General features: G+C 41.2%; 61 protein-coding genes and 4 pseudogenes (2 of these 65 running past the window's edge). 39 read left to right on the top strand and 26 right to left on the bottom strand.

What is annotated here, in order from left to right; translation table 11 throughout:
- The 5 genes in view from ASE42_RS04865 to ASE42_RS04885 are tightly spaced (at most 6 nt apart) and all read right to left on the bottom strand, a layout consistent with a single transcriptional unit that may run on beyond the window.
- Window positions 1-314 carry the 5' portion of a Na+/H+ antiporter subunit E gene (locus ASE42_RS04865; protein WP_024425941.1) on the bottom strand. It extends 166 nt beyond the left edge of the window, so the window shows 314 of its 480 coding nt (coding positions 1-314); its start codon is at window positions 312-314; the stop codon falls past the left edge of the window.
- A 6-nt stretch (window positions 315-320) separates the two neighbouring features.
- Window positions 321-1,799 (bottom strand): Na+/H+ antiporter subunit D, encoded by a 1,479-nt coding sequence (locus tag ASE42_RS04870; protein WP_024425940.1) that lies wholly within the window; start codon window positions 1,797-1,799, stop codon window positions 321-323.
- On the bottom strand, window positions 1,792-2,133 hold the full coding sequence (locus ASE42_RS04875; RefSeq protein ID WP_024423316.1) for a Na(+)/H(+) antiporter subunit C: 342 nt from the start codon (window positions 2,131-2,133) through the stop codon (window positions 1,792-1,794). The genes ASE42_RS04870 and ASE42_RS04875 overlap by 8 nt, the downstream gene beginning before the upstream one ends.
- Window positions 2,133-2,564 (bottom strand): Na(+)/H(+) antiporter subunit B, encoded by a 432-nt coding sequence (locus ASE42_RS04880; protein WP_024423315.1) that lies wholly within the window; start codon window positions 2,562-2,564, stop codon window positions 2,133-2,135. The genes ASE42_RS04875 and ASE42_RS04880 overlap by 1 nt, the downstream gene beginning before the upstream one ends.
- Window positions 2,561-4,966, bottom strand: a complete 2,406-nt coding sequence (locus ASE42_RS04885; protein WP_056765902.1) for a Na+/H+ antiporter subunit A — start codon at window positions 4,964-4,966, stop codon at window positions 2,561-2,563. The genes ASE42_RS04880 and ASE42_RS04885 overlap by 4 nt, the downstream gene beginning before the upstream one ends.
- 219 nt (window positions 4,967-5,185) lie before the next feature.
- On the opposite strand from ASE42_RS04885, the gene ASE42_RS04890 reads away from it, so the two are divergent.
- Window positions 5,186-5,395, top strand: coding sequence for a hypothetical protein (locus tag ASE42_RS04890; RefSeq protein ID WP_024423313.1), 210 nt, complete (start codon window positions 5,186-5,188; stop codon window positions 5,393-5,395).
- Between the two features lie 75 nt (window positions 5,396-5,470).
- Here the strand turns inward: ASE42_RS04890 and ASE42_RS04895 are convergent, their stop codons facing one another.
- From ASE42_RS04895 to malK, 7 genes are all read right to left on the bottom strand, one after another.
- The gene (locus tag ASE42_RS04895; protein WP_056765903.1) at window positions 5,471-6,808 is read right to left on the bottom strand and encodes a 2-hydroxycarboxylate transporter family protein; all 1,338 of its coding nucleotides are present in this window, start codon (window positions 6,806-6,808) and stop codon (window positions 5,471-5,473) included.
- Between the two features lie 176 nt (window positions 6,809-6,984).
- Window positions 6,985-7,944 carry an ABC transporter permease gene (locus ASE42_RS04900; RefSeq protein WP_024423311.1) on the bottom strand — a complete coding sequence of 320 codons (960 nt, stop codon included), beginning with the start codon at window positions 7,942-7,944 and terminating at the stop codon, window positions 6,985-6,987.
- Entirely contained in the window at window positions 7,945-8,991 is a 1,047-nt protein-coding gene (locus tag ASE42_RS04905; RefSeq protein WP_056765906.1) for an ABC transporter permease, read from the bottom strand.
- Entirely contained in the window at window positions 8,984-10,519 is a 1,536-nt protein-coding gene (locus tag ASE42_RS04910; RefSeq protein WP_024425936.1) for an ABC transporter ATP-binding protein, read from the bottom strand. Before ASE42_RS04910 ends, ASE42_RS04905 begins: the two co-directional genes overlap by 8 nt.
- 158 nt (window positions 10,520-10,677) lie before the next feature.
- Entirely contained in the window at window positions 10,678-11,760 is a 1,083-nt protein-coding gene (locus tag ASE42_RS04915; protein ID WP_024425935.1) for a BMP family lipoprotein, read from the bottom strand.
- Between the two features lie 394 nt (window positions 11,761-12,154).
- Window positions 12,155-12,862 carry a response regulator gene (locus ASE42_RS04920; RefSeq protein ID WP_024423307.1) on the bottom strand — a complete coding sequence of 236 codons (708 nt, stop codon included), beginning with the start codon at window positions 12,860-12,862 and terminating at the stop codon, window positions 12,155-12,157.
- Window positions 12,855-14,453, bottom strand: coding sequence for a malate sensor histidine kinase MalK (malK, locus tag ASE42_RS04925; protein ID WP_024423306.1), 1,599 nt, complete (start codon window positions 14,451-14,453; stop codon window positions 12,855-12,857). Before malK ends, ASE42_RS04920 begins: the two co-directional genes overlap by 8 nt.
- A gap of 185 nt (window positions 14,454-14,638) precedes the next feature.
- Between malK and ASE42_RS04930 the strand changes: the two genes are divergently transcribed.
- Window positions 14,639-15,196: a YufK family protein gene (locus tag ASE42_RS04930; protein ID WP_024423305.1), complete on the top strand. Its 558-nt coding sequence runs from the start codon at window positions 14,639-14,641 to the stop codon at window positions 15,194-15,196.
- A 42-nt stretch (window positions 15,197-15,238) separates the two neighbouring features.
- Here the strand turns inward: ASE42_RS04930 and ASE42_RS04935 are convergent, their stop codons facing one another.
- The 3 genes from ASE42_RS04935 to ASE42_RS04945 all read right to left on the bottom strand — a co-directional run bounded on the left by ASE42_RS04935 (window position 15,239) and on the right by ASE42_RS04945 (window position 18,855).
- Window positions 15,239-15,649: a thiol-disulfide oxidoreductase DCC family protein gene (locus ASE42_RS04935; RefSeq protein WP_056765908.1), complete on the bottom strand. Its 411-nt coding sequence runs from the start codon at window positions 15,647-15,649 to the stop codon at window positions 15,239-15,241.
- An 18-nt stretch (window positions 15,650-15,667) separates the two neighbouring features.
- On the bottom strand, window positions 15,668-17,569 hold the full coding sequence (locus ASE42_RS04940) for a transglycosylase domain-containing protein (protein WP_056765910.1): 1,902 nt from the start codon (window positions 17,567-17,569) through the stop codon (window positions 15,668-15,670).
- A gap of 107 nt (window positions 17,570-17,676) precedes the next feature.
- Window positions 17,677-18,855 (bottom strand): MFS transporter, encoded by a 1,179-nt coding sequence (locus tag ASE42_RS04945; RefSeq protein WP_220396324.1) that lies wholly within the window; start codon window positions 18,853-18,855, stop codon window positions 17,677-17,679.
- Between the two features lie 218 nt (window positions 18,856-19,073).
- On the opposite strand from ASE42_RS04945, the gene kapD reads away from it, so the two are divergent.
- Complete coding sequence (gene kapD, locus ASE42_RS04950) at window positions 19,074-19,691, top strand: 3'-5' exonuclease KapD (protein ID WP_056765912.1); 618 nt, start codon at window positions 19,074-19,076, stop codon at window positions 19,689-19,691.
- Here the strand turns inward: kapD and ASE42_RS04955 are convergent.
- On the bottom strand, window positions 19,688-20,080 hold the full coding sequence (locus ASE42_RS04955; protein WP_056765914.1) for a kinase-associated lipoprotein B: 393 nt from the start codon (window positions 20,078-20,080) through the stop codon (window positions 19,688-19,690). The genes kapD and ASE42_RS04955 overlap by 4 nt on opposite strands.
- A gap of 91 nt (window positions 20,081-20,171) precedes the next feature.
- Between ASE42_RS04955 and ASE42_RS19040 the strand changes: the two genes are divergently transcribed.
- Window positions 20,172-20,348 (top strand): hypothetical protein, encoded by a 177-nt coding sequence (locus tag ASE42_RS19040; RefSeq protein ID WP_162860193.1) that lies wholly within the window; start codon window positions 20,172-20,174, stop codon window positions 20,346-20,348.
- Here the strand turns inward: ASE42_RS19040 and ASE42_RS04960 are convergent, their stop codons facing one another.
- Entirely contained in the window at window positions 20,349-21,641 is a 1,293-nt protein-coding gene (locus ASE42_RS04960) for a sensor histidine kinase (RefSeq protein WP_041107619.1), read from the bottom strand.
- A 133-nt stretch (window positions 21,642-21,774) separates the two neighbouring features.
- Entirely contained in the window at window positions 21,775-22,950 is a 1,176-nt protein-coding gene (locus ASE42_RS04965; protein ID WP_056765917.1) for a MalY/PatB family protein, read from the bottom strand.
- A gap of 83 nt (window positions 22,951-23,033) precedes the next feature.
- On the opposite strand from ASE42_RS04965, the gene ASE42_RS04970 reads away from it, so the two are divergent.
- Window positions 23,034-23,294 (top strand): YugE family protein, encoded by a 261-nt coding sequence (locus ASE42_RS04970; RefSeq protein WP_041107617.1) that lies wholly within the window; start codon window positions 23,034-23,036, stop codon window positions 23,292-23,294.
- Here ASE42_RS04970 and ASE42_RS04975 read toward each other — a convergent pair.
- Window positions 23,291-24,115: an alpha/beta fold hydrolase gene (locus ASE42_RS04975; RefSeq protein WP_041107616.1), complete on the bottom strand. Its 825-nt coding sequence runs from the start codon at window positions 24,113-24,115 to the stop codon at window positions 23,291-23,293. The genes ASE42_RS04970 and ASE42_RS04975 overlap by 4 nt on opposite strands.
- A 175-nt stretch (window positions 24,116-24,290) precedes the next feature.
- Here ASE42_RS04975 and ASE42_RS04980 point away from each other — a divergent pair, with 175 nt between their 5' ends.
- From ASE42_RS04980 to yugI, 3 genes are all read left to right on the top strand, one after another.
- The gene (locus ASE42_RS04980; RefSeq protein ID WP_003213765.1) at window positions 24,291-24,791 is read left to right on the top strand and encodes an Lrp/AsnC family transcriptional regulator; all 501 of its coding nucleotides are present in this window, start codon (window positions 24,291-24,293) and stop codon (window positions 24,789-24,791) included.
- Entirely contained in the window at window positions 24,792-25,985 is a 1,194-nt protein-coding gene (locus ASE42_RS04985) for an aminotransferase (protein WP_056765919.1), read from the top strand.
- Between the two features lie 198 nt (window positions 25,986-26,183).
- Window positions 26,184-26,576 (top strand): S1 domain-containing post-transcriptional regulator GSP13, encoded by a 393-nt coding sequence (yugI, locus tag ASE42_RS04990; RefSeq protein WP_008345795.1) that lies wholly within the window; start codon window positions 26,184-26,186, stop codon window positions 26,574-26,576.
- A gap of 245 nt (window positions 26,577-26,821) precedes the next feature.
- Here the strand turns inward: yugI and ASE42_RS04995 are convergent, their stop codons facing one another.
- A complete protein-coding gene (locus tag ASE42_RS04995) occupies window positions 26,822-27,058 on the bottom strand; it encodes a DUF378 domain-containing protein (protein WP_003212952.1) in 237 nt (78 codons plus the stop codon).
- Between the two features lie 144 nt (window positions 27,059-27,202).
- Between ASE42_RS04995 and ASE42_RS05000 the strand changes: the two genes are divergently transcribed.
- The 5 genes from ASE42_RS05000 to ASE42_RS05020 all read left to right on the top strand — a co-directional run bounded on the left by ASE42_RS05000 (window position 27,203) and on the right by ASE42_RS05020 (window position 31,903).
- On the top strand, window positions 27,203-28,366 hold the full coding sequence (locus ASE42_RS05000) for an iron-containing alcohol dehydrogenase (protein WP_034622115.1): 1,164 nt from the start codon (window positions 27,203-27,205) through the stop codon (window positions 28,364-28,366).
- Window positions 28,367-28,487: 121 nt separating this feature from the next.
- Window positions 28,488-29,660 carry an iron-containing alcohol dehydrogenase gene (locus ASE42_RS05005; protein WP_024423294.1) on the top strand — a complete coding sequence of 391 codons (1,173 nt, stop codon included), beginning with the start codon at window positions 28,488-28,490 and terminating at the stop codon, window positions 29,658-29,660.
- A gap of 126 nt (window positions 29,661-29,786) precedes the next feature.
- Complete coding sequence (locus ASE42_RS05010; protein WP_041107612.1) at window positions 29,787-31,142, top strand: glucose-6-phosphate isomerase; 1,356 nt, start codon at window positions 29,787-29,789, stop codon at window positions 31,140-31,142.
- 111 nt (window positions 31,143-31,253) lie between these two features.
- Window positions 31,254-31,457 carry a spore germination protein gene (locus ASE42_RS05015; protein WP_226015519.1) on the top strand — a complete coding sequence of 68 codons (204 nt, stop codon included), beginning with the start codon at window positions 31,254-31,256 and terminating at the stop codon, window positions 31,455-31,457.
- A gap of 44 nt (window positions 31,458-31,501) precedes the next feature.
- Entirely contained in the window at window positions 31,502-31,903 is a 402-nt protein-coding gene (locus ASE42_RS05020) for a YugN-like family protein (RefSeq protein WP_024423291.1), read from the top strand.
- On the opposite strand, the gene ASE42_RS05025 is transcribed toward ASE42_RS05020, so the two are convergent.
- On the bottom strand, window positions 31,900-32,886 hold the full coding sequence (locus ASE42_RS05025) for a potassium channel family protein (RefSeq protein ID WP_056765921.1): 987 nt from the start codon (window positions 32,884-32,886) through the stop codon (window positions 31,900-31,902). The genes ASE42_RS05020 and ASE42_RS05025 overlap by 4 nt on opposite strands.
- Window positions 32,887-33,012: 126 nt before the next feature.
- Here ASE42_RS05025 and ASE42_RS05030 point away from each other — a divergent pair, with 126 nt between their 5' ends.
- The 6 genes from ASE42_RS05030 to ASE42_RS05055 all read left to right on the top strand — a co-directional run bounded on the left by ASE42_RS05030 (window position 33,013) and on the right by ASE42_RS05055 (window position 37,195).
- Window positions 33,013-33,237 (top strand): hypothetical protein, encoded by a 225-nt coding sequence (locus ASE42_RS05030; RefSeq protein WP_041107610.1) that lies wholly within the window; start codon window positions 33,013-33,015, stop codon window positions 33,235-33,237.
- An 81-nt stretch (window positions 33,238-33,318) separates the two neighbouring features.
- Window positions 33,319-33,993: a zinc metallopeptidase gene (locus ASE42_RS05035; protein ID WP_024423288.1), complete on the top strand. Its 675-nt coding sequence runs from the start codon at window positions 33,319-33,321 to the stop codon at window positions 33,991-33,993.
- A 49-nt stretch (window positions 33,994-34,042) separates the two neighbouring features.
- Window positions 34,043-35,335 carry a hemolysin family protein gene (locus ASE42_RS05040; RefSeq protein ID WP_024423287.1) on the top strand — a complete coding sequence of 431 codons (1,293 nt, stop codon included), beginning with the start codon at window positions 34,043-34,045 and terminating at the stop codon, window positions 35,333-35,335.
- 113 nt (window positions 35,336-35,448) lie between these two features.
- The gene (locus ASE42_RS05045) at window positions 35,449-35,850 is read left to right on the top strand and encodes a secondary thiamine-phosphate synthase enzyme YjbQ (RefSeq protein ID WP_039181060.1); all 402 of its coding nucleotides are present in this window, start codon (window positions 35,449-35,451) and stop codon (window positions 35,848-35,850) included.
- A gap of 16 nt (window positions 35,851-35,866) precedes the next feature.
- Entirely contained in the window at window positions 35,867-36,898 is a 1,032-nt protein-coding gene (locus tag ASE42_RS05050; protein WP_056765923.1) for a nitronate monooxygenase, read from the top strand.
- A 24-nt stretch (window positions 36,899-36,922) separates the two neighbouring features.
- Window positions 36,923-37,195 (top strand): hypothetical protein, encoded by a 273-nt coding sequence (locus tag ASE42_RS05055; RefSeq protein WP_056765925.1) that lies wholly within the window; start codon window positions 36,923-36,925, stop codon window positions 37,193-37,195.
- On the opposite strand, the gene ASE42_RS05060 is transcribed toward ASE42_RS05055, so the two are convergent.
- Window positions 37,192-37,932: a protein-glutamine gamma-glutamyltransferase gene (locus ASE42_RS05060; protein ID WP_056765927.1), complete on the bottom strand. Its 741-nt coding sequence runs from the start codon at window positions 37,930-37,932 to the stop codon at window positions 37,192-37,194. The two genes, ASE42_RS05055 and ASE42_RS05060, sit on opposite strands and share 4 nt — an antisense overlap.
- A 339-nt stretch (window positions 37,933-38,271) precedes the next feature.
- Here ASE42_RS05060 and ASE42_RS19430 point away from each other — a divergent pair.
- The 9 genes and pseudogenes from ASE42_RS19430 to ASE42_RS05085 all read left to right on the top strand — a co-directional run.
- Window positions 38,272-39,138 (top strand): annotated as a pseudogene (locus tag ASE42_RS19430) (cache domain-containing protein); the annotation flags it as partial.
- Between the two features lie 114 nt (window positions 39,139-39,252).
- Window positions 39,253-40,080 carry a methyl-accepting chemotaxis protein gene (locus tag ASE42_RS19435; protein ID WP_404841354.1) on the top strand — a complete coding sequence of 276 codons (828 nt, stop codon included), beginning with the start codon at window positions 39,253-39,255 and terminating at the stop codon, window positions 40,078-40,080.
- A gap of 281 nt (window positions 40,081-40,361) precedes the next feature.
- A pseudogene (locus ASE42_RS19440) lies at window positions 40,362-41,252 on the top strand (cache domain-containing protein); the annotation flags it as partial.
- The gene (locus ASE42_RS19445) at window positions 41,247-42,197 is read left to right on the top strand and encodes a methyl-accepting chemotaxis protein (RefSeq protein WP_390892037.1); all 951 of its coding nucleotides are present in this window, start codon (window positions 41,247-41,249) and stop codon (window positions 42,195-42,197) included. The pseudogene ASE42_RS19440 and the gene ASE42_RS19445, both read left to right, overlap by 6 nt.
- A 314-nt stretch (window positions 42,198-42,511) precedes the next feature.
- A pseudogene (locus ASE42_RS19450) lies at window positions 42,512-43,408 on the top strand (cache domain-containing protein); the annotation flags it as partial.
- Entirely contained in the window at window positions 43,400-44,347 is a 948-nt protein-coding gene (locus ASE42_RS19455; protein WP_414730820.1) for a methyl-accepting chemotaxis protein, read from the top strand. The pseudogene ASE42_RS19450 and the gene ASE42_RS19455, both read left to right, overlap by 9 nt.
- A gap of 305 nt (window positions 44,348-44,652) precedes the next feature.
- Window positions 44,653-45,558, top strand: a pseudogene (locus ASE42_RS19460) (HAMP domain-containing protein); the annotation flags it as partial.
- Window positions 45,550-46,503 carry a methyl-accepting chemotaxis protein gene (locus ASE42_RS19465; protein WP_414730821.1) on the top strand — a complete coding sequence of 318 codons (954 nt, stop codon included), beginning with the start codon at window positions 45,550-45,552 and terminating at the stop codon, window positions 46,501-46,503. The pseudogene ASE42_RS19460 and the gene ASE42_RS19465, both read left to right, overlap by 9 nt.
- A gap of 90 nt (window positions 46,504-46,593) precedes the next feature.
- Window positions 46,594-47,118 carry a type 1 glutamine amidotransferase domain-containing protein gene (locus tag ASE42_RS05085; RefSeq protein WP_024423278.1) on the top strand — a complete coding sequence of 175 codons (525 nt, stop codon included), beginning with the start codon at window positions 46,594-46,596 and terminating at the stop codon, window positions 47,116-47,118.
- Between the two features lie 83 nt (window positions 47,119-47,201).
- Here ASE42_RS05085 and ASE42_RS05090 read toward each other — a convergent pair whose 3' ends face one another.
- Entirely contained in the window at window positions 47,202-48,194 is a 993-nt protein-coding gene (locus ASE42_RS05090) for a Gfo/Idh/MocA family protein (RefSeq protein WP_056765934.1), read from the bottom strand.
- 197 nt (window positions 48,195-48,391) lie between these two features.
- Between ASE42_RS05090 and ASE42_RS05095 the strand changes: the two genes are divergently transcribed.
- From ASE42_RS05095 to ASE42_RS05110, 4 genes are all read left to right on the top strand, one after another.
- Complete coding sequence (locus tag ASE42_RS05095) at window positions 48,392-48,784, top strand: DoxX family protein (RefSeq protein ID WP_056765936.1); 393 nt, start codon at window positions 48,392-48,394, stop codon at window positions 48,782-48,784.
- Between the two features lie 65 nt (window positions 48,785-48,849).
- Complete coding sequence (locus ASE42_RS05100) at window positions 48,850-49,992, top strand: AI-2E family transporter (RefSeq protein WP_024423275.1); 1,143 nt, start codon at window positions 48,850-48,852, stop codon at window positions 49,990-49,992.
- Between the two features lie 127 nt (window positions 49,993-50,119).
- A complete protein-coding gene (locus ASE42_RS05105; protein WP_025094210.1) occupies window positions 50,120-50,953 on the top strand; it encodes an undecaprenyl-diphosphate phosphatase in 834 nt (277 codons plus the stop codon).
- A gap of 372 nt (window positions 50,954-51,325) precedes the next feature.
- Entirely contained in the window at window positions 51,326-51,799 is a 474-nt protein-coding gene (locus ASE42_RS05110; protein ID WP_024423274.1) for a hypothetical protein, read from the top strand.
- A 35-nt stretch (window positions 51,800-51,834) separates the two neighbouring features.
- Here the strand turns inward: ASE42_RS05110 and bioB are convergent, their stop codons facing one another.
- From bioB to ASE42_RS05125, 3 genes are all read right to left on the bottom strand, one after another.
- A complete protein-coding gene (bioB, locus tag ASE42_RS05115) occupies window positions 51,835-52,830 on the bottom strand; it encodes a biotin synthase BioB (protein ID WP_056765938.1) in 996 nt (331 codons plus the stop codon).
- A 159-nt stretch (window positions 52,831-52,989) separates the two neighbouring features.
- Window positions 52,990-53,343, bottom strand: a complete 354-nt coding sequence (locus tag ASE42_RS05120; protein WP_056765941.1) for a hypothetical protein — start codon at window positions 53,341-53,343, stop codon at window positions 52,990-52,992.
- Between the two features lie 218 nt (window positions 53,344-53,561).
- Window positions 53,562-53,939: a helix-turn-helix domain-containing protein gene (locus tag ASE42_RS05125; protein WP_024423272.1), complete on the bottom strand. Its 378-nt coding sequence runs from the start codon at window positions 53,937-53,939 to the stop codon at window positions 53,562-53,564.
- A gap of 159 nt (window positions 53,940-54,098) precedes the next feature.
- Here ASE42_RS05125 and ASE42_RS05130 point away from each other — a divergent pair, with 159 nt between their 5' ends.
- From ASE42_RS05130 to terS, 7 genes are all read left to right on the top strand, one after another.
- Window positions 54,099-54,362 (top strand): helix-turn-helix transcriptional regulator, encoded by a 264-nt coding sequence (locus ASE42_RS05130; RefSeq protein ID WP_056765943.1) that lies wholly within the window; start codon window positions 54,099-54,101, stop codon window positions 54,360-54,362.
- On the top strand, window positions 54,359-54,511 hold the full coding sequence (locus tag ASE42_RS19045) for a hypothetical protein (protein ID WP_162860191.1): 153 nt from the start codon (window positions 54,359-54,361) through the stop codon (window positions 54,509-54,511). Before ASE42_RS05130 ends, ASE42_RS19045 begins: the two co-directional genes overlap by 4 nt.
- Entirely contained in the window at window positions 54,489-54,731 is a 243-nt protein-coding gene (locus ASE42_RS05135; RefSeq protein ID WP_235566679.1) for a hypothetical protein, read from the top strand. Before ASE42_RS19045 ends, ASE42_RS05135 begins: the two co-directional genes overlap by 23 nt.
- 50 nt (window positions 54,732-54,781) lie before the next feature.
- A complete protein-coding gene (locus ASE42_RS05140; protein ID WP_041107597.1) occupies window positions 54,782-55,183 on the top strand; it encodes a hypothetical protein in 402 nt (133 codons plus the stop codon).
- Complete coding sequence (locus ASE42_RS05145) at window positions 55,180-55,386, top strand: XtrA/YqaO family protein (protein ID WP_024423268.1); 207 nt, start codon at window positions 55,180-55,182, stop codon at window positions 55,384-55,386. Before ASE42_RS05140 ends, ASE42_RS05145 begins: the two co-directional genes overlap by 4 nt.
- Window positions 55,387-55,516: 130 nt before the next feature.
- Window positions 55,517-56,035: a sigma-70 family RNA polymerase sigma factor gene (locus ASE42_RS05150; protein WP_024423267.1), complete on the top strand. Its 519-nt coding sequence runs from the start codon at window positions 55,517-55,519 to the stop codon at window positions 56,033-56,035.
- A gap of 152 nt (window positions 56,036-56,187) precedes the next feature.
- A protein-coding gene (terS, locus tag ASE42_RS05155) for a phage terminase small subunit (RefSeq protein ID WP_024425907.1) crosses the window boundary here: on the top strand, window positions 56,188-56,489 show its start. 343 nt of this gene lie beyond the right edge of the window; only the first 302 of its 645 coding nucleotides appear in the window; its start codon is at window positions 56,188-56,190; its stop codon lies beyond the right edge, outside the window.

The following is a 56,489-nucleotide window of genomic DNA, read 5'->3' on the forward strand; positions in this document are numbered from 1 at the left end:
ATGGTGATTTCCCAATCTGTTTTCAAGTCCGTACGAAAGGCGAAAATACCGGGCTTAATCGTGAGCTTTGGAGATAATACGGTCTTTAATACACTTAAATTGGCAAGAAGCAGCTCGCGAATAAAAATGATGATCAGCTTGAAAATCGCATAAAGGGCATAGCCGTAAAAACGCTGCGGGAAAAATCGACGCAGCATGAAAATGGCGATCATCCCTAATGCAAAACCTGATACAAAGTCTGCGGCTCTGTATGTATCATTCATAAACATCCATGTAAAGGCGAGGAGTGCGTTTAGTAATATTTGAAAGGCCATGTTCATCTACTCCTTCAGCACAGCTTGAATATATTTTTCTGGTGTAGAGAGCATTTCCGCTGCTTGATTGATATAAGGGGCAATGAACTCTGTCCCTAACCCAATGGCAAGCGATAAGACGACAAGCAGTACGCCAGGGTACACCATTCCTTTAATTGACGGCTTTCTTCTTCGCATATCCTGTTCCTCGCCCCAAAATGCGGACATGAAAATCTTCATAATAGAGTAGAGGACAAGAAGACTGGACAGTAAGACCAGGATAGAAAACGTCATGTGTCCAGCAGAAAATCCACCTTCCACAATTTTTAGTTTTCCAACAAAGCCACTTAGCGGCGGAATTCCTGCAAGCGATAAAGCCGATATGAAAAACATCCATCCTAATAGAGGCTGGGATTGAATCAGTCCACCCATTTTTTTCAGTTGGTTTGTACCAGCATACACAAAGAGGGCACCTGCCAGCATAAATAAAGCCCCTTTGATCACCATGTCGTGAATGAGATAATAAATGGCACCTTGGAGTGATGCAGGTGTGTTGGCTGCAAATCCAAACAAAATGACCCCAACAGCTGTGACAATGTTATAAATTACAATCTTCTGCACATCAGAATAGGCGATCGAGCCTATCACACCGAATATCACCGTCAGTGCGGCAAGCCACGCCATGAGTGTATGGGTGAAGCCTGTATCGTGTATAAAAATTAATGTAAAGACTCTTGCAATCGCATATAAGCCAACCTTTGTCAGCAAAGCCCCAAATAGAGCTGAAATCGCTGCTGGCGGCGCATGATACGATCCTGGCAGCCAGAAATAAAGCGGGAAGATCCCAGCTTTTAAGCCGAATACAATGAGGAACAGGATGGAAATAACAGTGATTAATCCTGTTTGCCCTGATTCAGCTATTTTCACACTTAAATCAGCCATATTGAGCGTACCCGTCACTGCATATAAACAGGCGACTCCGACAATAAATAATGCCGACGAGATGATATTAAACACAATATATTTGAGTGATTCACGAAGCTGAGGCTTTGATCCGCCTAATACAATAAGCATATAAGATGCCATCAGCAGTAATTCAAAGAATACAAACAGGTTGAAAATATCTCCCGTTAAAAAGGCTCCGCTCACGCCAGCTAACAAAAACTGTACGCCAGAATAATAGAAGAGCCGCTCTCTTTCTTTCCCAATCGTTTGAAAGGAGAAGAGGACTGTCACAAGCCCGACAACGGAAGCGGTCAGCACAAGGAGTGCAGCAAATTGATCGGCCACAAGGGCAATCCCAAATGGCGCTTTCCAGCCGCCCAAATAAAGGGTTTGTATCCCATTTGTGAAAATCGTTTGAACCAAATATGCATTACATATAATGGCTGAAAGAGATGCCAAGACACTAAAGACTCTTGACAGCATGATGTTTTTATTCATAAAGATCAATAGTGTAGCAGCTAGTAATGGAATTAATATAGGCAGGATCACGAGATTATTCATGCTGATCATTTCCTCTCATTTGATCCATGTCATCTGTTCGCAGCTCTTGGAAGGCACGGAAGGCCATGACAAGTAATAAGGATGTCACACCAAAAGCAATGACAATGGCTGTTAAAATTAATGCTTGTGGCAATGGATCTACATAGGATGTGAGCCCCTCTTTTAGAACTGGAGGCGCTCCTTTTTTTAAACCGCCCATTGTTAAAAGAAGCAAGTGGACGCCGTGACTCAAAACAGCAGTACCGACGATGACCCGCAGAAGGCTCTTTGACAGCATCAAATAGGTCGCCGCCATAAAAATAATTCCGACGATAATAGACATTAGAAATTCCATTATTCCTTCTCTCCAATCATTTGAATAATGGTCATGGTGACACCGACAACAACCAAATACACACCGATATCAAACAGGACGGCTGTCGCCAGTTCGGTTTTCCCTAAAAACGGTAATTGGAAATAATCAAATGCATGGGATAGAAAAGGTGCACCGAATAGAAAGGATCCCATACCTGTCAGGATCGCAACGAGCAAACCGGCTCCAGTTACATAAATAAAGTCAAATGGCAAAATGCGTCTTACTGTCTTCAGATCATAGGCTAAAAGCAGAAGAACGACAGCCGCAGCACTCATCAGGCCGCCAATGAATCCGCCGCCAGGATTGTTATGTCCCGCAAGAAATAGGTGAAGGGAGAAAAGCAAGATGATGAATGCTGTGATTTTTGTTGTGACTTGCAAAAGCATATCATTCGTATCAATCTTTCTCATCGCCGCACACCTCTCTTCCGTTTTGCTTGTGTTTTTAATAACCCATAAATACCAAGTGCCGCAATGGCGAGCACGGTAATTTCAAAAAGGGTATCAAAGCCCCTGAAATCTACAAGAATGACATTGACAATATTGTCACCGCCAGCAAGTTTGTAGCTGTTTTCAATAAAGTAAGTTGAGATGGTGTCAAGTGACTGCTGACTTGTGGAAGCGAAAGCTAGACAAGTGACAACAACCCCAACACCTAATGAAATGATGAAATTGGTCATTTTGAATCTTCTTGTTTTTTGCTTTAAGCTCAGCTTCGGCAAATGATAGAAGCAAAGCAAAAACAGTGCGACAGAAATCGTTTCAATAATCAGCTGCGTCAGCGCAAGGTCAGGTGCTCTGAAAATCACGAAGAATAATGACAGCGTGTAGCCCATGACACCTAGTGCAATAATAGCTGTTAATCGTGAACTTGCGAATACTGTGGCAATCGTCGCCGCCACCATCACAAGTGAAAGAAGCACCTCATACGTGCCAATTGAGGCAGCCTGATCAGTTTGAAATGAAAAGGCCTGCTGATAAAACATCACGCCGCCAATGACGATAATCATGAACCCAAACACATAGACAAGATAGTCACGAAGAAAACCAGTCATATAACTGTTTGTCAGGCGGTATGAACCTTTTTCTAAACCGATAAGAGAGCGGTCGTATAAAGCGTTAAATGACCACTTTTCCTTAAAGATGTTGTACATTGGACGCCATTTTGAAAGCGTCAAGTAGCCGATTGTGCCGAGTACAACAACACCTATTGTCATATAGAGTTCTGGCTGGAAGCCATGCCATGCTTCAATTTTCACAGAAAAACGGCTTCCTGTTTCAATCGCTTCAGGAATGATCGCCGCAATTGCAGGTTCAATGACAGAATAGGCAAGAATATTAGGGAAAAAGAAGAAGGTGACCACAAGTGCAGCTAGAATGATGGGCGGAATGAGCATGCCGATCGGTGCTTCATGCGGTTTTTTCTCCAATTGGTCTATATTCAGACGGCCTCTAAAAGTTTTAAAGAGGAGCATCATACTATAAATGAACGTAAAGACGCTAGCGAGCCAAGCGAGTGTCGGGAAGATGGCACCCCATGTTGAAACGTCCGTAAAGCTGATATCAGAAATCCGTATCATACTTGTGAAAAATAGCTCTTTACTTAAGAAACCGTTAAATGGCGGTAATCCGGCCATTGAAAATGTACCGATTAACGTAATTGTGAAGGTAATCGGCATGATCGTCATTAATCCGCCTAATTTCCGAATGTCACGAGTTCCTGTTTCATGATCGATAATACCAGCTGCCATAAAGAGACTGCCTTTAAACGTAGCATGGTTAATGAGGTGAAAAATAGCTGCAAGAACGGCTGCGCCAAAAAAGGCAGGATTGTTTTCATGAATCGCAGCTGCGCCGACGCCAAGCATGAGCATAATCATGCCGAGCTGACTCACTGTCGAATAGGCCAGAATGGCTTTCAAATCGTTTTGCCGGACGGCGTGGAATGATCCCCAGAATAATGTGACAAGCCCAACGATGGAAATGGTCCAGAACCACACCTCTGATATAGCAAAGATTGGACTGAAGCGGGCAACAAGATAAATACCGGCTTTCACCATCGTAGCAGAATGCAGATAACTGCTCACAGGGGTCGGTGCTTCCATTGCATCAGGCAGCCAGATATAGAATGGGAACTGCGCTGATTTTGTAAAGGCACCTAGTAAGATTAGGATCATGGCAGGGATAAAGTAAGGTGATGCCATGATGAGCTGAAGCTGATTGACTGCTTCACGAATACTGAATGAATCAGTAATCAGGTAAATGAGGATGAAGCCACCAAGCATAGCTAATCCGCCAAAAACAGTAATAAGCAGTGATTTCGTTGCTCCATATCTAGAGCGCTCCCGCTTATACCAATACCCAATTAAGAGGAAGGAAGAGATACTCGTTAACTCCCAAAACAAGTATAAAACCACCATGTTGTCAGAAAGAACGACACCCAGCATCGCGGTCATAAACATGAGCAAATACGTGTAGAAAGAGCCAAGCTGTTCTTTTTCCTTTGATAAGTAGAAAATACTGTACAGCACCACTAGTGAGCCGATACCTGTAATTAATAAAGCAAATAACAGGCTGAGACCATCGACATACACAGTGAAATTCATCCCTAAAGATGGAATCCATTCAGCCTGTGAGAAAAGCGTTCGTCCATTCGAAGTGATGTGTAACATTTGGATGAAATAGGTAAATAAAAGAATCGGCAAGATGAGAACAAACCATCCTGTATGTATACGCCTCACATATTTGTAAAGGAAAGGTACAACAAAAGCGAGTAAAAAAGGTGATAGGATGGCGAAGTGAATAAGCTGCAAGAAAATGAACCTCCTTTGATCAATATAAATTCACGTTCTAAAGAACTGGTAATTAAAATTATAGCGTAAATACAGCCATAGTGCATTGGTTTGGAACGATTTCAAGCAAACTGTATTTGTTTTAGGTTCTTTTGACCACAAAAATAATTTTATCAAAAATGATACTCATTGTATATTGTTTTGTTTTTCGTACATGCTTTTCCTAAAGGAGCTGATCAAATGAAACGAAAGATCGCCATCAGCTTAAGCCTATTCTGCACGATTTTAGGAGGAGCATTCTTGATTGACCGAAATGATCAAAAAAGGTGGCAGGCCGGGAGTGAATGGCCGCTGTTTTCTGAGCATCTTCTTCACATGAGCTATCAAGAAACCAAGCTGTATCCTTTTCAGCCCAGGGAATATTTACGAATTGTATTAGCTGATGAATAAGATCCTATAGGAGAAAAGAAATATAAAAAAAGCATGGGCCCATGTGGAGAGCCCATGCTTTTTATGTGTGGTAGTTTAACTAAACACTCTGAGTAAGATCGTTGCACAGATAACAGTTGCTGCTCCGCCAAGTCGTGTAGATACTTGTGCGAAAGGCATAAGACCCATTCTTCCAGAAGCTGAAAGAATCGCAACGTCGCCAGTACCGCCAAGTCCGCTGTGGCAGCCAGTGACAATAGCAGATTCTACTGGATACATGTTCATTAGTTTTCCAACGAAGTAACCAGAACCAACCATTGCGAGTACAACAGCAATACATACGCATACGAATGGAATGGAGATGACAGTTGCTACATCATCAAGTGGAATGTATAGAATACCAAGACCAACCATCAGCGGCCATGTAAAGCTTTTAGATACAAACTTGTAGAACTGCTGTGAGCCGTTTTGAAGATGCTGAGGCATCACGTTTAAGTATTTGATTAAAGCAGCAAGAACAATCATTAAGATTGGACCTGGAATATGAACAAAGCTTTCTAACAAACCACCAAAGATGAAGGTTGTACAAGCAATGAGTACACCAGCACCCATTAACCCGAAATCAACTTTTGCATCCAAATCTGGCTGCTCGAAAATTTCGTTTGCTTCTTTAGATTTCACAAGACGGCCATTCCCGTTTAGTTCTGGACGTTTCTCACCAAGCTTCTTCAATGCGCCAGCACAGATAATGGCAATGACGTTCCCGATGACAGCCGCAGGAATTAATTGAGAAATTAATGACTCTGCTGATACATCAAGAATTTGTGAATAAGCGATAGATAATGGCAGAATCCCTTCTCCAACACCACCGGCAATAATCGGTACAATAATAAAGAAGAATGAATGATGCGGTGTGAAACCAACTAAAAGGCCAACAAGGATACCAGCACTCACAGCTGCAATTGTACCTGCAACGAGAGGAACAAACATACGAATAAGGCCTTGTACTAAAACAGTTCGCTGCATCCCAAGAATACTACCTACTACAAGAGCAGAGATATAGAAGTAAAGGAAGTTCGACGTTTTCATAAGAGACGTAACCGCTTCCAATGAGTTCGGATTCAGAACATTAAAAAAGACCAGGAACGATGGTACGAATAAAGAAAGAATCGCCGGTCCACCAATATCTTTTAAGATTGGAATACGTTGTCCTACATCTCCAAGGAAAATCCCCAAAATCATAATAACAGCGAAACCACCAAGCATATTTGCTGGAATTTTATTGAAATAAGCGGCAGTTAAAATAATCGCTGCAAGTACTAAATACACAGGTAGATCAATAACACCAATTTTCCAAGACATGATCTTACGGAAAACGCTTTTATTATTGTCAGAATCGTCTGTAATCGATTTCAATTGTTGTGCATTAGCCACATAAACACCCCCAAATGCTATTTGTCTCAATTGTAGAAGATTCAATGACACTCTTCTATTTATTAAACTAAAATAAGTGTAATAAAAGTAAAATAAACAGGAGTTTTTGAGTTTTTTATCATACAAAAATCCCCTGAAGGTAGTTTGTCCTTCAGGGGATTGATCATACATCGTATTTATCGTTTTCCTTTTAGATAAGGCGTACCAAGAGCTTTCGGTGCATCGGCACGTCCAATGAAGCCAGTAAGTGCTAAAATGGTAAGCACATATGGTGCTATGAGCATATACACATTCGGTATATCTTGGAACAGCGGCAGGAGAGAGCCAATGATGCTTAAACTTTGAGCAAATCCAAAGAATAAAGCAGCGCCCATTGCGCCAAATGGATGCCATTTACCGAATACAAGCGCAGCTAGTGCGATGAAGCCTTGTCCAGTAATGGTGGCATGTGAGAAATCAAGCGCGATCGTTGAGGCATAAACAGCTCCGCCAAGACCGCCAAACAGTCCACTAATGAAAACAGCGATGTAACGCATCCGGTACACTTTGATACCCATTGTATCAGCTGCCATTGGATGCTCTCCGACTGCACGAAGACGAAGACCAAACGGCATTTTAAATAAAACAAACCAAGCAACAACCGCAAGAGCTAAGGCGAGTATAGACGTATAATAAACATCTTTAAAGAAAATATCACCAATGATCGGAATGTCACTTAAAAGGGGGATATCTCCTTTATAGAAAGGCTCTGTAATTTTATCAGTTTGTGCTTTCCCATAAATCAGTTTGACGACAAACAATGTAGCGCCAAGTGCCAGCATGTTAATCGCCACACCACTGACCGTTTGATCAGCTCGGAAGGTAATGGTCGCCACTGCATGAATCAGTGAGAACAATCCGCCAACGGCCATTCCGACGAGAAGCCCAAGCCACGGGGTCAAGGCTCCAAACGTATCAGCAAAAAATAAGTTAAAGATAATACTGGAAAATGCTCCGACGACCATCAACCCTTCAAGACCGATATTGACAACACCTGATCTTTCTGAAAAGACGCCTCCAAGAGCGGTTAAAATAAGTGGTGCAGCATAAACAAGTGTAGCTGGGACGATGATTTCAAGTATTTGCAGAAATCCCACTTATTTTCCCCCCTTTTTCTTCATTTGTTGAATCACAAGACGGATAATATAGCTTGAGGCGACGAAAAGAATGATGATCGCAATGACAATATCAACAACCTCAGTCGGTACGCCTGATTCAAGCGGCATATTTAATGCACCGACCTTCAATCCACCAAGCAATAATGCAGCAAGGACAACACCAACAGCCGTATTTCCACCTAATAAAGCGACGGCAATTCCATCAAAACCTACGCCTGTAAACGAGCCTTTAATAGAGGCATATTCAAATGTACCAAGACCTTCCATAGCGCCTGCAAGACCTGCAAAAGCACCTGAAATAAGCATCGCATAAATGATATTGCGGCGAACGTTCATACCAGCATAATGTGATGCCTGCTGGTTCATTCCAACTGCTCGTAATTCAAACCCTTTAGACGTTTTTTGAATAATGATCCACATCACGACCGCAGCAATAATGGCAACAAAAATACCGTTATGCATTCGGGAAAAATCAGTGATCTGTTCAAAAAATCCAGAGCGGAGCGAGGCAGTGGCATCGATTTTATCTGTTTTATCTTTATTATCTGTTAAGACATTTGAGATTAAATAGTTTGTGACATGAAGGGCAATGTAGTTCATCATGATAGTAACGATGACCTCATGCACATAAAAACGAGCTTTTAAAAAACCAGGAATAAAGCCCCATAAAGCACCTGCAGCAGCTGCGGTGATGAGTGCAAGCGGCAGATGAATATACATAGGAGCATGGACAGTTGTTCCAATCCATACAGCAGCTACCCAGCCAACAAGCATTTGACCTTCTACACCGATATTAAACAGGCCTGTCCGAAATGCAAAGGCAACAGCAAGACCTGATAATATATAAGGCGTCTCTTGCCTGATGGTTTCTCCCATATAATAAGTTTCACCGAAAACGCCATTCCAAAGGGCGCTATAGCCTTCGATGACACTATAACCGCTTGCCAGCATAATAATGGCCCCAACCAAAAGACCAAGTACAATGGCTATAAGCGGAATCAGCAGATTTGTTAAGCGATTAGACATTTGCTTCTTTCCCCACTTCCTGTTGCGTACTTCCAGCCATTAATAGACCAAGCTCTTGCTCTGTTGTTTCTTTTGGATCAACAATGGCGACAATGCTGCCTTCGAAAATAACAGCGATCTTATCACTGACATTGATAATTTCATCAAGCTCAAAGGAGATGAGCAAAACGGCTTTGCCTGCGTCTCTTTGCTCGATTAGACGTTTATGAACAAATTCAATCGCACCAACATCAAGTCCTCGTGTCGGCTGAGCGGCAATTAATAAATCAGGATTGCGGTCAACTTCACGGCCGATAATGGCTTTTTGCTGGTTACCGCCTGACAGAGCGCGCGCTTCTGTATATTCACTCGGTGTTCTGACGTCATATTCCGCAATGATTCGTTTTGCTTTTTGATAAATATTTTTCATATTCAATAAGCCGAATTTTGAATAAGGACGCTGATAATACGTTTGTAAGGAAATGTTTTCTCCAATTGAAAAATCGAGTACAAGTCCATGTTTATGACGATCCTGAGGAATATGTCCAATCCCAGATTCGGTCACTTTACGAGGCGGGAGATTTTGAATGGCTTTCCCGTTTAGCATGATTGTGCCAGATTCTGATTTCTTTAGACCGGTAATGGCTTCAATTAATTCAGACTGGCCATTGCCATCTACCCCAGCAATTCCGACAATTTCGCCAGCCTTCACTGAGAGGTTCAACTGTTTGACCGCTTCAATTCCTCTGGCGTCTTTTACTGTGAGGTCTTGAATTTGAAGAACTTCCTCAGCTGGAGAAGCAGCTTTTTTATCTGTTTTAAATGACACTTCACGACCAACCATGAGGCTTGCAAGTTCATCTTTATTTGTGCTTGCCACATCAAGTGTACGAATGCCTTGGCCTTTTCGGATAATGGTCACGCGATGACAGGCATCCATAATTTCTTTCAGCTTATGGGTGATTAAAATAATGGATTTTCCTTCATTGATTAAGTTTTTCATAATTTGTATGAGTTCTTTGATTTCTTGAGGTGTTAAAACGGCCGTTGGTTCGTCGAAGATCAAAATGTCAGCGCCGCGGTAAAGTGTTTTTAAGATTTCTGCACGCTGCTGCATGCCGACAGAGATGTCAGATACTTTTGCGGCAGGATCTATTTTCAAACCATAGCGGTCAGAAAGCTCTTGTACTTGCTGTATGGCTTGTTCTTTGTCAATCTTTCCAAACTTCTTGGGCTCTTTACCTAAAATGATGTTTTCAGCGACAGTGAAGGTATCGACCAGCATAAAGTGCTGATGCACCATTCCGATGCCTAAATCACTAGCATCATTTGGACTAGAGATGGTCACAGGTTTTCCGTGTACCTTGATTTCACCTTTTTCAGGCTGGTACAGTCCGAAAAGCACGTTCATGAGCGTTGATTTTCCAGCGCCGTTTTCACCAAGCAGCGCATGAATTTCGCCCTTTTTTAGCTGCAGCGTAATGTTGTCGTTTGCTACAATGCCAGGGAATTCTTTGCGTATATTCAACATTTCAATGACATAATCCACAGGTTTAACCGCTCCTTTTTTAGGGTGCTGATGAAGATAAAAACTAGCAAAAGAAAAGCTGCAAAACGAGGCTGCAGCTTTTCTTTTACCACCTTTTACGAATAAAGAGGAGGTAAAGGAGAGGCAGGGGATAAGGCGCGCTTATCCCGCTGCTCAAATTAAGCTTTAAAATCTTTTAGTTCATCACGTGTTGCAGGGATTTTCACTTCACCCTTGATGATTTTTTGTTTCCATTCTTCGACTTTCTTTAATACATCTTTATCAAGGTTTTCCTTAGATGGAGAGATGTCAAGAGCGCCTTCTTTCAGACCGTATGTGATCACTTCGCCGCCAGGGAACTTACCTTCTTTTGCTTTCGTTGTTAAGTCTTGTACCGCTGTGTCTACTTTCTTAACCATAGAAGTAAGGGTAACACTTTGTTTTGTTCCAGGTACTTTTCCTTCGTCATACTGGTCTTTATCTACACCGATAACCCAAACTTTACGGTTAGGATCTGCTTTTTTCAGGTTTTTCGCTTCAGTGAAGACACCAGTTCCAGTGCCGCCAGCAGCATGATAGATGATGTCGACGCCAGATTTGTACATGCTTTCAGCTGTTGCTTTCCCGATGTCAGCCTTATCGAATGCACCGGCATATTTCACTTCAACTTTTGCTTTCGGGTTAGCTGCTTCAACACCTGCGCGGAAGCCAACTTCGAATTTTCTGACTAATTCAGAATCAACGCCGCCTACGAATCCAATTTTGTTTGATTTTGTAGAAAGAGCAGCCGCAACACCCACAAGGAATGATCCTTCGTTTTCGTTAAACACAATGCTGGCCACGTTGTCTTTTTTCACGACTGCATCAACGATCGCAAAGTGGTTTTTCTTACGTTGATCCGCAATTTCAGAAATAGCATCTTCCATTAAGAAACCAATTCCGTAAATCAAGTCGAATTTCTCACGAGCAAGTGTGTTTAAGTTTGTTGTATAGTCAGCATCTGATTTAGATTGTAAGTAATCAAAGCCGTTTTTACCTTTTTTTAGATTGTTGTCTTTCCCAAATGCTTGTAAACCTTCCCAAGCTGATTGGTTAAACGATTTGTCATCGACACCACCGACATCAGTTACCATTGCAACAGTGAATTGATCTTTATCTTTTTTGCTTTCACCGCTGTTTGAGCCAGAGTTGCCGCATGCTCCAAGGATGGTTCCTGCTGCTACGACTAAGGACAATGCTAGTCCAATTTTGCGCTTCTTCAAAACATAACCCCCTATAAAATTTAAAAGTTTCAGAAAAGTCTCGCGAAAAAAGACCGATCTATCTCTTCTCACCCTTCTGAAGAGGGTATTTTATCCTGCTTTCTCATGAAACTTATGGAGAGCAGGAGAGAAGATGTAAGACATCAGACTTATATCTCGTTGAACTAATCAATCATAATTTATCATTTCCGATCGAATAAATAAATAGAAATTTGTTTTATTTTTAAAAAAATGTTAAATGGCTTTATTTGATGTCTTTTTATCTGCTGAAATATGATATAATGCCGCTTTTGTGATGTGCTCCGCTACAGCAGAACCACTGATATCAAGGGGTTTGTTACATCGTATGCCATAAAAAAACATCTGGCCTTTGTGAAAGGTCAGATGTAGTATTTTAAAGATATTGCTGAATCAAATTCATATTGCTCGTGTTCAGTTTATATTGGAAAACAGGACGTCCTATTGTCCCATATGCCATTTCAACATCCACCACTTCGATATCCTCAAGGAATTTCAAGTATTTTCTAATGGAGACTTGAGAGATTTCTGTATGATTGGCTAGGTCTTCGGTTGTGAAAGCCTGCTGGCCAAATGATTGAATGCTTGTCCAGATGAGTTTAAGTGTGCTTTTGGTCAGTCCTTTTGGCAAGAGGACTTTTTCCGCCTCTGCTTTTTTATGAAAAAGCTTCGCATCTAAATCATTTTGCGAAATGCTGTTCATGGATTGATACAGGGCGTGTTTCCGTTTATACTCTGCCAGTGCTGATTGGAATCGTTCGAACTCAAACGGCTTAATTAAATAATCAACTGCTCCGTTTCGCATCGTTTGCTGTACAACATCGACTTCATTTGCAGCCGAAATGACAATGACATCAACGGCATGATTTTGCTGGCGAATTTCTGTTAGTAATGCCAGCCCATTTTGTCCAGGCATATAAATATCGAGCAGTACGAGGTGTATGACTTCTGTTTTTAACACTTCAAGTGCCTGCTGAAAGGAGGTGGCAATCCCCTTTAACTCAAAGCCGTCGATTTGGGTCAGGTAGCGTTTGTTCAGCTCCCCAACCATTGGATCATCTTCTACTATTAACACATTAATCATGTGAATCCTCCTTTTGTTTATACGGAATGCGGAGACTAAAGGTCGTTCCTTCTCCTTTTTCACTCGTGACAATCATATGTCCGTTCAATTTCTTGATGCTTTGGTCAACGAAGTAGAGTCCGAACCCTCGGTCTTCTCCTTTAGTTGAAAAACCTTGATCAAACATGATGTCTTGTTCTTCTTTCGTGAGACCAACACCTGTGTCCGTGATTTCAATGTGAAGCTGCTCATGGACGTATCTGAAGGAGATCGAGATGTTTTTCGTGTCAGTATGTGAAACAGCATCGAGTGCGTTATTTAACAAGTTGCCAATCACGGTAATGAGATCATGCGTCACTGCCGGGTCCTCCGTATTTGGCACTTGTGTGCTGCAAATAACCTCCAAGGCAGCGCCTTGTTCCCTGATATAGCTTTGTTTTCCTAGTAAAAATCCTGCTAAAACAGAGTTTTTCACATGGTTGATGATTTCATTTGTTTCCGTTTGCTGATAGATTGCAATATCTTTGATATAGGTGCCAAGGTCATCGTAGTTTTTGAGCTGAACCAATCCTAAAATGACATGCAGCTTGTTCATAAATTCATGTGACTGGGCACGGAGCGCATTCGCATACATTTTGACCCCGCTAAGCTGCTCAGCCAGATGTTTCACTTCTGTTTTGTCACGGAAGGTGGCGATGGCTCCGACAATTTCACCTTTTACCGTAATTGGCACTTCATTAAAGACGAGTTCCAGTCCATTCATTCTCACGTCACGATCAAGCAGCGGCTTGCGTGTTTCAATGACCTGTTTTAAGCCGCTTGAAGGGAGGAGAGTTTGCACATCTTGTTCTCTAGGATCAACCATAATGCCCATATTATGAAAGAGCCGTTTGGCCTCTGCATTGGCCAGTTTGATTTTACCGTGCTGATCGACGGCCAGAATCCCTTCTTTTGTTGATTCTAGCATGGCACTTCGTTCTTTTAACAATGTGGCGATCTCATCCGGCTCAAGTCCAAACATAATCTTCTTCACTTTTCTTGCCACAATGAGTGCTCCGATGATACCAGATAGAAGGCTGAGTGATGTGACGAAGTAGAGTGGAAGTAAGCTTTGATGAATAATCAAGTCAATTTCCTTTAACGTAATCCCTACGGCCACAGCCCCAAGCTGCTTTCCATTTTGATCATAAACAGGAACAAAAGCACGCATGGATCTGCCGAGTGTTCCAGAAGCCGTACTAATATGTTCTTTTCCCTGTAATGCTGCTTTTTCATCACCGCCGGCAAACCGCTTTCCAATTTTCTGCGGATTTGGGTGTGTTTTGCGGATACCGTTCATATCCATGACGACAACGAATTCGGTTTTGGTGATTTGCTGAACACTTGTTGTATATTTTCGTAATGCGGAATACGAATGATCTTCTAATGATTGTGCTGTGATCGGTGCCTCTGCGACCATTTTGGCAGTAGAGAGAGCAATGTCACGTTCCTGCTGATGGATGTTCTTGGCTGTTTCCGACCATATTGTAAAGAATGTGATACAAAGGGAGATCAGGACAACGATGCACACAAAGATCGTCAGCCGTGTTTGCAATCTTAAAGTTTTTTTCACGAGTATACCCCTAACGCACGATTTTTTCGTAACAGTAATACTTTAACGGGAAAATGTAAGTTTGTGAAGGAATGTACGTGCAAAATCATAAATTTGATTTTGCTGTCGGTTTACTTTGAAAGCATCTTGTCAATCCGTTTTAAGTGAGCCATAATAAATGTGAGCTTATGAGAAAGGATCTATTTATGAAAAATACATATTTGACTGGATATTTTCCGCTGATTTCAATTTTACTATTCAGCTCTGCTTTTTCGATTTTCACAGTAGGTATCACAACTGATTTCTTGACTCAAGCAGGCATTTTAAAAGGAATGCTTGAATTTTTCTCAGAACAGGGCATTCGTCTTGCTCTCTTTGCTGCTTTTGCACTTGTTTATTTTATGATCTTATCTGCCTTAAAACTGATTGCAGATACGGTATTAGAGCTGGCGTTACTCTTTTTCGCTAAGGACCCTGAAGGGGAGAACTTAAAGAAAATTCGGATTGCATCCGTTGTTTATTTATTTGCCAGCTTGCTAGCTTTTCTGTTGACGCAGCAGCTCATTCTGCTAGTCGGACTTTTTGCATTAGCAAGTCTTGTCTATTTTATCTGGGTTGTGGTTCGCATTTATCAATCGCTTTCTATGCTGAATTTGATTGGATTTATGATGTTTATTCTGCTGTTTTGGGCGACGTTTTTGATCGGTATTTTGTACTTATTTATTAAGCTTTATAACAGTGTGATGGCAAGTCTGCCTTCATAAGCAGACAAAGAAAGCATCCTCCAATGATGGAGGATGCTTTTTTTATGAAAGAAACCGTTTTTGAATATCGGGTGTAGGCATCATACAAGATGTTTTTTGACCAAACCATTTGTAGCGATTTTTTGCTATCAACTGATAAAACCAATCACGGATTGGGCGAGGTATGGCTAGGAGTAAAAAGCTCCATCTGTATATCCCTTTTAAATGCCGCGCGGCTTTTAAGATGCCTGTTGATTTCGTATAAAGGGTCCCTTTTTCGATATAAATGAATGAATTGAACTCATCTAAAGGCAAACCGTTTTCCTTTAAAATATGCTGCCCTGTATCTGATTGTAAGGAAGCGAACATCATCCGTTCATTCGGATCGCGCTTAATCACAAACTGAACAGCGCCGCTGCACACGTTGCAGACACCGTCAAATAAGATTAAATGGGGTGGATGTGTTGAATGCATCGCAATCAAACCTCCTGTTTATCTGGCGTATTGCATCGTATTTTTCCAAATACGTAAGTGCGGGCTTGATTGATAAATCGATTCCACCGTTCCTCTATCTCTTCCAACCCAGACACCCATTGTGTACTGATCTGTCAGTCCCACAAACCAAATATCTTTGTAGTCATTGGATGTCCCTGTTTTACCACCGATGTAAGGGGCGTTGAAATTCGCTTTTTTCCCTGTCCCACTCTTCACAACAGAGGTAAGCAGCTTACGCATCGTTTCATTTGTACGCTGAGAATATACTTGCTTTGGCGACTCTTTCCACTTGTAAAGGGTCTTACCGTTTAAGTCTGTCACTTTTGTGATCGAATGACTTTGTGTGTAGGCTCCTTGGTTGCCAAAGACGGTATACGCATCTGTTATTTCTAGCGGTGAGAAGCCTTTCGTAAATCCGCCAAGTGCAGAAGGAAGGCGGTAATCATCCGCTACGATATGCTCGAATGAGAACTTCTCTAAATAGCTGAAGCCTTTTTTGACACCTACTGTATCCAGCATTCGGATCGCAGGGGTATTGTAAGAATGTTTAAAGGCTGTTTCAAGTGTGACTGTTCCATACGTTTTATGATTATAGTTCTGCGGACAGTATCCGCTGCTGCAAAACTTGCCGGCACTGATGGTGCTTGAAGCCGTTGCGCCGGTTTGATCAATATAAGGCGCATAGTCTAAAAGCGGCTTAATCGCAGAACCAGGCTGTCTTTGCGCTTGATAAGCGTAGTTAAAATCAAATTTCTTATAGTTTTTCCCGCCAGCAAGTGCAACAATTTGATGCGTTTCATGATTAATGACGGCTGATCCGCCTTCCACACCTTGGTAAGGCAATTGAGCATTAAGCTGATAGACGGCTCTTTGCTGTAAGGAAGGATCAAGCGCCGTATAAATTTTCACACCATCCTGGAGCAGGGCACTGACCTTTTCAGATAATTCCTTTTGAATCGCCTTTTTCGCTTCAGCTGTTTTGGCTTTCTTCAATCGTTTTGTAAAGCCCTCCTGATCAGACACAAGATCGGTAAACTCTTCATTGGCATATGTCACATAGTCAGGGTATAGGTTTTTCTTTTCACTTAAAGAAAGGCTGATTTTTTCTTTGACGGCTTTTTTGTATTGCTTTTTGGTGATGACGCCATCTTTCTTCAAGATACCAAGCAGTCGTTCTTGGCGTTTCTTTGTGTGCTTGAACTGTTTTAATGGGTCATACAGTGTTGGGTTGTTTGGAATAGCAGAGATAAATGCCATTTGTGCCAGTGTTAAAGAACTAAGCGGCTTATCAAAATAGTAATTAGCCGCTGAACCAACACCGTAAACACCATTACTGAAATAAATCGTATTTAAATAGCTTTCGAGAATTTCATCCTTCGAGAATTTCCGCTCAAGTTCATAGGAATAGAGTAGCTCCGTAAACTTTCGGCTGAACGAACGTTCATGGCTTAAATATAAGTTGCGGGACAGCTGCTGTGTGATCGTACTCGCTCCTTGGCTGATGCCATGGTTTTTGACATTTGCAGCAAGGGCACGAACAACCCCCATAAAGTCAATTCCCTTATGGTCATAAAAGTTGCGGTCCTCTGAACGAAGGAACAGCTCCTTCACAGGTTCAGAAATGTTATCGTATTTCACGAACACTCGGTTCTCATCGTTTGAGACGATCTCGGAGATAAGAGAACCATCCCGGTCATACATATAACTGTTTTGGGAAAAATCTATCTTTTCCAGCTTGATTTTTTGATCAAGCACTTCGTTAACAGGCTTTACACTTGCAGCTTCTTCCTTTGATAGATAAAAAGTCAGAGCAAATAATGGGATGAGGGCAGCAAGTAATAACCAACCAATGATTGCACGAAACATGAGGTCACTCACTTTCTTCAATTTTCTAGCCATATCGTACCATTCTTTTGCGGATACGAGAAGGTTATTTTTAGAAAAGAAAGGGCGTGAAGTCTAGTGAATAAGGCTTTTCCGCAAGAAAAAAGAGTATCTGAAGATGATCAGACACTCCTTTCCTTTGTTTTCGCATGCGAGCGGACCGCCCATAAAAATAACGCGCCAAACAGAAAAATGCCGGCAGTGACATAAAAGACAGCTGGAATCCCGTAATGACTCGCCACAATGCCGCCGATTACCGGACCGACGACATTCCCAAGAAAGCGGAAGCTGACATTGTATCCGAGCACTTCCCCTTGCATAGAAGCAGGTGCTTTAATCCGGATATACGCCGTCGTACACGGAATAATTCCGCCAAGTGCCATCCCGTATAGGAAACGGAAAATGACTAACATGACGTACGAATCCGCCATCGCTTGCGGGATAAATAAAATAGAGGAGAGAATGAGAAGGGCAAGCAGCACCTTGTCGTGACCAATTCGATCTCCGAGATCTCCCCATTTTCGCGTAAACAGCAAATTGCCAAGTCCAGTTGCAGAAAAAGCAAGGCCCGCATAAAAAGCGAGATTGACAGGACCATGTAAATCATGAATGTATAAAGCCAAAAGCGGCTGAATGCTAAAGTTCCCTACTTGTGTAATAAACGTTAAAAGCATCGTGACCACAAGCAAAGGCTGTTTGAAAATGTGAAAGAGTACATCCTTCCGTGAGTAAGAAACACGCTTTGCTTCTTTTGATCGGATCGGCTGTTCTTTCACTCCGAAGATAATTACAATAGCTGACACATAAATGACAGCCGCTGTAAGGAAAAACGTATAAATAAATCCGACGCTGTCTGCCATGAATCCACCCATTAATGGACCAAACAATCCTCCGGCAACATTACTCATTTGCATCGTGCCAAGGGTTTTACCGGCAGTTGCCTTTTCGGTCTGTGCAGAAATCAGTGCCATTGAAGTCGAGATAAAGCCTGTGACAAGCCCCATGAAGAGCCTTAGTGCGAATAGCTGATACACGGTGTGCACAAGCCCCATTAATAGAATACTTGTGGCGATGCCAATTCCGTTAATTAATAAAATCTTTTTATAGCCATGCCGGTCGCCAATCCGCCCCCAAATCGGAGAAATCAGGAAGGCTGTTAAAAACGTGACCCCAAAGACATAGCCGCTCCATCTTTGAACAAATTCATTTGAATAGCTGCTATCAAGAGATTCTATGTAAAGTGATAAAAAAGGGACGATCATTGTAATGCTCGCAGATACAAAAAAGTTCACAAACCACATGATGTACAAGTTTTTCTTCCTGTTTGTGATAGAGATCACCTTCTTTATTTATTTCGTGTTCCTTAATAATTATAAAGGAAAATAAACGATCTTTCATCAGATGAATAGGTTGGGCATAGTGAATCTGCATTATTTTCACGAAAATGAAGTGATTTCAAGGTCCGTCTTAATATAATGGTATGAGAATGAAAAGCTGACGAAAAAGTGAGGTGAAACTGGTGGAACAGAAGACGGTGCTTGTGGTCGATTTTGAATTTACGATGCCTGATGGAAAATATCATCCGCAAAATTTTTTTCCTGAAATTATTGAAGCTGGGGTAGTGAAAGCAGCAGATGAAACGATCATAGACACATTCTCTAGCTACGTCAAACCGAAAAAGTTCCCGAAGCTGACGAAGCGCTGTAAATCTTTCCTCGGAATTACGCAGGAGGAGGTAGAGAGCGGAATTTCATTTGAGGAATTTATCGAGAAGCTCGTGTCACTTGATGGGGGAGAGAATTGTGAAATTATTACGTGGGGCAACATGGACATGAAGGTATTGAAGCAAAATTGTATGCTCAATCACATTGCCTTTCCTTTTAAGGGGAAGCTGAGGGACCTGGCCTTTGAATATAAAACCTTTTTTGGTGACCGCACACTGACAGGGCTTCGAAAAGCAGCAAAGGAATACGGCAGTGAAGGAGCTGGTAAGCATCATAAAGCACTCGATGATGCCATGACGACTTATCAGCTGTTCACCCTTTTTGAAAAAGACAGAGCCTATGTGGAAAATCCGCAAACAACCAAAATTGGTGAGCTGATCGATTTCTCACATTTTTTTGATTCGGCTGATTAGCGGACGTCTTCTGGAAAATAATCTTTCTCAAGAGAAGATAGGCACGCTCTTGATTTTTCAGCCCATTTAGAATTATCCGCACGGAGTGCTTGTTTCAATTTATCTACAGCTTCTTTCAGTGACTCTTCATAATCAGGGATATCGCCATCATAAGGCTTCACCATATGATGAGGGATATTTGTCTGTTCTCTATAGGCCAAAGCCCGCCTCTCTTGGAAAAAGGGCACGTCTGCTTCTTTTGGATGATGCAGGTCGCCTTGAGTGGGATGTGTCAGAACGGCTTTTACTTGAACGAGATAGGTCGATGGTTTCACTGCTGTCACTTCCCCAACGTATACACCTGTTTTATAAAAACCTTTCACAACTTGTCCAATTTGAATGTCTGTCATGTGAAATTCCTCCATTTCCTTCTCATAGGAAGGTATTTCATTTCTTTTAGCCAATATAGTGAAGTAAACGAGCAAAAGGGGGAATGGCGAGATGTCATTCATCGTACTTTTTCTACTATATTTTCCTGAAGATAAAAGGGAGTACATCCCAGCGGCTATCACCACGGTGATTTTCTTTATTGCTGCGTTTATTTGTTTTCGTCTCATCGTTCGTGCGTCTAAGAAGCAGGAGCGGATAGATGAAAAAAGAACAAAAAAAATGGATTAATCATTTTCTTCTTGTATCTTCAGGAAATTTCACGGTGACGGTTGTTCCAGACTGCAGCGAGCTTTTGAAACGAATCGTTCCATGGTGATTTTCAATAATTGAAAAAGTCACTGTCAGCCCAAGTCCAGTCCCTTTATTTTTCAAGGTGTAATAGGGTTCGCCAAGTTTTTTCATCTGACTTTCTGTCATACCTACACCGTTATCAACAAAATAAAGGCAGATTTTATGATTTTCTTTTGAAGCAAAAAGTTCAATTTTCCCTTCATGTTCAGGAGCCGCTTCTATCGCATTTTTGATTAAATTAATCATGACTTGCTTGATCTTCGTTACGTCACCTTGAATGTATAAGTCAGGTTCAATGGATTGATGAATCGTGACCGATTTAAAATTCGCATAGGATGTCATCAGTGATGCACATTCCTCAAGTAATTTAGAGAGATTAAGAGATTCAATTTGATAATAGTTTTGTTTTGCAATGTCAAGATAGCTCGTGATAATGTCCTGCGCCCGGTCTAACTCGGACAGAACGAGATTTTTATAATCTTTATTGGCAGGTGGCTCTTTTGTATGATCACTCGAAAAGAGCAATTGAATAAAGCCTCTCACAACTGTCAGCGGATTGCGTACTTCATGGGCAACACTTGCAGCAAGTTCACTTACAATGGTCAGTTTTTCTGACTGGACAAGCTGTGATCTCATTTCCGCATTTTCCTTAACGAATTCAATGGAATAGATACTGAGCACAAGAAAGAATATGTAGTAAAGAGTTGAGAAAAATAACTCAAGGAGCTTTTGCTGCATAATAAAAGCTGGGCTGTAAGCCATTAAGCTGACCGCAAGCAGTCCAATGTAAATAAAGAATCCTTTGGATAAACCGATAAGCACTCCGTAAAACAGCTTATTTAGCTTCGAATATTGATGCCATTTTCGGTAGAACAGGAATGGGATAAAAAAGTAAATTGGGACAACGATGAGTCCAATCCATAGGAAAGAGCCGTACATCACGAATTTGACAATGATGCTTATCAAGATGGCAACGATCCCCGCCATATATCCTCCGTATAAAATAGCAAGTACAAGGGGAATGGATTGAAGCCCAGTCTGCAAATCTAAAATCGAACCAACTGGATACATAATACATAGTGCTGAAGAGATGGATGCGAATACTGTGATGAGCAGTTTATTCGTTTTTGGGAAATGAGCAGGGGTCCGGCTTAACCATAGCGCATGATATAAAAAGATTGGAAATAGAATAAAAGATACATGGAGCAGAAAATCCTTGAACATTTCCATTTAAATGCTCTCCTCGTAAATAATTGTAATTCCTCTCATTATATCATTTCATGTACAAAGTAGATATGATAAAAGGAGGGTTTTTTTCTTTAAAAAGAACACCCGTTAGGATGTTCTTTCTATCGTATAGGTCTTATTCAGCTGATAGCGTGAACGCTTGGTGGAGACGTTTCAGTCCTTCTCTGACTGTTGCAGCAGGACAGCCGAGATTCATCCGAATAAAGCCGTCTCCTTCGTGTCCGTACACGTGGCCAAGCTCTAGGATCACTTTCCCTTTTTTCAGCAGATTCCGTTTCAATTCCGCTTGACTGAATTGATAATCCCGAATGTCCAGCCACAATAAATAAGAAGCATCTGGTTTCATATAACGCATATTTGGAAGATTTTCGTCGATATAGTCCATCGCCGTCTTCATATTGCCTTCGAGATAAAGAACAAGGGCATCGAGCCACTCATCCCCGTGGCGGTATGCTGCTTCCATCGCTGGAATCGCAAAGGCATTCAGTTTGGACAGTCCGTTTCTTTGCACTTCATTGTTGAAAAGGGTTCTTTTTTCTTCATCTGAAATGATAATAGCAGATGCCTGGAGCCCCGCTAGATTAAAGGTTTTACTCGGCGCAATACACGTTACTGTGATATGTGCAATGTCGTCAGAAAGGCTGGCGAAGGGCACATGCTGCTTCCCGTAAAGCATCAAATCCGAGTGAATCTCATCTGAAACGACTGTGACTCCATGCTTCACACATAGGTCTCCGACTCGCTTTAATTCCTCTTTTGACCATGCTCTTCCGGACGGATTATGCGGATGGCAAAGGAACATGAGCTTTGCCTGTGGTCTGCTCAGTTTTTTCTCTAAATCATCAAAATCCATCATATAGCGGTTGTTTTCTATTTTTAAAGGATTGGTTGAGACTGTACGTCCATTTCGTTCAATCATTTGATAAAAAGGTGTATACACTGGTGACTGTATAACTACTTCGTCGTGCGGTGCTGTAAAGGCTTGAACAGCAAAACTAAGTGCCGTTACGATTCCTGGTGTGAAGGTGACGGCATCTGTCTGGATTGTCCATCCATGTCTTCTTTTGAGCCAGCCAGCGACTGCCTGCTGCGTATCCTGATCTTGAAATGCATAGCCAAATACACCGTGATCTAATCGCTCTTTCAATGCATCAAGGACGACCTGCGGAGCTTTAAAATCCATATCAGCCACCCACATCGGGAGGGCATCTGTTGTCAGGAACAAAGACTCTGCTTGATCCCATTTCACTGATTTTGAACCTTTACGTATGATTTGTTCGTCGAAATTCATGAAACCCACCTCTAGCTGTTTTTCAACCATTCTTGGTTGTGCTAAAATAAACATCACAAAATTTATTATAAGCGGTGATACCGATGAAAGATAGTCAAGCTGTAGAAGAGATGATTCAATTTATTAAGGCATGGGACCCTTTTCATTATGGAGAGGATTTTTATGAAACGGAGCCTGCTGACGTCATCAGTGCATTATACGACGCAGAAGACCCGTTATCTTTAGCAAAAGAGATTCAAGCCATCTACCATCACTCATTTGAACAGCTTCTTCCGATAGAGAGCTGTCAGCATACAGCGAATCAGCTTTTTGTCATACGAGACAGCAGCTCCTGTTCACGCTAAGACAGGCTGAAATGTCCGATTTGATCAGACACAAAGACCGGATTTTCCTCAGGAATGAGGTGCCCGGTTTTTTTTAATGCATGTAAGGTCGAATTAGGCAGATCTTTGTGCAGTCTTTCGCCTATTTGAATGGGAACGATTCGATCTTCCTCGCCCCAAATGAGCAGCACGGGTGTTTCCATTTTCTTTAAAACGTCCGAGGTTAAATCTCCTTCCCGGTGCCGAATCAAACGAAATATCCCCCGAAAGATTTGATCATCTGAAAACGGCTTTAAATAGCCGTCGACCATCTCTTGATCAATGATGGAATGATCATGTACAACGGCTGTTAAATTTTTCATAATGCCCTGCTTTAAAAGCTTTCTTTTTAGATACAGATAAAAATAAGGAATATATGTGCTGTAAACAAGTGATCTTTTTGACTTATTCAAATAGCCTGAGCTGCACAATAGAACCGCCTTTTCAAATAGATCCGGCCGTTCAGATGCAGCATATAAGGCGATCTGTCCACCCATTGAATGGCCCACTAGAATTGCATGCTGAATCTGTAAATAACCAGCTAGCTCTATAATAATTTTTCCCATGTTGCGATAGCTGTAAATAAACGTATTCGACTTCTCGGACTGTCCAAATGGCGGTAGATCAATCGCAATTAAATTGAAGTCCTGTTTCAGAAGCGGGATGAGCTTTCGATAGCTGAAGGTAGAAGAGAAGAGACCGTGAATTAAGATCAATGTTTTCTTGCCTTCATTTGGATAGTGCTCGTAATAGATATCTAAACCGAATGTACTTTTCATATAAGCTGGCTGCACAATGTCCACATTCTTCACTCCGATACTTGATACTCTCTCTGTTAGGTGACTGTATTGTACCCTAAAAAGTGGATTTTAAGCTATCATTAGAATCTTTTCCCTGCTTAGCATAATGGGAAAAACGTGCTATAATGTTCAGAAGATTTTTTAAAACTAGCTTTTATAATCTGAGGTGTGAAATCAAATGAAACTAACAGAAAAAGAAACTGAAATATTAGAGATTTTAGATGAAAACAGCCGCGCCGATTTAAATACAATTGCAAAAATGGCAGGCGTGACAACAGAAGAAGCCGAAGCCATCATTCAAAAACTTGAAGATCAAAAAGTTATTATTGATTATTCAACCATGATTGACTGGCGAAAAGTGGATGGTCATGAAGGCGTTACAGCAATGATTGATGTAAAAGTGACACCAAAAAGAGGCGTCGGATTTGATGAAATTGCTGAACGGATTTATCGGTTTCAGGAAGTGGAGTCTGTCTATCTCATGTCAGGTGTTTACGATCTTTCCGTTGTGATCCGCGGAAGATCAATGTCTGATATTGCCCGCTTCGTATCTGAAAAATTATCGACACTTGATTCCGTTGTTTCAACAACTACCCACTTTATTTTGAAAAGATATAAACATGATGGGAAAGTGTTTGAAACAGGAGACGATGACAAAAGAATCGTGGTGTCTCCTTAAATGAAAAAGTCTTATTTATCTGAAACGGTACAAAGCATTCAGCCGTCAGGTATTCGGAAATTCTTTGATTTGGCTGCCACAATGGAAGGGGTTATCTCCCTTGGTGTCGGTGAGCCGGATTTCGTGACAGCTTGGAATGTCAGAGAAGCAAGTATTATGTCATTAGAACAGGGACTGACCTCTTATACGGCGAATGCCGGTTTAATTTCTTTGCGAAAAGAACTGAGCCACTATTTATATAAGCGGTTTCACATTGATTACAGTCCAGAAGAAGAACTCATTATCACGGTTGGCGGAAGCCAGGCACTTGATTTGGCCTTTCGTGCGATTTTAAACAGCGGAGATGAAGTAATCATTCCAGAGCCTTGTTTCGTAGCATACGGGGCACTTACAACACTAGCAGGCGGAGTGCCTGTCTATTTAAGTACAACCGCTGAAAAAGATTTCAAAGCAGATTCTGCTGATCTTCACACAAAGCTGACGCCGAAGACAAAAGCTATTTTGCTTTGCTCGCCATCAAATCCGACTGGGTCTGTTTATTCAAAGGAAGAGCTTGAAGATATTGCTCAATTTGCGAAAGAGCATGACCTGCTTATTATTACGGATGAGATTTATGCAGAGCTGACGTACGATGAAGCTTTTACAAGCGTCGCGGCTATTCAAGATATGAAGGAAAGAACGATCTTGATTTCAGGCTTTTCTAAAGGGTTTGCCATGACGGGCTGGCGTTTAGGATATGTGGCGGCACCACCTGTACTGCGGGATGCCATGCTGAAAATACATCAATATTCTATGATGTGCGCACCGGCGATGGCACAATATGCGGCAGAAGAAGCATTAAAAAATGGGCTTGAAGATGTAGAGAAAATGAAGAAAAGCTACAGAAGACGCCGTAATTTGTTTGTCGGCTCCTTAAATGAACTAGGACTTACATGCCATCAGCCAAACGGAGCGTTTTACGCGTTCCCATCGATTAAAAGCACAGGCATGACTTCAGAACAATTTGCTGAGGAGCTGCTCCTAAGTGAAAAAGTCGCTGTTGTTCCTGGGAATGTATTCGGACCGAGCGGTGAGGGTCATATCCGCTGTTCATATGCTTCGTCACTTGATCATCTTCAGGAATCACTTTCAAGAATTCAGCGCTTTTTGCAGGCTCGACAAGTGAAGGAAGAAGCATCAGCCATTTTAAAATAAAAAAAGGCATCAATCCAAACGGACTCATGCCTCACAAATTAGGGGGGAATACTAGAAAGCATTCTTGTTTTCAGGTATTCCCCCTTTTGTTCTCATCTAAACCCATTTAAAAAATATTTTGCGTAACTGCCCGTTCTGTGATATAGTTTTTAATTGCGTATAAACGAATATTAAAACATTTATTTAGGAGTTGTTATCATGGCGACAAAGTTTGAAGTAGGCAGTGTTTACACTGGTAAAGTAACAGGATTACAAGCGTATGGTGCGTTTGTTGCATTAGATGAAGAAACTCAAGGACTTGTGCATATTTCTGAAGTAACACATGGCTTTGTAAAAGACATCAACGAGCACCTTTCAATTGGTGACGAAGTACAAGTAAAAGTTCTTTCTGTTGATGAAAATGCAGGTAAAATCAGCCTTTCTATCCGTGCGACACAAGAAGCACCTGAAAGAAAAGAAAGCAAACCAAAGAAACAAAGACCACAGCAAGTGAAAGAAGAAGCTGCTGCACCACAAGGTTTCAATACGCTTAAAGATAAACTTGAAGAGTGGATTGAGCAATCAAACCGTAAAGACCTTATCAAGAAATAATAAAAAAGCACCGCTTCAAACGGTGCCTTAGATTGTTGACAAAGGGCTAAAATGATCTTTATTTTAGCCCTTTGTCTTTTTTTTCAGCGTGATAGAAAACCTTTGAAGTCTAGGAATGGCTGCTACTTTTGCGGAGCGAATTTAGAATTCGTGAGCACCAGCGCGCAGACCTGACAAAGAATGCGAGGGTTTGTCTACACGCCTTAGGCTGCCTCATGTAGGCAGCCTTTTTTATGTCCTTTTATTTAACGAACTTCTGGGTTCGGCTCGTCACGGCGAACAGCTTCTTCGCTTGGTTTGAACAACAGACCAAGGTTGACAAGACCTGCAATTCCAACAAGACCATAAATAATACGTGATAATGCAGAACCTTGTCCGCCAAAGATCGCTGCTACTAAGTCAAATTGAAAAAAGCCGATTAGTCCCCAGTTAATAGCACCGATAATCGTGAGCACGAGGGCAATACGCTGAATAGCACTCATCGTGATTCCTCCTTTCGCTACAGCATCAATACATTTATATTTTGCAGATTTTTAGCCAAACTATGCGTAAGAAAATGGATGAAAGCAAATTACTTTACTTTTGGAATGATTGAGGCGCATAATGTAGCGCGAGGAGGAGATCATATGGATCGATTTACTTATTGGAACCCAACGAAATTAATTTTTGGAAAGGGAGAAGTATCAGCCCTTTCAGATGAACTCAAACACTACGGAAAAAACGTATTACTTGTATATGGTGGAGGCAGTATTAAACGAAACGGCCTTTATGACCAAGTTGTCAGCATCCTAAAAGAATCAGGAGCTGCAATCACTGAACTTGCTGGTGTAGAGCCTAACCCGCGCTTAACAACAGTAAGAAAAGGGGTAGAGCTTTGCAAAGAAAACAACGTTGACTTTATTTTGGCAGTTGGCGGCGGTAGTGTCATTGATGCCACAAAAGCAATCGCAGCTGGTGCGAAGTACGATGGAGATGCTTGGGATATCGTGACACGCAAACACGTCCCAATGGAAGCTATTCCGTTCGGTACTGTGTTAACACTTGCCGCAACAGGCTCTGAAATGAACTCAGGATCAGTTATCACAAACTGGGAAACAAATGAGAAGTATGGCTGGGGAAGTCCAGCAGTTTTCCCGAAATTCTCTATTCTTGATCCAGTTAACACATTCACTGTGCCTAAAAATCATACGATTTATGGCATGGTTGACATGATGTCACATGTGTTCGAACAATATTTCCATCACACAGAAAATACACCTTATCAAGATCGTATGTGTGAAGGACTTCTTCGCACTGTCATTGAAACGGCACCGAAGCTGATCAACGATCTAGAGAACTACGAGCTGCGTGAAACGATTTTATTCACTGGCACAATTGCACTTAATGGCATGCTTTCAATGGGGGCACGTGGTGACTGGGCATCTCATAACATTGAGCATGCAGTATCTGCTGTCTATGATATTCCTCATGCAGGCGGTCTTGCGATCTTGTTCCCGAACTGGATGAAACATGTGATTCAAGAAAACCCAGGCCGTTTTAAACAATTAGCGGTGCGTGTATTCGATGTAGATCCTGCGGGCAAAACAGACGAAGAAGTTGGCTTAGAAGGAATCGACAAGCTGTCAGCTTTCTGGACAAGTCTTGGTGCACCAAGCCGTTTGGCGGATTATGACATCAACGATGAGAAAATTGATTTAATTGCAGACCGTGCAATGGCACGCGGTGAATTTGGTCAGTTTAAAAAGCTGAACAAAGAAGATGTTTTAGCCATTTTGAACGCTTCTTTATAATTGAACAACAAAGGGATAGCTGCTTGCGAGCAGTTATCTTTTTTTGAGTTCATCGTGTACATATGTTACAGTAGTCTTTCATGTTTTTGGATATATTCGTTGTAAGGAGATGTTTCAACAGATGGAGAATTTTATTTACTATAATCCAACTAAATTGATGTTTGGAAAAGGACAGCTAGAAGGACTCAAAAGCGAACTCGCTCGTTATGGAAAACGAGTGTTACTTGTATATGGCGGCGGCAGCATTAAGAAAAATGGTCTTTATGACAAAGTCATCAGTGCGTTAAAAGAAGCAGATGCTGAAGTATTTGAGCTGTCTGGCGTTGAACCAAACCCGCGCCTCACAACAGTGAAGAAGGGAATCGATATCTGCCAAAAGGAGAACATTGATTTCTTATTAGCCGTTGGCGGCGGAAGTGTGATCGACTGTACAAAAGCGATTGCAGCCGGAGCAGAGTATGACGGTGATGTGTGGGATATTATTTCAAAGAAAACAACCGCTCAAAAAGCGCTGCCGTTTGGCACAGTGCTGACACTTGCAGCAACTGGTTCAGAAATGAACCCAGACTCTGTCATCACAAACTGGGAAACGAATGAAAAATATGTGTGGGGCAGCTCTGTCACTCACCCTGCTTTTTCAATTCTAGACCCTGAGCATACGTATTCTGTGCCAGAAAACCAGACAGTGTATGGTATGGTCGATATGATGAGCCACGTTTTTGAGCAATACTTCCATAATGTAAAAAACACGCCTTTACAGGACCGGATGTGTTTTGCTGTTCTTCAAACGGTCATCGAGACAGCACCAAAACTGCTGGAAGACTTACAAAACTATGAGCATCGTGAGACGATTCTCTATGCAGGAACGATTGCTTTAAATGGCACGCTGCAAATGGGTTACTTTGGCGACTGGGCGTCCCATACGATTGAGCATGCTGTATCGGCTGTCTATGACATTCCGCATGCAGGCGGGCTTGCTATTCTCTTCCCAAACTGGATGCGCCACACGCTCGATCATAATGTGGAACGCTTTAAAAACCTTATGCTGAACATGTTTGACATCGAAACAGAAGGAAAATCAGATCGTGACATCGCATTAGAAGGAATCGACAAACTGTCAGCTTTCTGGACAAGCCTTGGTGCACCAAGCCGTTTAGCTGATTATGACATTGGTGAGGATCAGCTGGACAAAATTGCCGACATTGCAGCAAAAGAAATGGAATACGGTGGTTTTGGAAACTTTATGAAACTTAACCGTGATGATATTCTAGCGATTTTGAAAGCTTCTTTATAATCCAGATTGCCGCTTTTCATCCAGAAAAGCGGCTTTTTGCTATGCCAGTGACGATCACTTGATTTCAATAGCTAGTTCCGCTAAAGTGAAAGGGACAGAACTAACGTAATGGAGGGCTTACAAGCGATGACACATATTCAATTTGACTACTCGAAAGCGTTACCTTTCTTTCAAGAACATGAGCTTACATATTTAAAAGATTTTGTGAAGGTAGCCCATCATAATATTCATGAACAAACGGGTGCAGGCAGTGACTATTTAGGCTGGGTGGACTTGCCGAAGCAATACGACCGTGAAGAGTTTGCCCGCATTAAAAAAAGTGCAGACAAAATTAAGTCTGACTCTGACGTCCTGCTCGTTGTCGGAATCGGCGGGTCATATCTAGGTGCACGTGCGGCGATTGAATTTTTGAACCATTCTTTCTATAACACTTTGCCAAAAGGCAAGCGCAAGACACCGCAAATCATTTTTATTGGAAACAACATCAGTTCTTCCTATTTAACAGATGTGATGGATCTATTGGAAGATGCAGATTTCTCCATTAACGTGATTTCAAAATCTGGTACAACAACAGAGCCAGCCATTGCGTTCCGCATCTTTAAAAAGCTCCTTATTGAAAAATACGGTGCTGAAGAAGCGAAAAAACGTATTTATGCGACAACTGACAAGGCACGCGGTGCACTTAAAACATTAGCAACTGAAGAAGGCTACGAATCATTTATCATCCCTGATGATGTTGGTGGACGCTATTCTGTATTAACAGCAGTCGGTCTTTTGCCAATTGCTGTGAGCGGTGCAGACATTGATCAGATGATGGAAGGTGCGGCAAAAGCAAGCGAAGATTTCGCTTCATCTGAGCTTTCTGAAAATGCAGCTTACCAATATGCTGTCGTCCGCAATGTCCTTTACAATAAAGGCAGAACAATTGAAATGCTGATTAACTATGAGCCAGGCCTGCAATATTTCGCAGAATGGTGGAAGCAATTATTCGGTGAAAGTGAAGGGAAAGATGAAAAAGGAATCTATCCTTCATCTGCTAACTTCTCAACAGATCTTCATTCACTTGGCCAATATGTTCAAGAAGGAAGAAGAGACTTGTTTGAAACAATCGTGAGTGTAGACAAGCCTCGACATGAGCTTGTAATTGAAGCAGAAGAACAAGACCTTGATGGCTTGAACTATCTAGCAGGAAAAACGGTTGATTTCGTCAATAAAAAAGCATTTGAAGGAACGATGCTTGCCCATACAGATGGAAAAGTACCGAACCTTATCGTGACAATTCCTGAGATGGATGCTTATACATTCGGATACCTCGTGTACTTCTTTGAGAAAGCATGTGCGATGTCTGGATATTTACTAGGCGTCAATCCATTTGATCAGCCTGGAGTAGAAGCTTATAAAGTAAATATGTTTGCTTTACTAGGAAAACCAGGCTTCGAAGAGAAAAAAGCAGAGCTTGAAAGCCGTTTAAAACAATCATAAGAACAAAAAGCACACCTTTTCATAAAGGTGTGCCTTTTTTGTTTTCTACAGATTCCTGTGCAAGCTTTCCTATGTTCTGTACATAGAATAATGAATGGAGGAGGGTGAAAAATGAGGACGAATCATATTTATATTCATGATATTTCTGGTCAGGCGATCGTGAACTTTGGCAATGTCGGACGCATTTGTTCTAAGAGTGCTACGAAGGAAACAGCAGGTTCCGGCAGTGATAACGAGACGAATCAATCAACCAATCAAAGCTTATTTGATGCCGCGTTTACAAACAATGTCCAAATCGCGAGAGGAAATGTATGAATTCCTCTCTTTAACGAACCCTAATAAAAAAAGGAGGGGTTCGTATGATTCATGTACCATCCAGGCTGCCTGGTGAAAGCTTTTCACTTTACCATTTAGAAGAAACGATGAAGCCGCTCGGTTATGTCATTAATGGGAACTGGGATTATGATCACGGGTATTTTGATTATAAAATTGATAACCGTGATGGCTATACCTTTCTCAGAGTTCCTTTTACAGCCGAGAAAGGCCAGCTCGATCAGCCAGGTGTTGTGGTGAAAATGGGACATCCATTTCTCTTAAAGCATGTATATCAAGACAAGTTAGATGATCATGCGATGGTTGGAAATGTGGGCGCATCCTTTAACCAATTCCAAGAACCAAAAGAGAAAGATGGGGATGTATCAAAGGCTTATGCTGAGATTGGTTTTTCGCTCGTCAAGGAATTGGAAGACGCACTGCTTTAAAGGCTGATCAGTTCATCCTCTGGATGAAGCTCATAGCCAAAGGGAGGATTCATCATGGGTCCTTCTTTTTTTTGTACGCCGACGATGATCACATGATGCTCTAAAAAATGATGGAGCGCTGTTAAGAAGGTTTCTCCGGCTAATGAAGCTGGTACAGGTATGATGGTGACGTGTTTATGCAGCGTCATATGTTGTTTTTTCTTAAACGCCGTAAGCTGTTCCTTTATCAGAAAATGTTCAACCATTAAATGATTGACAGCATCAGAGGTATGAATGACTTGGTTGGCACCAGCACGTTCGGCATTTTTCACGTAACGATCTGTTAAGATTTCAATTAAACAATATAGCGAAGGGTTTAATCCTTTTGCTGCAAGTAAGGTTAAAACACTCTGCATATCGGCTGTCACTTCATTTTCATGCTGATCCGCGGTAATCATGATTGCATCTGCACCGGTAATGTTGGCTTTACGCAGTGTGACATCTTCAGTCCCATGTCCTTTAATAAAATGAACATTTTCCAAAAGAGGCCCTTCTTTCAAGGAGTCATCAATCAGCACAATCGGCATGGCTGGATCAATCGTTTGAAACGACTGAAGCAGTTTGTTCGTTTTCTCATTCCAGCCGACGATAATGAGGTGTCCTTTCCCCTTAAAGGCTACCTTGCCCTCAACATAATGGTGCTGCTTGCTGAACACAGCGGCGGCAAGTGTGGCGAAATAAGCGGTGACAAAGCTGGCTCCGATAAAAATGAGCGCCATACCTGCCACCTGCCCTGGCATGGTTTGCGGCACAAAATCACCGTAGCCAACCGTAGAGACTGTAATGAGTGCCCACCAGATCCCATCAAAGATCGTATGATACTGCTTCGGTTCAAGTAAAACGATTAATTGTCCAAAAAAGAGAAGCAAGAAACAGATGATAATGGCAATTCGAAGATAAAGTGGCCACCTTAGCCAAGCGATAAAGATACGGTTTGATTTCATCGGACTCTTCCTTTCAGGAGACTGCTAATGTCAGTATGCCCGATTGAGGAAACATTTTTTCATCTTCGTCATGTATTGAAATAGAACCCATATCTTAAAATAAGGGAGAAGAAGGAGGGAATTCGAATGTCGTTTGTTCAAAAGACCGTACTTCTTTTTATTGGCGCGCACTTTTTATCATCAGCTGTCATCTTACTCGTGTTTGATTTAAATGCTGTGAATCATTTTATGAATGATTTTTCATGGCTGCATTTTTTTCAAGACCTTTATGGTACAGGGACCTTTTATACAGCTTGCTTAGGTGTGTTCTTCTTTTTCATTGGTGCGGTTATTCCCCTAAAAAAGACCTAGTGCTTTTTGCTGTACATGGTACATAAAAGTCATTAAAATTGTAAATAAATATATAAAATAAAAAGGAAGCTGATGAGCATGCTGTTTTTTTATTTTTTAACATTTGCCGCATTGGGTTTATCATTTTGGGCACAATTTAAAGTGAAGAATAATTTTGAAAAGTATTCAAAGGTGGAAGCATCCAGTATGAAAACAGGTGCTGAAACCGCTCGATATATTTTAGATCGCAACGGGTTATATGACGTGCCCGTTGAACCGGTAAGAGGAACTTTGACTGATCATTACGACCCGACGCAGCGTGTGGTTCGTTTATCTGAACCTGTGTACTACGGCCACTCCATTTCGGCCATTTCAGTCGCATCACACGAGGTTGGACATGCCTTGCAGCATCAGGAATCCTATGGTGCGCTTGTTTTGAGACATAAGATCTTTCCTGTCGTGAACTTTGCATCTGGTGTTGCTCCGCTTCTTTTCCTAGGTGGAATTTTGCTCAGCAGCCTTAACTTAATTGGGCTTGGGATTATTTTGTTCTCAGCAGCTGTATTCTTTCAGCTTGTGACATTGCCTGTCGAGTTTAATGCAAGTTCTCGTGCAAAAGATATCATTGTTTCAGAAGGAATCATTAGAAGCAGTGAAGAAAGAGGCGTGAACAAGGTGTTAAATGCTGCAGCTCTGACATACGTAGCAGCGGCCCTTGTCTCCCTGTTTGAATTGCTCCGTTTTGTAATGATCTTCCTAAATGGCCGTAATGATTAATTGATGCCAGAGGAGGTGAGCCCTTACCAGTGTTAGGTAAGGGTTTTTTTTGTATATTTTAAACGTATTTTTAGTCATATTACTCATTGCTGCGACAGCATTTTTTGTTGTCACTGAATTTGCGATTGTGAAAATTAGAGGCTCTAAAATCAACCAGCTGATCGAAAGCGGGGATAAGAGAGCCATCCATGTTCAAAAGCTGATATCAAATCTCGACGAATATTTATCCGCCTGCCAACTTGGCATTACCATCACGGCTTTAGGTCTAGGGTGGCTGGGTGAGCCGACGGTAGAGCATTTTCTGCATCCGCTGTTTGAAAAAATCGGGCTTCATTCTGCATTGACTGACATCCTTTCGTTTATCATCGCGTTTGTGATCATTACATTTTTACATGTCGTTGTGGGAGAACTCGCGCCTAAAACAATTGCCATTCAAAAGGCAGAGGCGGTCAGCCTTGTGACAGCAAAACCACTCATCTTTTTCTATAAAGTCATGTACCCGTTTATTAAGGCATTAAATGGGGCTGCACGAAGCATCGTGAAATTATTTGGTTATCATTCTGTCAAAGAACATGAAGTGGCGATCAGTGAGGAAGAATTGCGTCTCATTTTATCTGAAAGCTATGAGAAGGGTGAGATTAACCAATCTGAGTACAAATATGTGAATAAAATCTTTGAATTTGATAACCGAGTGGCAAGAGAGATCATGATTCCGCGTACAGAAATTTCAGCTATAGAGATTGAACAGACCTTAGAAGACGTGACCCATTATATGCTGAACGAAAGGTACACACGCTACCCTGTTATTAAAGAAGACAAAGATCATGTGATTGGTGTTATTAATAGCAAAGATGTATTTAAGGCGAGCTTCCTAAATCAAGATGTATCGATTGAAGACTTAATGCGTCCGGTGATCCGAGTGATTGAAAGCACCCCTGTTCAAGAATTGCTCATTTTGATGCAAAAGGAACGGATTCATATGTCAGTGCTCGTAGACGAATACGGAGGTACAGCGGGACTTGTCACAGTGGAGGACATATTAGAGGAAATTGTCGGAGAGATTCGAGACGAATATGATCAGGATGAAACACCTCACATCGTTAAAAAAGGTGATTTCCATTATGTGATGGATGGGAAAGCATTGATTGATGAAGTAAATGATTTATTGGATTTAGCCATTGAGAATGATGATGTAGATACAATTGCAGGCTGGATGATGACGCATAAATTTGATTTTGACATTGGAGATACGATTGAAGCAGAAGGCTGTGAATTTACGATCATTGATGCTGAAGACCACCATATTCGAACCATTGAAGTCAAAAAGGTTCACTTTTCTTAAAAACCTCGCATTGCTTGACGAGGTTTTTTTGCTTGGTAAACTTTAGATAAGAAGATTTGTTTCACATAAAAAGGGTATGGTTTTGATAGAAACGTGAAAAAGGAGCAGCTCATATGAAAAAAATCAATGTACAAACAGACAGACGCGATGACATGATCGACGTCACACATGAGGTTCTCCAATATGTCAGGGAAACAGGCATACAAAACGGAACTGTCATCGTCTATTGTCCACATACGACAGCCGGGATCACCATTAATGAAAATGCGGATCCAGATGTGAAACGGGATATGCTTCGCCGGCTTGATGAAGTTTTTCCGTGGGAACATCCAAAGGATCGCCATATGGAAGGAAATACGGCAGCACATATGAAAGCGAGTTATATGGGGGCGTCTCAGCATGTTCTCATTCATGATGGAGATCTTGTGCTTGGCACGTGGCAGGGAATCTATTTCTGTGAGTTTGACGGGCCGAGGCATCGTCATTTTTATGTACAAGTGTCGTCAAACGAGTAAGAGATGGGGGAAATAAATGTGGGATATCAAAAAGTTACTGCAAATCGAACATGGAATCATCCAAGCGCCAATGGCAGGAGGAGCTGTGACACCGCAGCTGGCAGCCGCTGTTTCAAATTACGGAGGGCTTGGCAGTTTGGCAAGTGGATATGTGCAGCCTGACGATTTGAGACAGCAGATTAGACAGGTCAAACAGCTGACAACTCACCTGTTTCAGGTCAATGTGTTTGTACCAGAGCCAATTCCAGATGTGAAAAAAGAGGATGTGGCGTTTTGGGAGAGGAAACTGCCTGTATGGCCCGAAGCTCATAGGATGCCAAGCGAAGAAGAATTGTGGGATGATTTTGAACAAAAAATCAACATTCTTCTGGAAGAAGACGTTCCGATTGTTTCCTTTACATTTGCCTGTCCAAAAGAACAAACGATTCACCGCTTAAAACAAAAGGGAATCTTTTTAATCGGAACGGCCACAACAAAAGAGGAAGCACTGCTTCTAGAGGAAAAAGGAATGGATGCCATTGTTCTGCAAGGAAGTGAAGCAGGGGGACACCGCGGCACATTTTTACGTGCAAAAGGAGACGCTCTGCTGGGACTCATCAGCCTGATCTCAGATGTCAAACCGGTCTGCCGCGTGCCTTTGATTGCCGCCGGAGGCATCACGGACCGATCAGGAGTCAAAGCAGCGCTAGCGCTTGGAGCAGATGCGGTTCAAATCGGTACACGGTTTTTAGCCAGCAAGGAAAGTGCTGCGGCAGAAGTATATAAGAAGGCTATTTTACAGGCAGAAGGCAGTGAAACAAAGGTGACCAGACTTTTTTCTGGGAAAAGAGCGAGAGGTATTGTGAATCAGTGGATGGAGGATGAAAGCCTGCATGAAGATCGGGTTCTTCCTTATCCGGTTCAGCATGTATGCACAACACCGATGCGAAAAGCAGCTGCTGCCGGCGGTAACCCTGATCAAATGGCTCTGTGGGCAGGACAGGGGGTTGGACGTATTCACTCGATTTTAAGCGTTGAAGACATCATGCACGAACTGACGCAGACATAAAATCAAGATGGGTGGTGTGACAGGATGGACATCTTAAAACATTCCTACCGAAAAAAAGGCCAGATTGAATTTTGGTTTGATGATTTCCCTCATTCTCCTGCTGTCCTTACGCCCATTCGTCATTACTATTTTGTTCGATACGTGAAATGGAACCGGCACGACTCGCCGGTTACAAGAAAAGATTTAGAAGAAATGGAGGTCCTTGCGAACACGATGCTTGGCACACTCCAAAATTATCGTAAACGCAGGCATACAAAAGCCCCTTGTCATAACCAAGAGACAAGAGGCTTTTTTTAGCTGCCAAACATTTGCCTGAGATAAATGACATCCATCCGGGTAGTCTGCGGTAATAAATAAGCGGATTGAACCGAACCTGGCCGTCTTCTCTTATTTAGTTTGTCGATAATTTCTGCCGCTGTTAAAATTCCAAGCCCATGACCGTAATATTGATCTTCTCCTAAGTAAATCACATTTTCTCCGCGCCATTGCGACTGCTGATAGCTAAACTCTGGATTTTCGAAATATAGACAATCCCCATAGATAAAATCATTCCCGCGCTCTGTATAAATCGACAAAGTATCATAGTGCCAGTCATACAGTGTTAAACTGCGAAGTCTTCGATTAAACTTCTCCTCTCCTACTGTTTGCAAGACCCCCATATAAAACACAATGACAATTGCCGTTGCACATTCAAAAGCATATTTTGAACCATTTTCAAAAATGTCTTTAATGCCTCTAGATGGCTCCACTTGATAGCGCAGCTCTAGTGCTCCTGCTTCCGATACTCGCCAAAACGCATCATTTGCACGCGATCTTTGAAAGATGGCGAATGAGGCACCGCTTTTATTCAAATCTCTTGCAGCATTCATAATGTTCGATCTTAAAGTGACCTCAAATAACAAATCAGATGCTTGCCTATAGCGGAACGTATCATTCGAAGCCTGTAACTGCATCAAAATGATCCGCTTTTGTCCCTCTAGCTGAAACGATGCCAGCTGCTCATTTGTCACTGGCTGTCCTGAAAGGATAATCATATGAAAAGCGCCCCCTTTTGTATTAGCGTATGCAGGGTGCTTGGGCAAGGAATCAATTTGTGAAAATAAACAAATTAGCATCCTTTTTATTTGAAAAACATGAAAATACTATGAAGATGTCCGATATAAAACATATCGTTTAAAAGGAGGAAAAACATGAAAAGTGCAATAAAATGGTTGAAAAAACCATCGATTTCCAAAAGACTGATTATTTCATTCACACTTGTTCTCGTCTTGCCAATCATTACACTTAGTACGATTTCATATCAGATTGCCAAAGAAGAATTAGATCATGAAATCATGTACGGAGCAAAAGCAAGAGTCAATGATATGAATGACATGATCGAGCAAAAGCTTTTGAATAAAGAAAACGCGGTGAAACTTTTTACTCAAACAACAACTGGTGCAGACTTTAAAAAGAAAAACCAGGACGAACTGTATGAGCATTTTGAAATATACAGCAAAATCAACGAAGATGATGTCGTTGGATTTTATGCAGCGAGTAAAAATCGTGATTTCATTCAGTTTCCTAAAGTAGACATGCCAAAAGGCTATGACCCAACAACACGCGATTGGTATCAGCAAGCGATGCAGGATGAAAAAGGCGAGCCAGTTGTCACCAATCCATACATTTCTGCTACAACAAACGGCATGGTGGTCACGATTGCCCAGCGACTGAAGGACGGGTCGGGAGCGATCGGAATTGACATTGATGTGCAAGACATTGTTGATAAAATCAAAGAAATTAAAATTGGACGAGAAGGATATCCAATTATTGCAAATAAAAGCAAACAAATTGTAGCCCATCCAGAAGAAAAATCAGGATCTGAAGTCACAGGAAATATTTCATCAATCCTTTACAGCGGAAAAGAAGGAACATCAACTTATGAGAATAAAGGAGAACAAAAACGTATCGTTTTTGTCACAAATGATTTAACAGGTTGGAAAATTGCTGGAACGATGTTTGTATCAGAAACAGAAGAAGCAGCACAGCCAGTTTGGAATTCTGCCATTATTCTTTTAATTTCTTCATTTATCCTTGGCGGTGTCGCTATCTTCTTCATTGTTCGCTCGATTACCATTGGACTGAGAAGGCTTGTTGATTTCTCAGAAAAGGTGAGTGAAGGGGATTTAACAGAAACCCTCGAAACCAAATCGAAGGATGAAATAGGAGATCTCACAAGAAGCTTCAGCAAGATGAGTGAATCTCTTCGTGACGTCATTCGCGCTGTACAGCAATCTGTCGACAACGTGGCTTCGGCTTCAGAGGAGCTGACGGCAAGTGCCAGCCAAACGAGTCAAGCAACAGAGCATATCACGATGTCGATTGAACAATTTTCAAATGGAAATGAAGCACAAAACGAGAAAGTCGAATCTAGTACGAATCAGCTTGTGGCAATGAACGAAGGATTACAAGATATGTCACAAACCTCATCTGAAGTGGCTGCTGTCTCTCTTCAATCAACAGAAGCTGCTGGTCAAGGCGGCCGAATTGTTGAAAGCACAGCGAGCCAAATGAAACATATTGATACATCTGTACAAGAAGCAGAGCAGGTCATGAAAGAATTAGAATACAAGTCTAAAGATATTACGAGTATTTTAAATGTCATTAACGGCATCGCGGATCAAACGAATTTACTTGCGCTTAATGCAGCAATTGAAGCAGCAAGAGCAGGTGAATCAGGACGCGGCTTCTCCGTCGTTGCAGAAGAAGTGAGAAAACTAGCTGTCCAATCTGCAGATTCAGCGAAAGAAATTGAGAAACTCATCCAAGAAATTGTGCTAGAAATTGCTAAATCTCAAGATATGTTCAAAGCAGTCAATCGAGAAGTAAACGCAGGACTCGGTATGACAGAAGAAGCAAAAGAAAGCTTCCAGCACATTTATAAGGCGGCAGAAGGAATGTCGAAAAAACTGTCGCAATTAAACGATACAGCCATAGACCTATCGAGCGGTTCAAAGCTTGTTTCACAAGCGATGCAGGAGATGCGCCAAGTCTCTAGAGAAAGCGCAGCAAACATTCAGGACATTGCGGCTTCTGCAGAAGAGCAGCTAGCATCTATGGAAGAAATCACATCTTCTTCTGTGACACTTGCCAACATGGCAGAGGAACTAAAAGAGCTCACAAGTCAATTTAAAATTAATTAAATGATGATGAAAAGATATCCAGAATTGTCTGGATATTTTTTTTATTTTTAAACCTCCCTTCCAGCCTCTAAAAATAAACCTTTCATCCGATAATAACTTTAGAGAAGTAAAGGGGGAAAGTTAAAATGGGAAAAATGATCCAATGGTTCAAAAAACCATCCATTTCAAAGAAATTAATCATTGCCTTTTTGGTCGTCCTTATTCTGCCAACTGTGGCACTGACAATTAGTGCGTTTTTTACATCAAAGACAGAGCTAGACAAACAGATTATGGGCAGTGCGATGAGTCAGGTCAATGCATTTGATACCTTAATCAATGAGAATATTGGCAACAAATCAGATGCCGTGACACTGTTTTCAGACTCGCTCAAAGCGTCTAATCTTCAAGAAAAAAATAGAAATGCGACCATTAAAGAATTACAGCAATTTGGAAAAATTAATGAAAAAGATGTATCCGCAATCTATGCAGGCTCTGAAAAGGGATTGTTTATGCAATATCCAGTTCAAAAGATGCCAGATGGCTACGATCCAAGAGAACGTCCATGGTATCAAGAGGCATTGAAAGCAGAAAACGGAAAACAAGTCATCACAAAACCATATGTAGCAGCATCCACAGGCAAAATGGTTATCACAATTGCCCAAAAAATGAAAGATGGTTCAGGTGTCATTGGTCTTGATATGGAAATAGACAGCCTGCTCCAAAAACTAAAAGAAATCAAAATTGGGCAAAAAGGCTATGCTTTCATCATGGAGAAAGATAAAACCGTTTTAGCAGATCCAACCCAAAAGCCAGGAAGTCAAGTCAATGAAAATCTGGCCAGCATTATTTTTAAAAACAAAGAAGGAAGCGGCAGCTATACCCTCAAAGGAACAGATAAAAAGGTTGCATATGTCACCAATGAATTAACCGGCTGGAAAATTGGTGGAACGATGCTCGTATCTGAAGTAGAAGAAGCGGCAAAGCCCGTTTTCAATACAGCCATTATCGTATTCAGTGTCACACTCATTGTAGCAGGAACCCTCATTTTCTTTATCGTCCGCTCTATTTCAAAAAGATTATCCAACCTTGCCCGCTTCTCGAAAAAAGTCAGCGAAGGTGATTTACGCGATAAGCTTCAGGTCCAGTCAGATGACGAAATTGGACAAGTTGGTAAAGGCTTTAATACGATGATTGACTCATTGCGATCTCTCATTGGAGCCGTTCAAACTTCAGTTGAAAATGTCGCATCTTCATCAGAAGAACTGACTGCCAGCGCAGGACAGACAAGTAAAGCAACAGAGCATATTACACTAGCCATTGAACAATTCTCCAGCGGAAATGAAAGCCAAAATGATAAAGTCGAATTGAGCTCAGTCGAGTTAGAGGAAATGAACCGTGGTCTTCAACATATGAATGAATCGGCTGAATCTATTACGGCTTCATCGATCAAATCAACAGATATTGCAGGGGAGGGCGGCCAGCTTGTTGAAAAAACCGCTTCTCAAATGAATGTCATTGATCAGTCCGTGAAAAAAGCAGAGAATGTCATCAGTGCGCTTGAAAGTAAATCTAAAGACATTACCCAAATTCTCGGTGTCATCAATGGAATTGCCGATCAAACGAATTTACTTGCACTAAATGCAGCGATTGAGGCAGCAAGAGCCGGTGAATCTGGCAGAGGCTTCTCCGTTGTAGCAGAAGAAGTAAGAAAACTGGCGGTTCAATCTGCGAACTCAGCAAAAGAAATTGAGAATTTGATTAAAGAAATCGTGCAAGACATCGACGTATCACAGGAAGTATTCACTGCGGTGAATCGAGAAGTTCAATCAGGCCTAAGCTTCACTGAACAAACGAAAGTAAGCTTCCACAATATTTTCGAAATGACAAAAGAAATTTCTGACCAGCTTCAAACAATGAATCAAACCGTTGTCCAGCTTTCAAAAGGCTCTGCACATGTGTCAGAGGCTGTACGTGAGATTGCAGATGTATCACGTGAAAGCTCGGCAAATATTCAAGACATTGCTGCTTCAGCAGAAGAACAGCTGGCATCAATGGAAGAAATCAGCTCGTCCTCTGCCACACTCTCTTCGATGGCAGAAGAATTACGCGATTTAATTAGCAAATTTAAGGTTGAATAGACAGGAAGAAAAGAGCCTCCAGCTAGAGGCTCTTTTTCATTTAGTAAATCAAAAGAAATGGGTAATTATACTTATTTTTCGGGTTTTTCGAACATTATTTCTTGAAAAATAATTCATATTACCTAAGAATAGAAGAGAAAGACCACAAATCATAAATCAAAAGGAGTAGAGTCATGAAAAAAATCAACTTTTTTAAGCACTTTACGATGTCGAAGAAATTAATTACTGCATTCTTAACGATTCTCCTAGTGCCAATTCTCGTATTGGCTGCATTTTCTTATGAAGTGGCCTCAAAGTCTCTTAATGATGAGATTATGTCTAGTGCTGCAAATGGTGTTCAACAATTAAACGAACTCATTAATAAAGATATACAGCCTAAAATTGACATTGTTTCATATTTATCCAAATCGGTCAAAAAGAAGGAATTGACTGCTAAAAACAAAGATTTACTCAAAGAGAAATTAGAGCAATTATCGGAAACAGATGATGATGTAGTAGAAGTATTTGTTGCAGATCAAAATGGTAAACTAACTGAATATTCCAAGATTCACAAAGGTAATGCAAAGAGCGCAAAAAATGAACCATGGTTTCAGCAATCGATGGGAGAGAAGAAACTCATCATTTCAAATCCTTTTGCCGACAAGTCATCAGATGACCTGCTCATCACAATATCAGAACAGTTAGCAGATGGGTCTGGTGTGATTGGGGTGAATGTACGATTAAATACGGTTGTAAAAGATACAAACAGCATCAAAATTGGCCAAGAAGGCTATGCGTTTATCGCCACATCAGATCAGCGTTATGTGGCCCATAAAACCGATAAGGCGGGGACAAAGCTGACTGGTGACTTCATCTCAAAACTATATGATAAAAAAGAAGGCAGCTTTGAATATGAATACAATGGCCAGCCGAAGCAAATGTTTTTTGCCACAAATGAAGCAACAGGCTGGAAACTTGCTGGAACGATGTATGTGAATGAAGTAAAAGAAGCCGCACAGCCAGTGCTCGACTTAACAATGATTATCCTTGCGGCTGCGATTGCCATTGGCGGAATCGCGATTTATTTTATTATTAAATCGATTCGAAAGCCACTGATAGAGCTCTCTGAATCGGCTGAGAAAATCAGTCAAGGTGATTTGACCCAGCATATTGAAGTTCGTACGCACGATGAAATTGGTAAGCTAGCGCAGAGCTTTAACGACATGTCAGCAAAGCTGAAACAAGTCATTCAAGCTGTCCAAAATTCCATTGAAAATGTGGCTGCCTCGTCTGAAGAGTTAACGGCAAGTGCAGGACAGACAGCTCAAGCGACTGAGCATATCACATCATCTATTGAACAGTTCTCAAACAGCACTGAACATCAAAATGATATGATCGAAAAAAGCTCAGTCCAGTTAAACGAAATGGATCGGAGCTTATCGCATATGGTCGGCACAACCTCTCATATGATGGAATCGTCGATCGAATCGAGCAGAACCGCTCAGGCTGGAGGAGAACTCGTTCAAAAAACAGCAGGTCAAATGCAAACGATTGAGCAGGCAGTAAAAGAAGCAGAGCTTGTCATTGCAGGCTTGGAGCAAAAATCAAAGGATATTACAAACATTCTTGGGGTCATCAACGGTATTGCGGATCAAACGAATCTCCTTGCTTTAAACGCTGCGATCGAAGCCGCACGAGCAGGTGAAGCAGGCAGAGGCTTCTCTGTTGTCGCAGAAGAAGTCCGCAAGCTGGCAGAGCAGTCAGGAAGCTCTTCAAAAGAAATTGAAAGCCTGACGAACGAAATTGTGGAGGAAATAGAAAAATCGCAGAAAATGTTTAAACAAGTAGCAGGTGAAGTACAATCTGGATTAAACATTACAGATGAAACGAAAGTAAGTTTTGAGAAAATCACTGATAAAACATCAGAAATAACAGAACAAATGAAACAAATGAACGGATCAGCCAAAGAGCTATCGCATGGCTCAAATGATATTTCTCATGCGGTGAATCAAATCAAAGAGCTCTCAAGAGAAAGCTCAGCAGGCTTCCAAGATATCGCGGCATCAGCAGAAGAGCAGCTGGCATCTATGGAAGAGATCAGCTCATCCTCTGCCACTTTATCTCAGATGGCAGAAGAACTAAGGGAGCTTATTAAACAATTTAAAATGTAAGGGAGTAGCGAAACACCTGACGCCAAAACGTCAGGTGTTTTTCCATTCGATGCATATAAATTGGGTAATTTGGACTTATTTAGACTTTAATAAGTTAAAAAAGTAAAGAACCTAGTAGTACTTCCGATATATATACTATCTTACTAAAAGGAGTTTTCTTTTTTATGAAATTCATACAGTATTTCAGAAAGCCATCTATTTCAAAAAAGCTCGTATTCTCTTTCTTATTTATTCTTTTATGTCCAATCATCGTATTGGCATTCTCTTCATACCATACGGCAAGCACTTCCTTAAATGATCAAATTATGCAAAGTGCTAAGGAAAACGTAGAGCAGCTAGATAAAAATATAACGAAGGTTGTAAAAGTGAAAACAGACGCAGCCGATTTCTTTAGCAAATGGATCACGGAGAAAAAGCTCAAGCAAAAAGGAACGACCGATATTCAAGAACGCTTTGAGCAGTTCATGAGTATGAATGATGACACAGAAGGCATTTTTGTCGCTTCAAGTGACGGTAAAGTGTTTTCAAGATATCCTAATCAAAAAATGCCTGCCGATTATGTCGCAACTGAGCGGGATTGGTATAAAGACGGCTGGGCGAAAAACGGTGAGCTATCTGTTTCAGCACCATATGCAACGGCTTCAACCGGTACACTTGTGGTGACCATCTCTAAAAAATTAGAGGATGGATCAGGCGTCATCGCGATGAACCTAGACATTGCGAATCTAGTTAAAGAGTCCAATAGCATTAACATTGGGAAACAAGGCTTTGCCTTTATTGGAAGTCCAGATCGCACATATGTGGCGCATCCAAAGAAAAAAGCAGGAACAAAAATATCTGGTGGTGAATGGTTAGAAAAACTGTATTCACAAGATAACGGAGCTATGAGCTACATGTTTGAAGGAAAAGAAAAGCAAATGGAGTTCACCACAAACAAGGCGACTGGCTGGAAGATTGTCGGGACGATGTTTGTCAGTGAAGTAGAAGAAGCTGCACAGCCAGTCTTTAACATGGCCGCTATTATTTTAACAGGCGCGCTTATCATTGGCGGGATTCTAATCTTCTTTATCATCCGTTCCATTACAAAACCACTTTCCACTCTTGTCTCTTCTTCGAAGAAGATCAGTCAGGGAGATTTGACAGAAAAAATTGATGTCCGCTCAAAAGATGAAATTGGACAGCTTGGCACAAGCTTTAATGAAATGAGTGAGTCCCTAAGAGATGTCATTCAAGCTGTACAAACATCTGTTGAGAATGTCGCTTCATCATCTGAAGAACTGACGGCGAGCGCAGGTCAAACAACAAAAGCAACCGAACATATTACATCATCTATTGAAACATTCTCAAACGGCAACGAAAATCAAAGCGAAATGGTGGAGCAAAGCGCGGCTCATTTAAAACAAATGAATGAGGGTCTGAACGAAGTTGCCGAAACGTCTGATGTCATCACATCGTCATCTATTCAATCAAAAACAGTTGCGGAAACAGGCGGACAGCTTGTGGAGCAAACTGTTGGCCAAATGAAGACGATTGACCATTCAGTGAAAGAAGCTGAAGGCGTGATCAACGGGCTAGAGCATAAATCAAAAGATATCACAAACATCTTAGGCGTGATTAACGGTATTGCGGATCAAACGAATTTACTTGCACTAAATGCCGCCATTGAAGCAGCACGCGCAGGCGAGTCAGGCAGAGGATTCTCTGTTGTTGCCGAAGAAGTGCGTAAACTAGCGGTTCAATCATCGGATTCAGCAAAAGAAATTGAAAAGCTTGTAAATGAAATCGTCACTGAAATTGAAACATCTCAAAATATGTTCAAAGCAGTGAATGAAGAAGTGAAGAATGGTCTTACAATTACAGATCAAACGAAAGAAAGCTTCTCACAAATAAATGAACAAACAGCGGAAATCGCAGCAAGAATGAATGAAATGAATACAACGGTGCGCGAGCTGTCGAAAGGATCTGAGCAAATTTCTAAAGCAGTGAATGAAATTGCAGATGTATCGAGAGAGAGTTCAGCAAGCATCCAAGATATCGCAGCATCTGCTGAAGAGCAGCTTGCTTCTATGGAAGAGATTAGTTCTTCATCTACGACTCTTTCCAAAATGGCGGAAGAATTACGTGATTTAATTAAAAAATTCAAGATTAGTGAATAAGGTTAAGTGGTTCTCCTCAAGGGGAACCGCTTTTCTTTTTAACAGGACATCTCGTACAATAGAGGAAATCGAAAGAAGAGGAGAGATAGTATGCGTTTATCAGATAAGAAGGTCATTGCGTTTGTCAGCGATGATTTTGAAGATTTAGAGCTGTGGTATCCGGTTCTGCGATTAAGAGAAGAGGGAGCAACTGTCCATCTTGTAGGTGAAAAAGCAAATCATGAGTACATCGGGAAATATGGTGTGCCGGCGGTATCCGATGCAGATTTTTATTCCATTCAAGCTGATGATTATGATGCTGTGCTTGTCCCTGGTGGATGGGCGCCTGATAAACTGCGCCGCTATCCAGAAGTATTAGACATCGTCCGTACATTTGATGCGAAGGCAAAACCAATCGGTCAGATTTGTCATGCCGGCTGGGTGCTGATATCAGCAGGAATCCTGAAAGGCAGACAAGTGACAAGTACACCTGGTATTAAAGATGATATGACAAATGCTGGTGCGGACTGGTTCGATGAGGCAGTTGTCACAGATGGCCACCTCATCTCCAGCAGACGCCCGCCAGACCTTCCGCCGTATGTGAAAGCATTTGCGGATGTGTTAGCGGCAAAATAAATGACTGACACGAAACGTAAAAAACAAAGGGCGAACAAATCAATCATTCGCCCTTTGTTCATCATTTCATGCCCTATCATGCCCTATACATTTTGTCTGTCGGCAGGATACATCACGCCCATTTGTCTTCTCGCTTCGTCCATGACGGACATGGTTTGAACAGATAAGGCAAATGTATTGACCGGAGACTGCCCCATTCCCTGCTGAATACACTCAATAAAATGATTCATTTCATAAGACATAGCTGGCTGATCATCTTTGAGAGAGATGTCAGTTTGATGTCCGTCACGGTCATATATCGTAATTTGTGAAGGACGGTGGAATTGATCAATCACCATTGTAGCATCCTCGCCTTGAATTTCAGCCGATAAATGAGACGTTGAAATTTTAGAATGAAAAAGAAGTGCTTGATGCCCGTCATACTGTAAAAGGACTGAACCGTTCCCATCCACACCAGAAGAAAGCTTATAGCCTCTCGCGGTGATTTGATTCGGCAGACCAAATAAGGATATGACTGGGTAAACGAGGTACACCCCGATATCCATTAAAGAACCATTGGATAGCTCAGGCTTAAAGGCATTTGGAAGCTCGCCGCTTCGATAGGCATCGTATCTTGAAGAATATTTACAGTAATGCGCGACCACTTGCCTGATAGGTCCAAGCTGATCAAGATGCTGTTTGATTTGAAGGAAGTTAGGCAGAAATGTCGTTTTCATCGCTTCCATCAAACAAACGTGATGTTTTTTCGCTGCGGCAATCATTTCTTCCACTTCTTTTCGATGAGAGGCGAATGGTTTTTCGCATAAAACATGCTTTTGATGCTCCATCATCAACATGGCTTGCTCTTTATGAAGGGCATTTGGACTCGCAATATACACGGCATCAAACGTATCACTTTCCGCCATTTGTTGTAAGTTCGTAAAAACCGTATCAATCCCATATTTTTCGGCAAAGGCCTGTCCTTTTTCAGCGGACCGTGAATAGACGGCTGTACATGTAAAATCAGCTAGTTCTTCACCAGCTTGTAAGAACCGATCTGTAATCCAGTTCGTTCCGATGACAGCAAATCGAATCATGTGATTCCCTCCTTCTGCTTTTCTCTGATTATACATGCTTTGAAAGCGTTTGTATGAAAGAATATTCTTTTTATTGACAAGCGGATGAAACCTTTATATAGGCTGAAACGTCTTACATAAAGGATATAAATGTACGAAAAGTGGGTAGTTTCTTCCTTCTTCGGGTAATACTCAAGATAGAAGGGAGAGGAGGAAACATGAAGCGCGTCCTGCATATAGGAAGTACATACACCTTTGCGCTTTTATTCATAGCGGCTGGTATTTTTCATGTGATAGAGCCGAGCGGCTTTGCCCGCATGATGCCAGGCTGGCCATTTCCATATGTAATGGTCTATGCGACTGCATGTTTTGAATGGCTGCTGGCCGTGCTGCTGCTTTTGCCAAATGTCAGGATTACAGCGGCAAAATCCATTGCTGTCTATCTTGTACTCATTTTCCCTGCAAACTTATTTGCTGCTCGTGAGGGAATACCATTTCCAGGTCAAGAAAATACAGAACAAGCCTTGCTATGGATAAGGCTTGTTGGACAGCCGATTCTCATTGTATGGGTGATGTCTATTGCAAAAAGGGAAAAAAAGCTGAAACAATGACCACCATATCATGATCAAGTAGTGTACAATTTACTCATAAAATAGCCCGTGTTTGGAGGAACGATATGAACTCTATGCAAATGTGGAGCAGTCGATTCAGAAAATTTTTTCTTGATAACAAGTTTGTTCTCTTTTTACTCGTCCTGTTATTAATTGGATTGAATATCCTTGTTTTCATGAAAACATCATTTATTTTCACACCGCTCATTGTACTCGTCAAAACCATTGCCTTACCGATTATTTTAACGGGGGTCGTGTATTATTTATTAAATCCAATTGTCAACTTGTTAGAGAAAGCAAGAATCAAGCGGATCTATTCCATTTTGCTTTTATATATTGTCATTATTGGGATTATTACAGTGACCATCGTGTCCATTATTCCTTTTTTACAAGCTCAAACCATGAGTCTCTTTCATAATCTTCCGAAATACGTCGATACAGTAGAAGATCAAATTAGACAATTAACAGGAAGTAACTTTATTAATCAAGTGCAAAACTCGATGAACTTTAACGTGTCTGAATTAGTAAGTAAAGCATCCAGTCAAGCGACGAAGATTTTGGAAAGCACCTTTACCGGTGTAGGAACATTCTTAGGGGCGCTCACAGAAGTCATTATCTCGATCGTGACTGTGCCGTTTATTCTGTTTTATCTATTAAAAGACGGCAAAAAGCTGCCTGACTATCTATTGAAATTTTTCCCAAGTAAAATGAGGGAACATACACATATCATGCTTCACGAAATGAACCACCGTCTGAGCTCGTATATTCGCGGACAGATCATTGTCAGCTTCTGTATCGGTGTTCTTCTGTTAATCGGTTATATGATCATTGGACTTGACTATGCGCTGCTGCTCGCTATCATTGCTGCATGTACAAGCATAGTGCCTTACCTTGGTCCAACAATTGCGATTACACCAGCGATTGTGATTGCACTTGTGACGTCACCAGTAATGCTGTTAAAACTCATTATAGTCTGGACAGTGGTTCAGCTAGTTGAAGGGAAATTCATTTCTCCTCAGGTGATGGGGAAAAACCTTCATATTCATCCTATTACGATTATTTTTGTTATATTAACAGCTGGGAAATTGTTCAACGTGGTCGGCATTATTGTCGCTATTCCGACGTATGCCGTTCTGAAGGTCATCACGACTCACTTATTTGATTGGTTCAAAATGCGGTCCAATTTGTATAAAGAAGAAAAGGTTTGATGTCATAATCTTTTTTTGAAAAAAATATAGTATCATAAAGACGAGCTTTCGATGAAGGAAGCTTGTCTTTATGTGGACATAGATGTTTGGCGTGTTCAAAAGATCAGAATTGAAAGGAAAGAAAATCATGAATCTATGGGATTTATTCGTGGCACTGGTTTTAGGAATTGTCGAAGGATTAACAGAGTACGCACCTGTTTCATCTACAGGTCACATGATTATTGTCGATGATCTTTGGTTAAAATCAAAGGAAATTATTACGCCAGAAGCGGCCAACACATTTAAAGTCGTGATTCAGTTAGGCTCAATTTTAGCTGTTATGATCGTGTTTAAAGATCGTATTTTAAACTTATTGGGCTTAAAGAAAAATATCACCGAAGAACAAAAGCGCAGCGGGCATAAACTGACCATCGCCCAAATTGCAGTTGGACTTGTTCCAGCCGTCATTTTAGGATTCTTATTTGAAGATTATATTGATAAATACTTATTTGACGTCAGAACGGTCGCTGTCGGTTTGATTTTAGGGGCAGTGCTGATGCTTGTCGCTGACTGGATCAATAAACGAAAAACAGAAACAAGCTCTGTCGATAACATGACGTACAGACAAGCGCTTTATATTGGACTGTTTCAATGTTTAGCATTATGGCCAGGCTTTTCGCGCTCAGGTTCGACGATCGCAGGCGGGGTTATTCTTGGTTTGAATCACCGTGCTGCGGCAGACTTTACATTTATCATGGCGATGCCGATTATGGCAGGAGCAAGCTTGTTAACCCTTGTGAAAAATGCCGAATATTTAACACCGGACATGCTGCCATTCTTTATCGTCGGCTTTGTGAGTGCGTTCGTTGTGGCTCTCTTTGTTGTTCGATTCTTCCTAAAACTGATCAATAAAATCAAACTGGTGCCTTTTGCGATATACCGAATTATCCTAGGTGTGATTTTATTTATCCTGTTCATGTAATACTGTAAACTACTCTTTTATAAAGAGTAATTTCAGCGTGTAGACAAACCCTCGCATTCGGTGTCAGGTCTGCGCTCCAGTGCTCACGAATGTCGAATTCGCTCCGCTCCGGTGCTCGCCCTTCCTAGACTGCAAAGGTTTTCTATCACGCTGAAAAGAAGACAAAGGGCTAAAATCAAGATCATTTTAGCCCTTTGTCAACAATCTGAAACTACTCTTTTATAAGGGTAGTTTTTTTGTTATTTCGCCTAATTAAACAGTAAAAACCCCCTCTTAATTGGTAGAATAAGAATTTTTTTCATAAATTAGTGTTTAAGGGACAGATAAAGGGGTAGTACATAAACATACCAATTAAAGGAGGAGTTAGAAATAATGAGAAAAACAAGCAAAATGTTTGTTGGTTCTGTCATCGCTACGTCAATGATTGCTGCCCCTCTATCTCTTACGACTTTTGGTCAAACGGCTGAAGCTGCTACAACAACAGGTGTTGATGGAAGTGTCTCAATTGATCCAGTAGCCATTGCCGATAAAATTGAACAAGCAGTAAAATCATCTCAAAATCGTGATGGATTCGTAAAAAATGCGGCATACAGTGCGTTCTATGAAGCAGGTCAAAACTACAACGTTGTTGTCCAAAACTTAAGCCAAGACCACGACTTTAGCGGTCTGAACAATGTTGTTTACTATGATAGTGTTGAATATGACGGTATTACGTTTGGTATTTGGGTATTTGAAGATGGTACGTTTGTCAATAATGGCGACGGTGGATATATTAACTGGACGTTTGTTGGCAGCTTTGACCGAGAAGATGGAAGCGGAACTGTCGATTTTCATAAAAGATTCTAATCTTAAAAGTCTGCCGGAGAATCGGCAGACTTTTTTTATAACGCACATTCTTCTATTTCAAACCCTAAATCTTCAATGATGTGATGATCCGTTTGGACTTGCTGGCCTTTTGTTGTTAAATAATCACCAACAAAAATGGAATTTGCGGCATAAAGTGCGAGCGGCTGGAGTGTCCGTAAATTAAACTCTCTGCCTCCGGATACCCGAATTTCTTTTGTTGGGTTGACAAATCTCATCATTGCCAGCACTTTCAATGCTTTGATTGGGTGTGTTCGTTTTTGATGCTCAAGCGGTGTTCCTTCGATGGCATGAAGAAAGTTGACTGGAATTGAATCCGCATCAAGTGCTCTGAGCGCAAAAGCCATTTCAACAATTTGCTGATTGGTTTCACCCATTCCAATAATGACCCCTGAGCAAGGTGACATGCCGGACTGTTTGACCTGCTCAATGGTCGATACACGGTCATTGTATGTATGAGTTGTCGTAATGTGAGCATGATGATCATGATGTGTATTGATATTGTGATTATACCGATGAACACCCGCTTCCTTCAGCCGCTTCGCTTTTTCTTCATTTAATAACCCAAGACAGGCACACACCTTCAAAGGCATTGTTTCAGTGATCTCCTTGACTGCTGCTGTGACTTCATCTAATTCCCTATGAGAAGGCGCTCTCCCGCTTGCCACAATACAATAAGTCCCGGCTTTTCTTTTGAGAGCTTCACGCGCACCAGCTACAATGGTCTTTTGATCAAGCATTGTATATCTTTCAACTGGTGCTTTTGAAATCATCGACTGTGAACAATATCCACAGTTCTCAGGGCAATATCCACTTTTCGCGTTAAAAATCATATTTAATTTCACCTTTTTTTGAAAAAAATGAAATCGCACTTGATAGGCTGCATGCATAATAGGTAACAATTCTCTATCGTCAGCTTCAAGAATGTCTAGACCCTCTTGCGCCGTGATCGGTTCATTTTTCAGAGCTTTCTCTGCTATCGTTTCCCAAGACAAAGATATGTGTTTTATCATCATCAGCCCCTTAATATGTCAACTTATTATAAATAAAAGTTAACATATTGGTTGATCTATAGCAAGAATTGAATGTCTAGCTCGTTTTAGAGAATTGTCACATTATGAAAGGCGATGATATGATGTCATCGCCTTAAGTTTAATAAATTTAAAAGAGTTTTAGTAGGTAATTGTATAGTTGTTAATCACAAGTTCACCATCTGAATTTAGATAAGATACTTTAACAAAGCCAGGTTTTAAAAAGTAAATCCAAGTGAAATTTGGAGCAGTTTGTTTCAGTTCAACAGCATCAGTACTACCTGACAAATTTATTTTACTGATTGGAATTGAAAAAGCACCAGACCATCCTACCTTAACTTTACGGTCGATCGTAATTACTTTATTCATAATAGGAGCTTTTTCTATAACTGGTTCTTTAGGTTGTGCAGCTGCATGGGCACCTTCAGTTTGGAAGAACGTAAGAGCACCAACAGCAGCTAAAGACAATATACAAGCTTTCATGAATTTTTTCATCGGTAACACTCCTTTTTTTTTGATATATACATATATTAATAATAATAGAATTATTTGTCAATTAAATATATGAAAAAAAGAGTAATTATGGTGAAAATTGTCACATATTTGTTGGAAAAGACATGATTTTTTATTCATATGCTATTTCTTTTTTAAGGGAAAAAGAGGTATAAAAAAAGCTGGGTTTGTCCCAGCGTAAAGCAGATGAAAAGAGATGATCAATGGTCGTCACGCTTTTTTGGCTGACGACCTTTTTGCTTCTCTTTCTCTCTAATGTAGTTAATAAAATCGATGGTTTGTCTTCGTGCTTCTTCGGAAAAATCTGAGGCTGCTTTAAACGCAATTTGCAAATCAGGATCGTCTGCAAGATCGTCATCGGGCCTGCCTTTGTCCTTACCTGTGAGAAGATAATCGGTTGAGACCCCATATAACTCGGCAATTTTCACAATCATTTCACCGTCGGGTTTTCTCAAGCCGTATTCCCAGTTTGCATAAGTGGACATTGCCTTTAATCCGAGTTTTTTAGCAACTGTTGACTTGCTCCATCCATGCTTCTCTCTTAATTCAGTTAGAATCTTCCCAGTCAAATTATCCATCAGAAACACCTTTTTTCATGTTATGAGTAAATTTTATCATGAATTACACGGAAAAGATAAATAAATACACAAAAAGAATAAAAATGTGATTGACTTACTCGTTACGTGTATATTATCATAATGAATATAACTTACACATATTGAGTAAGAGGTGGACAGATGAAACTTGAAAATTTACGAGAAGAGCGCATATTGCAAGGTAAAACACAAACCTATATGGCGAAAAAATTGGGATATAAGTACACAAGCGGCTATGCGAATATCGAAATGGGCAGAACGAAGCCTAGCTTAGAAATAGCAAAGCATATTGCAGATCTGCTGAATACCGGGGTTCAAGAGCTTTTTTTTGGCCAAAAGTTACACGAAAAGAGTAATTCTTTAAAAGAAGATCGGTTCTTAGAAAAGGGGAGACGAGCAGAATGAATATTGAACATCCAATGGTGACTCAGATGAGTGACTTTGGTTATCCAAAAAGCTATTGGTTATATGACATGAAACGATATGGATACCAAACAGAAATTGAGGACAGCTTGGAGGGAGCTGAAGAAGATGAGACATCAGCTGACGTTTGATGCTAGAAAAGAAGCGCAGCTTTGTTTAGACCAAGCTGGCGGCTGGATCGCCTTTCATCGTCAGAAACCGATGTTTGTTTTTGCCACAGCAGAAGAGAAAGAGACATATATGACCCTCCTGGAAGCTAAGGTCGATGATACAAAAAAGGAGGAATCAGGGCAACGTGAAACGATGGAAGGAAATCATGACATTTTTGAAATGCTTGCTCAAAGCGAGTAAAAACGAACACGACATTCGCCAGTGGTCAAAGGATGACGGGAGATCATAACATGGTCATCCATTTAATCATTGAACATGAGCATTTGTTAACAAAAGAGACATTGATGAAAAGAATACGATCAGCTGCAAAAGGGCAAAGCCCGCAAAAATTAAAAGGCGCACTATCACTTGAAATTCGTTTATTTGATCACATGCCGTTTGACATAGCTGACTGCCAAAAAAAGCGTACATACGCAGAAAAAGGGTTGATACGCCCGGTACACGTCAGCATCTTTCAGCCGAATCTACAGCATATTCAAGAAGCACTTCATTCTATAGCCGATGAAGTCCCTCTACAGATGGTCGATTTAAGAGTTTCTCAGTTTTATAGTATGTGTCCAAGAGTTGAAATCATTATCAATACGGTAGGTGGTGGCACGAGGCCAACACCAAAAAAGGAGACAAGCAGATGAACGAGCCAAAACAACTATTCATTCAAGAAAACCAAACATTTGTCGGTGAGATGGAAAAAGGAAAAATTCAAGTCATCGTGTTAGATGGGAATGTAGGAACGGCTTATAAAATGGATGTACCTGAACATGGAAAAACCATTATTCAAACGGCAAAAGGTCATTTTGCAAGAGTAGATCACGAGATTGGTTTTAAAATCAGTTAACTGACTGAACACATCAAAGCACAATATTATGTCCAAGACGGAAAGCCTGCGGACACTGATCAAGACCCTGCTAAAAGGGGGCCTGATTGGTGTCCGTTTTTTATTTTCTTAAAAAAGGGAGAGAGCCAATATGCAAGATTTACTCATTGAATATAAAAGAGCTTTAAAGAATGCTAGAAAACAATATGAACCATTTAAAGAAAAAGAAGAACATCAGCTGTCCGTTCAAGACAAGCATGATAAAAAAATGATCGCCAGTATGGTAAGCGATCTGGAATACGTAGTAGAATGGCTTCAAATCGGAAGAGAGCCAGGTGCGCGCAGAGGATTGGACAGACGTTCAGTCTATCAGCGTACCATTCTCGCAAATCCAGAAGTGTTAGAGGCTTTATCACATGAATATACCCTTATTCAAGAGAAAGAAAGAGAAGTCAGTGAGAGAGACAAAAGACGAATTGATGAAGCTTTGTCTGTTTTAACAGATCGAGAAAAGGACGTGTTCTTTATGCACACAACACAAGGGTTATCGTTTAGCGAGATTGCGGTTATGCTGGATGTCAAAAAAGGAACTGTCCAAAAACATATGGAAAGAGCGCGGACGAAGATGTCCAAAAAAGTACAAGAACGCCTATTCAGAGCTGCTGAATAGGTGTTTTTTCTGTTCAAAAATAAATCAGCTAAAGCTTGTCTTACAGTTGCCACCTATAGTTAGAAAGACCAAACGAATGTTTGCTAGCCCTACACAAATGATTCCTTCAGAGGGAACCATTCGAATTAAAAGGAGGCGGCAGGTGAATGTAAATGAAAGATAAACGGATAGAGGCCAAGCAGGATTATATGAAAGGGATGACGTACCAGCAAATTGCTGATCATTACAATGTCTCGATCCATACCGTCAAATCGTGGAAAAGACGATACGGATGGCAAAGACAAAAAACTTCGTCAAAGCAAGCACACTCGATTTTCAATCAATTTCTTTCAGATGAAACGATTGAAATCATGGAGAAAATGGATGGACGCACATCGCTTGATTTAATCTGGGACCAAATTCAAATTCAATATGCAGCCATTATTCGTGCGCAGCGAATCATGTATGTAGCAGA

It is taken from the genome of Bacillus sp. Root920 (genome assembly GCF_001429445.1).
GTDB lineage: Bacteria > Bacillota > Bacilli > Bacillales > Bacillaceae > Bacillus > Bacillus safensis.

Excerpts from the sequence above, each read along its gene's own strand:
- ASE42_RS19455 (WP_414730820.1), top strand. The coding sequence starts at position 43,400 with ATGTCAGCAAAGCTGAAACAAGTCATTCAAGCTGTCCAAAATTCCATT.
- ASE42_RS04920 (WP_024423307.1), bottom strand. The coding sequence starts at position 12,862 with ATGATTAATGTGTTAATAGTAGAAGATGATCCAATGGTTGGGGAGCTG.
- ASE42_RS19445 (WP_390892037.1), top strand. The coding sequence starts at position 41,247 with ATGATTGACTCATTGCGATCTCTCATTGGAGCCGTTCAAACTTCAGTT.
- ASE42_RS05090 (WP_056765934.1), bottom strand. The coding sequence starts at position 48,194 with ATGATTCGATTTGCTGTCATCGGAACGAACTGGATTACAGATCGGTTC.
- ASE42_RS04970 (WP_041107617.1), top strand. The coding sequence starts at position 23,034 with ATGAAAGATAGTCAAGCTGTAGAAGAGATGATTCAATTTATTAAGGCA.
- ASE42_RS05060 (WP_056765927.1), bottom strand. The coding sequence starts at position 37,932 with ATGATTATCCTTTCAGGACAGCCAGTGACAAATGAGCAGCTGGCATCG.
- ASE42_RS04945 (WP_220396324.1), bottom strand. The coding sequence starts at position 18,855 with ATGTGGTTTGTGAACTTTTTTGTATCTGCGAGCATTACAATGATCGTC.
- ASE42_RS05145 (WP_024423268.1), top strand. The coding sequence starts at position 55,180 with ATGAACGAGCCAAAACAACTATTCATTCAAGAAAACCAAACATTTGTC.
- ASE42_RS04985 (WP_056765919.1), top strand. The coding sequence starts at position 24,792 with ATGAAAAAGTCTTATTTATCTGAAACGGTACAAAGCATTCAGCCGTCA.
- ASE42_RS19040 (WP_162860193.1), top strand. The coding sequence starts at position 20,172 with ATGTCATTCATCGTACTTTTTCTACTATATTTTCCTGAAGATAAAAGG.
- ASE42_RS05110 (WP_024423274.1), top strand. The coding sequence starts at position 51,326 with ATGAGAAAAACAAGCAAAATGTTTGTTGGTTCTGTCATCGCTACGTCA.
- ASE42_RS04880 (WP_024423315.1), bottom strand. The coding sequence starts at position 2,564 with ATGAGAAAGATTGATACGAATGATATGCTTTTGCAAGTCACAACAAAA.
- ASE42_RS05020 (WP_024423291.1), top strand. The coding sequence starts at position 31,502 with ATGATTCATGTACCATCCAGGCTGCCTGGTGAAAGCTTTTCACTTTAC.
- ASE42_RS05125 (WP_024423272.1), bottom strand. The coding sequence starts at position 53,939 with ATGGATAATTTGACTGGGAAGATTCTAACTGAATTAAGAGAGAAGCAT.
- ASE42_RS04980 (WP_003213765.1), top strand. The coding sequence starts at position 24,291 with ATGAAACTAACAGAAAAAGAAACTGAAATATTAGAGATTTTAGATGAA.
- ASE42_RS04955 (WP_056765914.1), bottom strand. The coding sequence starts at position 20,080 with ATGACAGACATTCAAATTGGACAAGTTGTGAAAGGTTTTTATAAAACA.
- ASE42_RS04960 (WP_041107619.1), bottom strand. The coding sequence starts at position 21,641 with ATGGAAATGTTCAAGGATTTTCTGCTCCATGTATCTTTTATTCTATTT.
- ASE42_RS05005 (WP_024423294.1), top strand. The coding sequence starts at position 28,488 with ATGGAGAATTTTATTTACTATAATCCAACTAAATTGATGTTTGGAAAA.
- ASE42_RS05045 (WP_039181060.1), top strand. The coding sequence starts at position 35,449 with ATGAAAAAAATCAATGTACAAACAGACAGACGCGATGACATGATCGAC.
- ASE42_RS05150 (WP_024423267.1), top strand. The coding sequence starts at position 55,517 with ATGCAAGATTTACTCATTGAATATAAAAGAGCTTTAAAGAATGCTAGA.
- ASE42_RS04935 (WP_056765908.1), bottom strand. The coding sequence starts at position 15,649 with ATGCATTCAACACATCCACCCCATTTAATCTTATTTGACGGTGTCTGC.
- ASE42_RS05100 (WP_024423275.1), top strand. The coding sequence starts at position 48,850 with ATGAACTCTATGCAAATGTGGAGCAGTCGATTCAGAAAATTTTTTCTT.
- ASE42_RS05030 (WP_041107610.1), top strand. The coding sequence starts at position 33,013 with ATGTCGTTTGTTCAAAAGACCGTACTTCTTTTTATTGGCGCGCACTTT.
- ASE42_RS05105 (WP_025094210.1), top strand. The coding sequence starts at position 50,120 with ATGAATCTATGGGATTTATTCGTGGCACTGGTTTTAGGAATTGTCGAA.
- ASE42_RS05050 (WP_056765923.1), top strand. The coding sequence starts at position 35,867 with ATGTGGGATATCAAAAAGTTACTGCAAATCGAACATGGAATCATCCAA.
- ASE42_RS19045 (WP_162860191.1), top strand. The coding sequence starts at position 54,359 with ATGAATATTGAACATCCAATGGTGACTCAGATGAGTGACTTTGGTTAT.
- ASE42_RS04890 (WP_024423313.1), top strand. The coding sequence starts at position 5,186 with ATGAAACGAAAGATCGCCATCAGCTTAAGCCTATTCTGCACGATTTTA.
- ASE42_RS04875 (WP_024423316.1), bottom strand. The coding sequence starts at position 2,133 with ATGGAATTTCTAATGTCTATTATCGTCGGAATTATTTTTATGGCGGCG.
- ASE42_RS04905 (WP_056765906.1), bottom strand. The coding sequence starts at position 8,991 with ATGTCTAATCGCTTAACAAATCTGCTGATTCCGCTTATAGCCATTGTA.
- ASE42_RS05140 (WP_041107597.1), top strand. The coding sequence starts at position 54,782 with ATGGTCATCCATTTAATCATTGAACATGAGCATTTGTTAACAAAAGAG.
- ASE42_RS05055 (WP_056765925.1), top strand. The coding sequence starts at position 36,923 with ATGGACATCTTAAAACATTCCTACCGAAAAAAAGGCCAGATTGAATTT.
- ASE42_RS04940 (WP_056765910.1), bottom strand. The coding sequence starts at position 17,569 with ATGGCTAGAAAATTGAAGAAAGTGAGTGACCTCATGTTTCGTGCAATC.
- ASE42_RS05000 (WP_034622115.1), top strand. The coding sequence starts at position 27,203 with ATGGATCGATTTACTTATTGGAACCCAACGAAATTAATTTTTGGAAAG.
- bioB (WP_056765938.1), bottom strand. The coding sequence starts at position 52,830 with ATGATAAAACACATATCTTTGTCTTGGGAAACGATAGCAGAGAAAGCT.
- ASE42_RS19435 (WP_404841354.1), top strand. The coding sequence starts at position 39,253 with ATGTCGATTGAACAATTTTCAAATGGAAATGAAGCACAAAACGAGAAA.
- yugI (WP_008345795.1), top strand. The coding sequence starts at position 26,184 with ATGGCGACAAAGTTTGAAGTAGGCAGTGTTTACACTGGTAAAGTAACA.
- ASE42_RS04930 (WP_024423305.1), top strand. The coding sequence starts at position 14,639 with ATGAAAAATACATATTTGACTGGATATTTTCCGCTGATTTCAATTTTA.
- ASE42_RS05130 (WP_056765943.1), top strand. The coding sequence starts at position 54,099 with ATGAAACTTGAAAATTTACGAGAAGAGCGCATATTGCAAGGTAAAACA.
- ASE42_RS05010 (WP_041107612.1), top strand. The coding sequence starts at position 29,787 with ATGACACATATTCAATTTGACTACTCGAAAGCGTTACCTTTCTTTCAA.
- ASE42_RS05085 (WP_024423278.1), top strand. The coding sequence starts at position 46,594 with ATGCGTTTATCAGATAAGAAGGTCATTGCGTTTGTCAGCGATGATTTT.
- ASE42_RS05015 (WP_226015519.1), top strand. The coding sequence starts at position 31,254 with ATGAGGACGAATCATATTTATATTCATGATATTTCTGGTCAGGCGATC.
- ASE42_RS05025 (WP_056765921.1), bottom strand. The coding sequence starts at position 32,886 with ATGAAATCAAACCGTATCTTTATCGCTTGGCTAAGGTGGCCACTTTAT.
- ASE42_RS04965 (WP_056765917.1), bottom strand. The coding sequence starts at position 22,950 with ATGAATTTCGACGAACAAATCATACGTAAAGGTTCAAAATCAGTGAAA.
- ASE42_RS19465 (WP_414730821.1), top strand. The coding sequence starts at position 45,550 with ATGAGTGAGTCCCTAAGAGATGTCATTCAAGCTGTACAAACATCTGTT.
- ASE42_RS04870 (WP_024425940.1), bottom strand. The coding sequence starts at position 1,799 with ATGAATAATCTCGTGATCCTGCCTATATTAATTCCATTACTAGCTGCT.
- ASE42_RS05135 (WP_235566679.1), top strand. The coding sequence starts at position 54,489 with ATGAGACATCAGCTGACGTTTGATGCTAGAAAAGAAGCGCAGCTTTGT.
- ASE42_RS05095 (WP_056765936.1), top strand. The coding sequence starts at position 48,392 with ATGAAGCGCGTCCTGCATATAGGAAGTACATACACCTTTGCGCTTTTA.
- ASE42_RS05120 (WP_056765941.1), bottom strand. The coding sequence starts at position 53,343 with ATGAAAAAATTCATGAAAGCTTGTATATTGTCTTTAGCTGCTGTTGGT.
- ASE42_RS04995 (WP_003212952.1), bottom strand. The coding sequence starts at position 27,058 with ATGAGTGCTATTCAGCGTATTGCCCTCGTGCTCACGATTATCGGTGCT.